The sequence below is a fragment of the Paracoccus halophilus genome, from assembly GCF_000763905.1.
GTDB classification, from domain to species: Bacteria; Pseudomonadota; Alphaproteobacteria; order Rhodobacterales; family Rhodobacteraceae; genus Paracoccus; species Paracoccus halophilus.
Genome location: NZ_JRKN01000014.1, coordinates 1 through 56489 on the forward strand (window position 1 = coordinate 1; position 56489 = coordinate 56489).

The 56489-nt window shown below is 65.9% G+C and carries 53 protein-coding genes (1 of these 53 running past the window's edge); 29 read left to right on the forward strand and 24 right to left on the reverse strand.

What is annotated here, in order from left to right; genetic code table 11:
* Both IT41_RS10990 and IT41_RS10995 read right to left on the reverse strand, forming a co-directional pair.
* On the reverse strand, window positions 1–277 hold a 277-nt coding region (locus tag IT41_RS10990), incomplete at its 3' end, for an IS5 family transposase (protein ID WP_036741137.1).
* A 599-nt stretch (window positions 278–876) separates the two neighbouring features.
* A complete protein-coding gene (locus tag IT41_RS10995; protein WP_036741345.1) occupies window positions 877–2436 on the reverse strand; it encodes a bifunctional ADP-dependent NAD(P)H-hydrate dehydratase/NAD(P)H-hydrate epimerase in 1560 nt (519 codons plus the stop codon).
* A 190-nt stretch (window positions 2437–2626) separates the two neighbouring features.
* Here IT41_RS10995 and IT41_RS11000 point away from each other — a divergent pair, with 190 nt between their 5' ends.
* The 6 genes from IT41_RS11000 (at window position 2627) to gap (ending at window position 8429) form a co-directional block, all read left to right on the forward strand.
* Window positions 2627–2965 carry a P-II family nitrogen regulator gene (locus tag IT41_RS11000; RefSeq protein ID WP_036741140.1) on the forward strand — a complete coding sequence of 113 codons (339 nt, stop codon included), beginning with the start codon at window positions 2627–2629 and terminating at the stop codon, window positions 2963–2965.
* Between the two features lie 75 nt (window positions 2966–3040).
* Window positions 3041–4447, forward strand: a complete 1407-nt coding sequence (gene glnA, locus IT41_RS11005) for a type I glutamate--ammonia ligase (RefSeq protein ID WP_036741141.1) — start codon at window positions 3041–3043, stop codon at window positions 4445–4447.
* Between the two features lie 124 nt (window positions 4448–4571).
* Window positions 4572–5888 carry an adenylosuccinate lyase gene (gene purB, locus IT41_RS11010; RefSeq protein ID WP_036741144.1) on the forward strand — a complete coding sequence of 439 codons (1317 nt, stop codon included), beginning with the start codon at window positions 4572–4574 and terminating at the stop codon, window positions 5886–5888.
* A 60-nt stretch (window positions 5889–5948) separates the two neighbouring features.
* Window positions 5949–7028 carry a flagellar motor switch protein FliG gene (locus tag IT41_RS11015; RefSeq protein ID WP_036741146.1) on the forward strand — a complete coding sequence of 360 codons (1080 nt, stop codon included), beginning with the start codon at window positions 5949–5951 and terminating at the stop codon, window positions 7026–7028.
* A 99-nt stretch (window positions 7029–7127) separates the two neighbouring features.
* On the forward strand, window positions 7128–7271 hold the full coding sequence (locus tag IT41_RS21290; RefSeq protein WP_036741149.1) for a hypothetical protein: 144 nt from the start codon (window positions 7128–7130) through the stop codon (window positions 7269–7271).
* Window positions 7272–7427: 156 nt separating this feature from the next.
* Entirely contained in the window at window positions 7428–8429 is a 1002-nt protein-coding gene (gene gap, locus IT41_RS11025) for a type I glyceraldehyde-3-phosphate dehydrogenase (RefSeq protein ID WP_036741151.1), read from the forward strand.
* A 128-nt stretch (window positions 8430–8557) separates the two neighbouring features.
* Here the strand turns inward: gap and IT41_RS11030 are convergent, their stop codons facing one another.
* Window positions 8558–8875 (reverse strand): hypothetical protein, encoded by a 318-nt coding sequence (locus tag IT41_RS11030; protein ID WP_052081440.1) that lies wholly within the window; start codon window positions 8873–8875, stop codon window positions 8558–8560.
* Between the two features lie 130 nt (window positions 8876–9005).
* Here IT41_RS11030 and pyrC point away from each other — a divergent pair, with 130 nt between their 5' ends.
* The 7 genes from pyrC to IT41_RS11065 all read left to right on the forward strand — a co-directional run bounded on the left by pyrC (window position 9006) and on the right by IT41_RS11065 (window position 17322).
* On the forward strand, window positions 9006–10049 hold the full coding sequence (gene pyrC, locus IT41_RS11035; RefSeq protein ID WP_036741157.1) for a dihydroorotase: 1044 nt from the start codon (window positions 9006–9008) through the stop codon (window positions 10047–10049).
* A complete protein-coding gene (locus IT41_RS11040) occupies window positions 10046–10717 on the forward strand; it encodes an orotate phosphoribosyltransferase (RefSeq protein WP_036741161.1) in 672 nt (223 codons plus the stop codon). The genes pyrC and IT41_RS11040 overlap by 4 nt, the downstream gene beginning before the upstream one ends.
* Before the next feature lie 143 nt (window positions 10718–10860).
* Window positions 10861–12360 (forward strand): replicative DNA helicase, encoded by a 1500-nt coding sequence (locus IT41_RS11045; RefSeq protein WP_036741163.1) that lies wholly within the window; start codon window positions 10861–10863, stop codon window positions 12358–12360.
* 92 nt (window positions 12361–12452) lie between these two features.
* Window positions 12453–13661 (forward strand): multidrug effflux MFS transporter, encoded by a 1209-nt coding sequence (locus IT41_RS11050; RefSeq protein WP_036741166.1) that lies wholly within the window; start codon window positions 12453–12455, stop codon window positions 13659–13661.
* Window positions 13662–13725: 64 nt separating this feature from the next.
* Window positions 13726–15120 (forward strand): helix-turn-helix domain-containing protein, encoded by a 1395-nt coding sequence (locus IT41_RS11055; protein ID WP_036741169.1) that lies wholly within the window; start codon window positions 13726–13728, stop codon window positions 15118–15120.
* Window positions 15121–15485: 365 nt separating this feature from the next.
* The gene (locus IT41_RS11060) at window positions 15486–16787 is read left to right on the forward strand and encodes a M23 family metallopeptidase (RefSeq protein ID WP_052081442.1); all 1302 of its coding nucleotides are present in this window, start codon (window positions 15486–15488) and stop codon (window positions 16785–16787) included.
* On the forward strand, window positions 16777–17322 hold the full coding sequence (locus IT41_RS11065) for a bactofilin family protein (protein ID WP_036741172.1): 546 nt from the start codon (window positions 16777–16779) through the stop codon (window positions 17320–17322). The genes IT41_RS11060 and IT41_RS11065 overlap by 11 nt, the downstream gene beginning before the upstream one ends.
* Before the next feature lie 117 nt (window positions 17323–17439).
* Here IT41_RS11065 and IT41_RS11070 read toward each other — a convergent pair whose 3' ends face one another.
* The 4 genes from IT41_RS11070 to IT41_RS11085 all read right to left on the reverse strand — a co-directional run bounded on the left by IT41_RS11070 (window position 17440) and on the right by IT41_RS11085 (window position 20458).
* Window positions 17440–18294 (reverse strand): DUF2189 domain-containing protein, encoded by an 855-nt coding sequence (locus tag IT41_RS11070; protein ID WP_081967536.1) that lies wholly within the window; start codon window positions 18292–18294, stop codon window positions 17440–17442.
* Between the two features lie 146 nt (window positions 18295–18440).
* Window positions 18441–18935 (reverse strand): pantetheine-phosphate adenylyltransferase, encoded by a 495-nt coding sequence (coaD, locus tag IT41_RS11075; protein WP_036741176.1) that lies wholly within the window; start codon window positions 18933–18935, stop codon window positions 18441–18443.
* A 91-nt stretch (window positions 18936–19026) separates the two neighbouring features.
* Entirely contained in the window at window positions 19027–19464 is a 438-nt protein-coding gene (locus IT41_RS11080; protein WP_036741178.1) for a CBS domain-containing protein, read from the reverse strand.
* Window positions 19465–19564: 100 nt separating this feature from the next.
* A complete protein-coding gene (locus IT41_RS11085; RefSeq protein ID WP_036741182.1) occupies window positions 19565–20458 on the reverse strand; it encodes a LysR family transcriptional regulator in 894 nt (297 codons plus the stop codon).
* Between the two features lie 132 nt (window positions 20459–20590).
* Between IT41_RS11085 and IT41_RS11090 the strand changes: the two genes are divergently transcribed.
* The 4 genes from IT41_RS11090 to IT41_RS11105 all read left to right on the forward strand — a co-directional run bounded on the left by IT41_RS11090 (window position 20591) and on the right by IT41_RS11105 (window position 24500).
* Window positions 20591–22090, forward strand: coding sequence for a CoA-acylating methylmalonate-semialdehyde dehydrogenase (locus IT41_RS11090; protein ID WP_036741185.1), 1500 nt, complete (start codon window positions 20591–20593; stop codon window positions 22088–22090).
* Between the two features lie 120 nt (window positions 22091–22210).
* Window positions 22211–23218: an enoyl-CoA hydratase/isomerase family protein gene (locus tag IT41_RS11095; protein ID WP_036741188.1), complete on the forward strand. Its 1008-nt coding sequence runs from the start codon at window positions 22211–22213 to the stop codon at window positions 23216–23218.
* Entirely contained in the window at window positions 23215–24090 is an 876-nt protein-coding gene (gene mmsB / locus IT41_RS11100) for a 3-hydroxyisobutyrate dehydrogenase (RefSeq protein WP_036741191.1), read from the forward strand. Before IT41_RS11095 ends, mmsB begins: the two co-directional genes overlap by 4 nt.
* An 80-nt stretch (window positions 24091–24170) precedes the next feature.
* On the forward strand, window positions 24171–24500 hold the full coding sequence (locus IT41_RS11105) for a hypothetical protein (RefSeq protein WP_036741194.1): 330 nt from the start codon (window positions 24171–24173) through the stop codon (window positions 24498–24500).
* Between the two features lie 157 nt (window positions 24501–24657).
* Here IT41_RS11105 and recN read toward each other — a convergent pair whose 3' ends face one another.
* From recN to IT41_RS11170, 13 genes are all read right to left on the reverse strand, one after another.
* The gene (gene recN, locus IT41_RS11110; RefSeq protein ID WP_036741197.1) at window positions 24658–26307 is read right to left on the reverse strand and encodes a DNA repair protein RecN; all 1650 of its coding nucleotides are present in this window, start codon (window positions 26305–26307) and stop codon (window positions 24658–24660) included.
* A 6-nt stretch (window positions 26308–26313) separates the two neighbouring features.
* Window positions 26314–27153 carry an outer membrane protein assembly factor BamD gene (locus IT41_RS11115; protein WP_036741200.1) on the reverse strand — a complete coding sequence of 280 codons (840 nt, stop codon included), beginning with the start codon at window positions 27151–27153 and terminating at the stop codon, window positions 26314–26316.
* A gap of 131 nt (window positions 27154–27284) precedes the next feature.
* Window positions 27285–28226 carry a UDP-3-O-acyl-N-acetylglucosamine deacetylase gene (gene lpxC / locus IT41_RS11120; protein WP_036741208.1) on the reverse strand — a complete coding sequence of 314 codons (942 nt, stop codon included), beginning with the start codon at window positions 28224–28226 and terminating at the stop codon, window positions 27285–27287.
* Window positions 28227–28459: 233 nt separating this feature from the next.
* Window positions 28460–30079 carry a cell division protein FtsZ gene (gene ftsZ, locus IT41_RS11125; protein WP_036741210.1) on the reverse strand — a complete coding sequence of 540 codons (1620 nt, stop codon included), beginning with the start codon at window positions 30077–30079 and terminating at the stop codon, window positions 28460–28462.
* A 216-nt stretch (window positions 30080–30295) separates the two neighbouring features.
* Window positions 30296–31630 (reverse strand): cell division protein FtsA, encoded by a 1335-nt coding sequence (gene ftsA, locus IT41_RS11130; RefSeq protein WP_036741212.1) that lies wholly within the window; start codon window positions 31628–31630, stop codon window positions 30296–30298.
* Window positions 31631–31651: 21 nt separating this feature from the next.
* Window positions 31652–32671, reverse strand: a complete 1020-nt coding sequence (locus tag IT41_RS11135; RefSeq protein WP_052081444.1) for a cell division protein FtsQ/DivIB — start codon at window positions 32669–32671, stop codon at window positions 31652–31654.
* Window positions 32659–33537, reverse strand: coding sequence for a D-alanine--D-alanine ligase (locus IT41_RS11140; RefSeq protein ID WP_036741214.1), 879 nt, complete (start codon window positions 33535–33537; stop codon window positions 32659–32661). The genes IT41_RS11135 and IT41_RS11140 overlap by 13 nt, the downstream gene beginning before the upstream one ends.
* Before the next feature lie 175 nt (window positions 33538–33712).
* Window positions 33713–34633, reverse strand: a complete 921-nt coding sequence (murB, locus tag IT41_RS11145; RefSeq protein WP_036741359.1) for a UDP-N-acetylmuramate dehydrogenase — start codon at window positions 34631–34633, stop codon at window positions 33713–33715.
* 55 nt (window positions 34634–34688) lie between these two features.
* Window positions 34689–34979 (reverse strand): hypothetical protein, encoded by a 291-nt coding sequence (locus IT41_RS11150; RefSeq protein ID WP_139221685.1) that lies wholly within the window; start codon window positions 34977–34979, stop codon window positions 34689–34691.
* 138 nt (window positions 34980–35117) lie between these two features.
* Window positions 35118–36095, reverse strand: coding sequence for a GTP cyclohydrolase FolE2 (gene folE2, locus IT41_RS11155; protein WP_036741218.1), 978 nt, complete (start codon window positions 36093–36095; stop codon window positions 35118–35120).
* 103 nt (window positions 36096–36198) lie between these two features.
* Window positions 36199–37386, reverse strand: a complete 1188-nt coding sequence (gene metZ, locus IT41_RS11160; protein WP_036741220.1) for an O-succinylhomoserine sulfhydrylase — start codon at window positions 37384–37386, stop codon at window positions 36199–36201.
* Window positions 37387–37454: 68 nt separating this feature from the next.
* Entirely contained in the window at window positions 37455–38060 is a 606-nt protein-coding gene (locus IT41_RS11165; protein WP_036741223.1) for an inner membrane-spanning protein YciB, read from the reverse strand.
* A gap of 187 nt (window positions 38061–38247) precedes the next feature.
* Window positions 38248–39399 (reverse strand): DUF1223 domain-containing protein, encoded by a 1152-nt coding sequence (locus IT41_RS11170; protein WP_074948103.1) that lies wholly within the window; start codon window positions 39397–39399, stop codon window positions 38248–38250.
* Window positions 39400–39656: 257 nt separating this feature from the next.
* Between IT41_RS11170 and acnA the strand changes: the two genes are divergently transcribed.
* Window positions 39657–42428 (forward strand): aconitate hydratase AcnA, encoded by a 2772-nt coding sequence (gene acnA / locus IT41_RS11175; protein WP_036741226.1) that lies wholly within the window; start codon window positions 39657–39659, stop codon window positions 42426–42428.
* A gap of 224 nt (window positions 42429–42652) precedes the next feature.
* On the opposite strand, the gene rpsD is transcribed toward acnA, so the two are convergent.
* The gene (gene rpsD, locus IT41_RS11180) at window positions 42653–43273 is read right to left on the reverse strand and encodes a 30S ribosomal protein S4 (protein ID WP_036741228.1); all 621 of its coding nucleotides are present in this window, start codon (window positions 43271–43273) and stop codon (window positions 42653–42655) included.
* 189 nt (window positions 43274–43462) lie between these two features.
* Here rpsD and IT41_RS11185 point away from each other — a divergent pair, with 189 nt between their 5' ends.
* The 5 genes from IT41_RS11185 to IT41_RS11205 all read left to right on the forward strand — a co-directional run bounded on the left by IT41_RS11185 (window position 43463) and on the right by IT41_RS11205 (window position 47319).
* Window positions 43463–43834, forward strand: a complete 372-nt coding sequence (locus tag IT41_RS11185) for a HesB/IscA family protein (protein WP_036741231.1) — start codon at window positions 43463–43465, stop codon at window positions 43832–43834.
* Between the two features lie 89 nt (window positions 43835–43923).
* Window positions 43924–44667, forward strand: coding sequence for a triose-phosphate isomerase (tpiA, locus tag IT41_RS11190; protein WP_036741234.1), 744 nt, complete (start codon window positions 43924–43926; stop codon window positions 44665–44667).
* Window positions 44668–44808: 141 nt separating this feature from the next.
* On the forward strand, window positions 44809–45858 hold the full coding sequence (locus IT41_RS11195; RefSeq protein ID WP_036741237.1) for a methionine ABC transporter ATP-binding protein: 1050 nt from the start codon (window positions 44809–44811) through the stop codon (window positions 45856–45858).
* Window positions 45848–46522 carry a methionine ABC transporter permease gene (locus IT41_RS11200; protein WP_036741240.1) on the forward strand — a complete coding sequence of 225 codons (675 nt, stop codon included), beginning with the start codon at window positions 45848–45850 and terminating at the stop codon, window positions 46520–46522. Before IT41_RS11195 ends, IT41_RS11200 begins: the two co-directional genes overlap by 11 nt.
* Before the next feature lie 14 nt (window positions 46523–46536).
* Entirely contained in the window at window positions 46537–47319 is a 783-nt protein-coding gene (locus IT41_RS11205; RefSeq protein WP_036741242.1) for a MetQ/NlpA family ABC transporter substrate-binding protein, read from the forward strand.
* 114 nt (window positions 47320–47433) lie between these two features.
* Here the strand turns inward: IT41_RS11205 and IT41_RS11210 are convergent, their stop codons facing one another.
* Complete coding sequence (locus tag IT41_RS11210; RefSeq protein ID WP_036741244.1) at window positions 47434–49242, reverse strand: ABC-F family ATP-binding cassette domain-containing protein; 1809 nt, start codon at window positions 49240–49242, stop codon at window positions 47434–47436.
* Window positions 49243–49529: 287 nt separating this feature from the next.
* On the opposite strand from IT41_RS11210, the gene IT41_RS11215 reads away from it, so the two are divergent.
* From IT41_RS11215 to thyX, 5 genes are all read left to right on the forward strand, one after another.
* Complete coding sequence (locus tag IT41_RS11215; protein ID WP_036741253.1) at window positions 49530–49826, forward strand: DUF2218 domain-containing protein; 297 nt, start codon at window positions 49530–49532, stop codon at window positions 49824–49826.
* A gap of 59 nt (window positions 49827–49885) precedes the next feature.
* Complete coding sequence (locus IT41_RS11220) at window positions 49886–51661, forward strand: DNA polymerase III subunit gamma/tau (RefSeq protein ID WP_036741254.1); 1776 nt, start codon at window positions 49886–49888, stop codon at window positions 51659–51661.
* A gap of 3 nt (window positions 51662–51664) precedes the next feature.
* Window positions 51665–52009 carry a YbaB/EbfC family nucleoid-associated protein gene (locus IT41_RS11225; RefSeq protein WP_036741255.1) on the forward strand — a complete coding sequence of 115 codons (345 nt, stop codon included), beginning with the start codon at window positions 51665–51667 and terminating at the stop codon, window positions 52007–52009.
* Window positions 52010–52621 (forward strand): recombination mediator RecR, encoded by a 612-nt coding sequence (gene recR / locus IT41_RS11230; RefSeq protein ID WP_036741256.1) that lies wholly within the window; start codon window positions 52010–52012, stop codon window positions 52619–52621.
* A gap of 123 nt (window positions 52622–52744) precedes the next feature.
* A complete protein-coding gene (gene thyX / locus IT41_RS11235; protein WP_036741257.1) occupies window positions 52745–53653 on the forward strand; it encodes an FAD-dependent thymidylate synthase in 909 nt (302 codons plus the stop codon).
* 155 nt (window positions 53654–53808) lie between these two features.
* Here the strand turns inward: thyX and clpX are convergent, their stop codons facing one another.
* A complete protein-coding gene (clpX, locus tag IT41_RS11240) occupies window positions 53809–55074 on the reverse strand; it encodes an ATP-dependent Clp protease ATP-binding subunit ClpX (RefSeq protein WP_036741258.1) in 1266 nt (421 codons plus the stop codon).
* Window positions 55075–55235: 161 nt separating this feature from the next.
* Window positions 55236–55865 (reverse strand): ATP-dependent Clp protease proteolytic subunit, encoded by a 630-nt coding sequence (locus tag IT41_RS11245; RefSeq protein WP_036741259.1) that lies wholly within the window; start codon window positions 55863–55865, stop codon window positions 55236–55238.
* Window positions 55866–56060: 195 nt separating this feature from the next.
* Here IT41_RS11245 and pth point away from each other — a divergent pair, with 195 nt between their 5' ends.
* Window positions 56061–56489: the 5' portion of an aminoacyl-tRNA hydrolase gene (pth, locus tag IT41_RS11250; protein ID WP_036741260.1), read on the forward strand. Its footprint extends 288 nt past the window's final position; 429 of the gene's 717 nt are visible here — the first part of the coding sequence; it begins with the start codon at window positions 56061–56063; its stop codon lies off the right edge, out of view.

Below are 56489 nucleotides of genomic sequence, written 5' to 3' on the forward strand. Positions count from 1 at the left end.
CTATCATGATGGTGTCTCCGTCTCGCCCTGGTTGCGCCAAGTCCTTGAAGATGCGTGCGAACACACCCATACGAGACCATCTGACGAACCGGTTGTAGAGCGTCTTGTGCGGGCCATACACCGATGGCGCGTCGCGCCACTGCAAACCGTTCCGTTTGACGTAGATGATCCCACTCAGCACCCGCCGATCATCGACCCTTGGTACGCCACGTGATTTCGGAAAGTGCGGTCGAAGACGCTCCATCTGCGCCTCCGTCAACCAGTAGTAGTCGCTCATGTTGCCCCCGTAGTTTGCGGGCGTGAATCACGACTATCCAAAGGGTTCAAGCGGCCTTATGGGTCCTGACCCTAATGAGAGAAGAAACCCGAATCCCCCCTGAAGCAGCAATTGAAGTACTTGTCGCAGAGATTGGTAGGGCTGTTTGCACGCTGCTTGAAAGCACCCAGAACGGAGCCGACGAGGCAACCGCAAAGCAGTTGCAAAATCACCTTGACAATATCCGACACTTCGCCAGTCAAGCGCCCGCTGAGTTGAAGTGGCGTCTCGAAAGAAGGTCAACCTAAAGGCAGCACTACTTGTCCTGCCCTGTCGCAGACAAGGCAGGACATGACCCAGCGTCACCAATCTACTTCTGCGGGCGTCACAGCACTGCAAAATATAGTATAATGCATTGATAATAATTAATAAATATAAGACCTGGAGGACTCGAGTCCCTCCACCCGCACCATCTGAAAACACGACACAAGGGCTGGCCGCGGTCGCTCGCTCGCACCTCCCGGCTATGGCGCAGGATTCACACGATGAATCCGCGTCACTCGATTCGCGTGACAAAACCTTCCACCACCCCGGCAACCCCGCGCCCTCATGTCAAAGCGTTAGCCCGCGCGCAGGGAGGCTTCGGCGTCAAGGCGGCGAAACACCTGCGGCAGGATCTCGGGCAGATCCTCGGCGATCAGGCCGGGACCGAAGCGGCGCGCCGCCTCGGCATGCAGCCATGCGCCGGTCGCGGCGGCATCCAAGGGCGCGAAGCTCCGCGCCAGCAGCCCGGTCACGATTCCGGCCAGCACATCGCCCGAGCCCGCGGTCGCAAGCCAGGGCGCCGCATCCTCGCCCACGGCAGCGGCGATCCGGGCCTGCCCCCTGGGCGTCGCGATCACCGTATCGGGGCCTTTCAGCAGCACCGTGCAGCCGGCCCGCGCCGCCGCCATCCGCGCCGCATCCAGACGCGAAAATGCCGGGCCGCGTTCGGCCGGCGCGGCAAGCCGCTGCGCCAGATCGGGAAACAGCCGCGCGAATTCGCCCTCATGCGGGGTCAGAACGGCCCGCTCGTGCAGATGCGAGAACAAGGCATCGGGCAGGCCGGCAAAGGCGCTCAGCGCATCGGCATCCAGAAGCGTCGCGCGCCCGGCCGCCAGCGCGACCGGCACCAGTTCGCGGGCGCGCTCCAGCCCAAGAGCCGGGCCCAGGCAGATCGCGTTCAGCCGGCTGTCGCGCAGCGCCTGTTCCAGCGCCTGCGCATCGGCCAGCGGGGCCAGCATCACCGCATCCAGCCTTGCCGCATTTTCCGGCAGCGCCTCGGGCGGGACGCCCAGCGTGACCAGCCCGGCACCGCTGCGCAGCGCGGCGCGGGCGGCAAGGCGCGCGGCACCGCCACGGCCGGCGCCTCCGCCAAGGATCAGCGCATGGCCGTGATCGTATTTATGGCCCCCGCGCTTTTGCAGCCGCGCATCCGGCCCGGCCGGCAGCACACTGTCATCCGCCAGCCGCTGCCACGGCTCCAGGCCGATATCCACGACATGCAGCCTGCCGCTCAGCTCGGGCCCGTCGGCAAGCAGATGTCCGATCTTGCGGCGGTGAAAGGTGACCGTCAGATCGTAGATCAGGCCCTGCTCATCCGCGCCGCACAGGCGCCGCCCGCTATCGGCATCCAGCCCGCTGGGCACGTCGATGGCGACCAGCCGGTCGATGCCCGGGGAATTCGGCCCGGAAAAGCCCTCCTGCAAGGCTGCGTGAATATCCTCGAAAACCGGGGCGAGTTCATCCACGGGGCGCGTCAGGCCAGTGCCGAACAGCGCATCGACCAGCACATCCGCCTGCAGCAGACGTGGCCCCAGCAAGCGGCCGACGGGACCGATCTTCCGCCATCGGTCATGGTTTGCGCGCGCATCCGGCGGCAGCCTTGCCGGGTCGCCATAGGCCAGCACCGTGACCTCCCAGTTCACCTGAGACAGCAGCCGCGCCACGACATAGCCGTCGCCACCGTTATTGCCCGGGCCGCACAGGATCGTCGCGCGCCAGCGCCCCGAGCGCCGCGTACCGCGATATTCAGGCCAGTTGGACAGGATCGCCTTGACGACGCCGGCGCCGGCGCGCTCCATCAGCTCCAGCCCGGTGACCTGGCGGCTTTCCATGGCGGCCGTCTCGACCGCCCGCATCTGCGCGGCCGTCAGAAGTTCTCGCGGCAATGCTCTTTTCCCGCCCAAATCAGGGGCACTCCGCCCAAAAAACAGGCAGCAATCGCGGTTTCCCTGTCTTCATGCCAGTTCCTTTACCATGCCGCATGGACCTGCCTCATCAAACCCGCCAATCAGGTCGCAGGCAAGTCGCGACAGGAAGGATCAGGCGATGAAGAAGATCGAGGCCATCATCAAACCCTTCAAGCTGGACGATGTGAAAGAGGCGCTGCAAGAGGTCGGCGTTCAGGGCCTCTCGGTGACCGAGGTCAAGGGCTTCGGACGGCAGAAGGGGCATACCGAACTGTATCGCGGCGCGGAATATGTGGTCGATTTCCTGCCCAAGGTCAAAATCGAGATGGTGCTGCCCGACGATCTGGTCGATGCCGCCGTCGATGCCATCATCTCGGCGGCGCGGACCGAAAAGATCGGCGACGGCAAGATCTTCATCCTGCCGGTCGAGCAGGCGATCCGCATCCGCACCGGAGAGACCGGCGACGACGCGGTCTGACCCGCCCCACCGCCGCAACGATTATCCCATGCCCGGCCAGGATGCCGGGCAGACTGATGGAGGAAGGACCCCCCGATGAAAGTCAAGGACGTACTGGATCTGATCAAAAGCGAGGATGTCGAATATGTCGACGTCCGCTTTACCGATCCCAAGGGCAAGCTGCAGCACGTCACCCTGGTGGTCGATCTGGTCGACGAGGACTTCTTTGAGGAAGGCTTCATGTTCGACGGCAGTTCGATCGCCGGCTGGAAGTCGATCGACCAGTCCGACATGAAGCTGATCCTCGACCCCGCCTCGGTCTATATCGACCCGTTCTATGCCGAAAAGACGCTTTGCGTGCATTGCAACGTGGTCGAGCCCGATACCGGCGAGCCCTATTCCCGCGACCCGCGCGGCACGGCCGTCAAGGCCGAGGCCTATCTGAAGGCCAGCGGTATCGGCGACACCTCGTATTGGGGACCCGAGGCCGAATTCTTCCTGTTCGACGACGTGCGCTATTCGGTGACGCCGCACAAGGTCGGCTATGCGATCGACTCGGTCGATGCGGCATGGAACACCGACACGGAATACGAGGACGGCAACCTTGCCCATCGCGCCGGCCACAAGGGCGGCTATTTCCCGGTGAACCCGATCGACGCGGCCCAGGACATCCGCGGCGAGATGCTGTCGACGATGAAACGCATGGGCATCAAGGTGGACAAGCACCACCACGAGGTCGCCTCGGCCCAGCACGAGCTTGGCATGATCTTCGGCGGGCTGATCGAGCAGGCCGACAATCTGCAGAAATACAAATACGTGATCCACAATGTCGCCGCCGCCTATGGCAAGTCGGCGACCTTCATGCCCAAGCCGATGAAGGGCGACAACGGTTCCGGCATGCATGTCAACATGTCGATCTGGAAGGACGGCAAGCCGCTGTTTGCGGGCGACAAATATGCCGACCTGTCGCAGGAGGCGCTGTGGTTCATCGGCGGCATCCTGAAACACGCCAAGGCGCTGAACGCGCTGACCAACCCGTCCACGAACAGCTACAAGCGGCTGATCCCCGGCTTCGAGGCGCCGGTGCTGCGGGCCTATTCGGCGCGCAACCGCTCTGGCTGCGTGCGCATTCCGTGGACCGAAAGCCCCAAGGCCAAGCGCGTCGAGGCCCGTTTCCCCGACCCCGCCGCCAACCCCTATCTGGCCTTTGCCGCCCTGCTGATGGCCGGGATCGACGGGATCAAGAACAGGATCGACCCGGGTCCCGCCTCGGACAAGGATCTCTATGACCTGCCGCCCGAGGAACTGGCCGAGATCCCGACCGTCTGCGGTTCGCTGCGCGAGGCGCTGGAGGAGCTGGAAAAGGACATGGACTTCCTGCTGGCGGGCGATGTCTTCACCCGCGATCAGCTGGAGGCTTACATGACCCTGAAATGGGAAGAGGTCTATGCCTATGAGCATACCCCCCACCCGGTCGAATACGCGATGTATTACAGCTGCTGACCGACCGGACAGCCCGAGAGCAGGAAAGCCGCCCCTTGAGGCGGCTTTTCGATTTGCCGGGGCACGCCACCGTTGCGGACAGGGGGGCATGCGACTACAAGCCCCGCAAATACAGGAGAGACCGATGATCCCGCGCTATGCCCGCCCCGAAATGACCGCCATCTGGTCGCCCGAGACCAAGTTCCGCATCTGGTACGAGATCGAGGCCCATGCCTGCGACGCCCAGGCCGATCTGGGCGTGATCCCGCGCGAAAACGCCCAAGCGGTCTGGCAGGCGAAGGATGTCGAATTCGATGTCGCCCGCATCGACGAGATCGAGGCGGTGACCAAGCATGACGTCATTGCCTTCCTGACCCATCTGGCGGAACATATCGGCGCCGATCAGGCGCGTTTCGTGCATCAGGGCATGACCTCATCCGACGTGCTGGACACGACGCTGAACGTCCAGCTTGTCCGCGCCGCCGACATCCTGCTGGCCGATATGGACAAGGTGCTGTCGGCGCTGAAGAAACGCGCCCATGAGCACAAGGACACGCTGCGGATCGGGCGCAGCCACGGCATCCATGCCGAGCCGACGACCATGGGCCTGACCTTCGCCCGCTTCTATGCCGAAATGGCGCGCGGCAAGGCCCGGCTGCAGGCCGCGCGGCACGAGGTCGCGACCGGCGCGATTTCCGGCGCGGTCGGCACCTTCGCCAATATCGACCCGGCGGTCGAGGAACATGTCTGCGCGAAGATGGGCCTGCGCCCCGAGCCGATCAGCACGCAGGTCATCCCGCGCGACCGCCACGCGATGTTCTTTGCCACGCTGGGCGTCATCGCCTCGTCGATCGAGAATATCGCCATCGAGATCCGCCACATGCAGCGCACCGAGGTGCTGGAGGCCGAGGAATTCTTCAGCCCCGGTCAAAAGGGCAGCTCGGCCATGCCGCACAAGCGCAACCCGGTCCTGACCGAGAACCTGACCGGCCTTGCCCGGCTGGTGCGCATGACGGTGATCCCGGCGATGGAGAACGTGGCGCTCTGGCATGAACGCGACATCTCGCACAGCTCGGTCGAGCGCGGCATCGCCCCCGACGCCACCATCACCCTGGATTTCGCCCTGAACCGGCTCGCCGGCGTCATCGAAAAGCTGGTTGTCTACCCCGAGAACATGCTGAAAAACATGAACAGGTTCAAGGGTCTGGTCATGTCGCAGCGGGTTCTTCTGGCGCTGACCCAGGCCGGGGTCTCGCGCGAGGACGCCTATCGCCTGGTGCAGCGCAACGCCATGAAGGTCTGGGAACAGGGCGCCGATTTCAAGACCGAGTTGCTGGCCGATGCGGATGTGACCGCCGCCCTGACCCCCGCCGAGATCGAGGAAAAATTCGACCTTGGCTATCACACCCGGCATGTGGACACGATTTTTGCGCGGGTTTTTAGCGAACCGGCCGGGCATTAACCCGCTATTCGCTCTTTGATGCCAGATTGCCCCCGAAACGGAATGAATCGGGAGCAATCCATGGGCGTCGCAGCCATCGAAAAGCCCACGCTCAACGCCAGGCAGAAAGCTGCCATCATCGTGCGTCTGGTGCTGGCCGAGGGCGAGGATATCGACCTCGCCCGGCTGCCGCCCGGGTTGCAGACCGATCTGGCCCAGGAAATGGCGCTGATGGGGTTTGTCGACCGCAAGACCCGCAATGCGGTCGTCGCCGAGTTCTGCGAGATCCTGGAATCGGTCGGGCTGTCCTTTCCCGGCGATATCGACAGCACGCTGGACCTGCTGGACGGTCATCTGTCGCCGGACACGACCGACAGGCTGCGCCGCATGGCGGCGCTGAACGGCGCGGGCGACCCATGGGACCGTATCGCCAATATCTCGCCCGCGCTTCTGGCCGAACTGGCCCGGACCGAAGCCGTCGAGATCGCGGCCGTCATGTTCTCGAAACTCCCGGTATCCCGCGCGGCCGAGGTGTTCGGGCTCCTCGATACCGACCTTGCCCGCCGGATCGCCCATACCATGAACCTGACCCGGAATATCGGCGCCGAGGCCCTGCTGCGGATCGGCAAGGCGCTGATCCAGGCTGCCGATGCCGTGCCGCAGCCGCCGATTACCGGCGCGCCCGGCGAAAAGGTCGGGGCGATCCTGAACTCCTCATCCTCCTCGACCCGGGACAGCATCCTCGAAGGGCTGGATCACGACGATGCGGATTTCGCCGAGGAGGTGCGCAAGACGATCTTCACCTGGGCGCATATCCCGACGCGGATAGATCCGCGCGACATCGCCCGCATCACGCGCGAGGTTGAAAACCCGGTGCTGATCAAGGCCATGGCCGGGGCCAGCGGCAAGAACCGGCCGACGGTCGATTTCCTGCTGGGCGGCCTGTCCTCGCGCCTGGCGGACTCCATGCGCGAAGAGATGGAGACGCTGGGCAAGGTCTCGCCCAAAAGCGCCGAAGAGGCGATGGATCAGGTCGTCGCGGTGATCCGGCGGATGGAGGCATCGGGCGATCTGTTCCTGATCGCGCAAGATCCCGGCGATGACGATACCGCGATAGCCGAGGATGAGCCGGATCAGGCCACCGAGCCGGCGGCCTCCTGACGCCATGTCTTGCCTGCGCCGCGGCTCTGGCCTAGCTAGCCGGGATATGGAGAGATCGGCAGAACACCGCGTTGCGGAACCCGCCCGGAAAGGCCTGGCATGACCAACCAGATCGCTGTGATCCTTGGCCTGATGATTCTGGCGCTGTTCCTGGCGGATGCGCTGTTTCTGGGATGGGGGCTGCCGGTCCTTGCCGGCAAGGCGCTTGTCTCCTCGATCGAATATCTGAGCTTCTGGCGCTGATCGGCGCACGGCGCTCCCGATCGGGGCGCGGCCCAGACAGGCGCCGCCCGGGCTGTTTCAACGCATCCCATCGCCATCGCGCCATTGGGGCATTTGCATCCCGCCCGAATGCAAGCTATTTCGACATGCGAACTTCATCAGCGGCGGAGGAACCCCATGGCTGTCAAGGTGGCGATCAACGGCTTTGGCCGTATCGGTCGGAACGTGCTGCGCGCGATTATCGAATCGGGGCGCAATGATATCGAGATCGTGGCCATCAACGACCTCGGCCCGGTTGAAACCAACGCGCATCTGCTGCGTTACGATTCGGTCCATGGCCGCTTCCCGGCCGAGGTCAGGGTGACCGGCGATTCGATCGATGTGGGCCGCGGCCCGATCAAGGTCACCGCGATCCGCAACCCCGCCGAACTGCCCTGGGGCGATATCGATGTCATCATGGAATGCACCGGGATCTTCACCTCCAAGGAAAAGGTGCAGCCGCATCTGTCGACCGGCGCCAAGCGCGTGCTGATCTCGGCGCCCGGCGAGAATTCCGACAAGACCATCGTCTTTGGCGTGAACGACGACACGCTGACCGGGGACGATCTGGTCGTGTCCAATGCCAGCTGCACCACCAACTGCCTGTCGCCGGTCGCCAAGGTGCTGAACGATACCGTCGGCATCACCCGCGGTTTCATGACCACCATCCACAGCTATACCGGCGACCAGCCGACGCTGGACACGATGCACAAGGACATGTACCGCGCCCGCGCCGCGGCGCTGTCGATGATCCCGACCTCGACCGGCGCGGCCAAGGCCGTGGGGCTGGTCCTGCCGGAACTCAAGGGCAAGCTGGACGGTGTCGCCATCCGTGTGCCGACCCCGAACGTATCGGTGGTGGACCTGACCTTCGAGGCCGCCCGCGATACCTCGGTCGAGGAAATCAACGCCGCCATCAAGGCGGCCGCCGATGGCCCCCTGAAAGGCATCCTTGGCTATACCGAGGAAAAGCTGGTCTCGACGGATTTCAACCACGATCCCCATTCCTCGATCTTCCACATGGATCAGACCAAGGTGATGGAAGGCAAGCTTTGCCGCATCCTGACCTGGTACGACAATGAATGGGGCTTTTCGAACCGCATGTCGGATACGGCGGTCGCCATGGGCAAGCTGCTCTGAGCCTGCGGCGATCCGGCCGGCACGACGATAAAGGGAAGCTGCGCCCCGCAAGGCGGCGCACTTCTCCCGTTCAGATCGGCCCGGCAGCGCCAGCTGTCACGCCGGCATCCGCAGGCCCCAGGGGCTGGTCAGGGTTTCTTCCTGGACAGGCGGCGCACATTCGCCTTGGTGCGACGACGATAGGGGCGCAGCGCGGCCGCCATCACGCGGTCGGCGCGCTCGCCCCGGCCAGCTGCGCGAATCGCCGCATGCATGGCCTCGGTCGCGGCATTGGCCTTTTCCGCCACCATGCGGTGGGGTTCGGAATGATCCTGTCGCAGCAGGCCAAGCATCCCCGCGGTCCGCAACGCGATGACCAGCTGTGCCTCCCATGACATGCGGGCCATCTGCTGCCATAGCAGAAACGGCACCCGCAGCTGTGCGGCATTCATAACAATATTACCCATACCTAAGATCCTTCACGCTAAACCGGACGGTTTCGCAATCTGCACGGCCGCGAGCATGGTGCCAAGTCATCCTTTCGTGCATGTCGGGTCGGCTATGGTCTTGCGGTGACACCCGGTATAGAGAAAACACATGAGCAAATCGTTAACGCTTCGACGCCCCGATGACTGGCATCTGCACCTGCGCGACGGTGAAATGTTGCGGGCAGTGGTTTCATTTTCCGGCAAATTCGGCCGCGCCATCATCATGCCGAATCTGGTGCCGCCGGTCGTGACCGGAGCCCAGGCCAAGGCCTATCGCGACCGGATCAACGTTGCGTCAGAAGAAAAAATGACGTTGCGTCCCCTGATGACCTTGTACCTTACGGAAACTACCGATCCGGCCGATGTGCTGGCCTCGCATGCCAGTGGAATCATCTCTGCCGTCAAGCTCTATCCGGCGGGCGCGACGACGAATTCCGCCTCGGGCGTGCGCGATTTCGACAAGGTCCGCCCGGTTTTCGAGGTCATGGCCGAGGCCGGGATTCCGCTTTGCTGCCACGGCGAGGTAACGGACCCCGCCGTCGACATCTTTGACCGCGAGGCGGTCTTTATCGACCGCGTTCTGGACCCGATCCGCCGCGCCGTGCCGGGGCTGAAGGTGGTGATGGAACATATCACCACGCAGGACGGGGTCGATTACGTCAGCGGCAACGACAATATCGGCGCGACGATCACCACCCATCACCTGGTCATCAACCGAAACCATATCCTGGTCGGCGGCATCCGGCCGCATTATTACTGCCTGCCGGTCGCCAAGCGGGAAACCCACCGCCTCGCGCTGCGCCGCGCGGCCTGTTCGGGGGATGCGCGCTTTTTCCTGGGCACGGATTCGGCGCCGCATCCCGACAGTGCCAAGGAATCGGCCTGCGGCTGCGCGGGCTGCTTTACCGCGCCCAATACCATGTCGATCCTCGCCCATGTCTTTGAAGAGGACGGGGCGCTGGACCGGCTCGAGGCCTTTACCTCGCTCAACGGCGCGGCATTCTACGACCTGCCCGCGAACGAGGACCGGGTCCGGCTTGTCAAGCGCGACGAACCGGTGACATACCCCACCCATATCGCGGCCGGATCCGAGACGGTGACCGTCTTCGACCCCGGATTTCCGCTCTATTGGCAGCTCGAGGACCCCGCATGACCCTGCCCTTTCCCCCACGCGAGGAAATCGCCCGCCTGACCGCCCGCATGCTGCTGGAAATCGGGGCCGTGCATTTCAACGCGACCGAGCCATATACCTATGCCTCGGGCCTCAAGGGGCCGACCTATATCGACTGCCGCAAGCTGATCAGCTACCCGCGCATCCGCTCGACGCTGATGGATTTCCTGGCCGCGACCGTGCTGCGCGATGCCGGGTTCGATGCCTTCGACAATGTCGCGGGCGGCGAGACCGCCGGCATTCCCTTCGCCGCCCTGATCGCCGAGCGGCTGGGCCTGCCGATGACCTATGTCCGCAAGAAGCCCAAGGGCTACGGCCGCAATGCCCGCATCGAGGGCACGATGACCGAGGGGCAGCGCGTGCTGCTGGTCGAGGACCTGACCACCGATGGCGGCTCCAAGCTCAGCTTCGTGGACGCGATTCGCGAAACCGGCGCGGATTGCGCGCATACGGCGGTGATCTTTTATTACGGCATCTTCCCCAAAACGACGCAGCGCCTGGCCGATCACGGCGTCGCGCTGCATTACCTCTGCACCTGGTGGGACGTGCTGGCCGAAGCCAAGGCGCAGGGCTTCTACGATCAGACGACCCTGTACGAGGTCGAAACCTTTCTGACCGATCCCCGCGCCTGGCAGGCGGCTAATCCGTGAACGCCATCGCCGGGTGCCCGGGCGATCGCGCGACCGTAGGCTGCGGCATCGCGTCCTAGGCAGCTTCGCCCATGGACCCGGATCGGGCATCCGTGAAATAACGTGGGGCTTGCACGACTCGGAACCAGGCCGGAGAATCATGGATGAGCGAATTGCGTCCCGTTGAAAACAGAAACCCCGGCGAGATCGCGACCGCCGCCGCCGAACAGGCGGTGCCCTTTTCGATCGAGGCGGAACAGCAGCTACTGGGTGCGCTGCTGACCAATAACGAGGTCTATGACCACGTTTCGCGGGCGATCAAGGCCGAGCATTTCTACGATCCGGTGCATCGTCGCATCTACGAGATCTGCGCCGAACGCATCGCCCGGAACACGCTGGCCAGCCCGGTGACCATCAAGGCCTTCATGGAAGAGGATGCCGGCCTGCAGGAACTGGGCGGCCCGGCCTATCTGGCCCGTCTGGCGGGGGCTGCGATCTCGTCCCATGCGGCGCGCGATTACGCGCAGATGATCCGTGAATTCGCGCTGCGGCGCGAACTGATCTCGCTGGGGCAGGACATTTCCTCGCGCGCCCGGACCGTGCTGGTCAGCGATTCCGCCGAGGAACAGATCAAGGAGGCGGAGCAGACCCTTTACAAGCTGGGCGAACAGGGCGTGGCCGAGCGCGGCTTTCAAAGCTTCCTGCTTGCCGTGACCGGGGCGCTCAATGCGGCCAATGCGGCCTATGGCCGGGGCGGCGGGCTGTCGGGCGTCTCGTCCGGGCTCAAGGATCTGGACAGCAAGATGGGCGGGCTGAACCGCTCGGACCTGATCATCCTCGCGGGGCGCCCCTCGATGGGCAAGACCTCGCTGGCCACCAATATCGCCTTCAACGTGGCCAAGGCCCACAAGACCGGCGAACTGCCCGATGGCAGCACCGGCACGCTGGCGGGCGGGGTCGTCGGTTTCTTCAGCCTGGAAATGTCGGCCGAGCAGCTTGCGGCGCGGATCCTTTCCGAAGCGGCCGAGGTGCCCAGCGAGGCGATCCGCCGCGGCGACATGACCGAGGACGAGTTCCGCCGCTTTATCGAGGCCGCGCACGACCTGCAGAACTGCCCGCTGTTCATCGACGACACCCCGGCCCTGCCGATCAACCAGCTGGCCGCGCGCGCCCGCAAGCTGAAACGCACCATGGGCCTTGACCTGCTGATCGTGGACTATCTGCAACTGCTGCGCGCCGCGACCGCCAAGGACAGCCGCGTGAACGAGGTCAGCGAGATCACCCAGGGGCTCAAGGCAATCGCCAAGGAGCTGGACATCCCGGTGATCGCGCTGTCGCAGCTGTCGCGCCAGGTCGAGTCCCGCGAGGACAAGCGCCCGCAGCTTTCCGACCTGCGCGAATCCGGCTCGATCGAGCAGGATGCCGATATCGTGATGTTCGTCTTTCGTGAAGAATATTACCGCGAGCGCGAAAAGCCCGCCGACCACGATCTGGACAAGATGGCGAACTGGCAGCAGATCATGGAAGCCTGCCATGGCAAGGCCGAGGTCATCATCGGCAAGCAGCGCCACGGCCCGATCGGCACGGTCGAGCTTGCCTTCGAGAGCCGCTTCACCCGCTTCGGCGACCTGGAAAAGCACCGATCCTGGGACCGCGCTGACTAGGCCCTGAGCCGGTTCGGCCTCTGCCGGTCCGCGCGACGCTGATATGGGCACCGGGTGGTTGCCTTTGGCAAGGGCGCGGGCAATGTAGCGCCATGAAGACTCAGCATCTGGCACCCGTGCGCAGGCCGCGACTGCTCACCCTCGTCTCGATCTCGGCCATCGGCGCGCTGTCGATGAACATCTTCCTGCCCTCGCTGCCCGGCATGGCGCGCGATTACGGGGTGGATTACGCGCTGATGCAGCTTGCCGTTTCCGGTTTTCTGGGGGTCAGCGCGGTGCTGCAACTGCTCTGCGGCCCGGTCAGCGACCGTTTCGGCCGCCGGCCGGTTGTGCTGGGCTCGCTGGCAATCTTCGTTCTGGCCACCCTGGGAACCTTGCTCGCGCCAAGCGCGGGCTGGTTTCTGGTGTTTCGCATGATCCAGGCCATCGTCACGACCGGCTTCGTGATCAGCCGCGCCGTGGTCCGCGACATGGTGCCCGGCGAATCCGCCGCCAGCATGATCGGCTATGTCACCATGGGCATGGCGCTGATTCCGATGATCGCGCCCACCCTGGGCGGCGTGCTGGACGAGGCTTTCGGCTGGCGCGCCAGTTTCGCCGTCTCCGGGCTGGCGGGACTGGCGGTGCTTGGCCTGTGCTGGTTCGACCTGAGCGAAACCGCGCGCGGCGGCGGCGTGCCGATGCGGCAGCAGATCGCGACCTATCCGGTGCTGGCCCGCTCGCAGCGGTTCTGGGGCTATGCGCTGGCCGCGGCGCTCAGCGCGGGCTCGTTCTACGCCTATCTCGGGGGCGCGCCCTTTGTCGGCGAAAGCGTCCTGAAACTGAGCACGGCCGAGATCGGCTATTGGTTCGCGGCGCCGGCGCTTGGCTATGCCTCGGGCAACTTCCTCTCGGCCCGCTATTCGATCCGCATCGGGATGAATTACATGATCCTGGGCGGCGCGCTGATCTGTTCGGGCGCATTGGGGTTCGCGCTGATCGCCGATCTGCTGGGCAGCCGCTCGCCGCTCGTCTTTTTCGGCTCGGTGGCCTGCATGGGCATCGGCAACGGCCTGGTGCTGCCCAATGCCAATGCCGGCATGATGGGCGTGCGCCCCGAACTGGCCGGCACCGCCAGCGGGCTGGGCGGCGCCATGGCGGTGGCGGGCGGCGCCGGCCTGGCGGCACTGACCGGAGTCTTTCTGCGCGAAGGGGCCAGCGCCGCGCCGCTGCTGATCATCATGACGGTCTCGGCGGTGGCCTCGGCTTTGGCGATCCTGTGGGTCATGGCGCGCGAACGCAGCCTGCTGCGGCGCGGCTGATGGGCTCTTGCCTCCCGGCCTTTGCAAAGCGTATCCCTGATATTTGCAAAACCAGGGAGCAGCCATGGCCACCCAGAAGATCTATGCCGGCGTTGCGCTGCGCGAGACCCGATCGCGCGCCGGGCTGACGCAGCGCGCCTTTGCCGACCGGCTGGGCGTGTCGCTGCCCTATCTGTCGCAGATGGAGAACAACCATCGCCCGGTCTCGGCCGGCGTGCTGCTGCGGCTGGCCTCGGAATTCTCGGTCGATCTGGGGGCGATGGCGGTGGGCGATGCCGAGCGCATGGTGCTGGACATGGCCGAGGCGCTTGCCGATCCCCTGTTCGACAGCCCCCCCTCGCCCGCCGATCTCCGGCTGGCGGCGACCAATGCGCCGGCGCTGGCGCGCGCCTTTCTCGACCTTTATCGCGCCCATCGCGACGGGCAGGAACGGCTGGCCGCGATGGATGAAGCGCTTGGCGCCGGCGCGCAGAACGCCACCCCCTCGCCATGGGAAGAGGTGCGCGATTTCTTTCATTATTGCGACAATTACATCGATGCCGTGGACAAGTCGGCCGAGCAATTCGCCCGCATCCGTCCCGAAACGCCGCCCCTGCCCCGCGTCATCGCCGCGCTGGCGGATCGCGATATCCGGGTCGAGCTGGCCGAACTGGGCAGCGGGCCGGTCTATCTGCGTGACGGCAGGCGCATCACGCTGAACGCCGCGGCCGAACCCGCGACGCAGGCCTTTCAGCTTCTGCATCTGCTGGCGCTGGAGGCACGGGGCGATTTGCTCGAGGCAACGCTGGAACTGGCGCGGTTCCGCAGCGCCTCGGCCCGCAATATCGCGCGGCTGGGTCTGGCCAATTACTTCGCCGGCGCCGCGATGATGCCTTACGCGCGCTTTCTGGATGCGGCCCGCGCCGAAAGGCACGATCTGGAGCGGCTTGCCCATCTGTTTCACGCCTCGCTGGAACAGGTCGCGCACCGGCTTTCCACCATGCAGCGCGGCGGCGCCCGTGGCGTGCCATTCTTTTTCGTTCGCGTCGATCAGGCCGGCACGATCACCAAGCGCCATTCCGCCACGCGGATGCAATTCGCGCGCTTTGGCGGCGCCTGCCCGCTCTGGAACGTGCATCAGGCATTCGAGACGCCGGGCCGTTTCCTGCGCCAGCTGGCCGAAACCCCGGACGGCAAGCGCTATCTGCTTCTGGCGCGCGATGTCTCCAAGCCCGGCGGCGCCTTCGGCGCGCCCGTGCGGCGTTTCGCCATCGGTCTGGGCTGCGAGATCAGCCATGCCCGCGAGATGATCTATGCCGATGGGCTGGATATCGGGAACCCGCATCTGTTCGAGCCGATCGGCGTCTCATGCCGCATCTGTCCGCGACCGAACTGTCATCAGCGATCGGTTCCGCCGATCGACCGGCATATCCGCATCCCGCAGGACCGCCCCGGCCCGCTGCCCTACGAGGTTGCCTGAGCGGAAAAGTGATTCTGCACCGCAGAGAAAGTAAAGTTTCAACCGGGAAATTTCCCGCCCGGGGTGGCAACCAGAAAACAATCTTAAGTTGCGATGAACCGGATCGTTCAACAGCGACCGCAGGCGAGTGTCTGACAATATCGCCAGATTTATCATTGAATTGCACATGCATCCTGGAATGCATCTGCGAATATCCCGCTCTCCCCAAGGATGATTCCCGGCGGAAATCCACTTGCTTCCGGCAGTCGATCGGCATCATTCCGCCCATCCGACATGTAACTGTCCCAGAAATGTTGCGCTCCGGGCACAGGTCGGTTTTACCCATGCGCAGCTAAGGCCGTGCCCGTCAAGCTTGGCCAACCAGAATGGAACCCGGGACATTGCGCATTACTCAAAGTCTGAATTCGGTGCTTGAGCGCTGGCTGCCGGAACAGCGTCTCTTCCTGAAGTCGGAACGGTCCACCCGCTTTCTGCGGCTGCGCCCGGTCACGCAACTGGTCATCGTCAGCGGCGGCGCGGCGGTCTTTGGCTGGTCGATCATCGCCACCTCGATCCTTGCGATTGACGCGATCAGCGCCGGATCGGTCAGAGGGGAAATGCGCCGTTCGCAGGGCGCGCTGGAATCGCGGCTGACCGATCTTTCCGCCGAGCGCGACAGCCGCGCGGCCGAGGCGGTCGCAGCACAGAACCGCTTTTCCGTGGCGCTGGATCAGGTTTCGCGCATGCAGTCCCAGCTTCTGGAATCCGAAGCACGGCGGCGCGAACTGGAAACCGGGATCGGCGCCGTCCAGGCCAGCCTGCAAGAGGCCGTCGAGTCCCATCACGATACGGAAAGCCTGACCGCCGATGCCGGTGATCAGGCCGCGCGCACCGCCGAGTTGCAGGCCGCGCTGGATATCCTGTCGCGCGAGTTGAAAACCGCCTCGGCCGAGCGCGCCTCGGCCGAGCAGCAGGCCGAGGACGCCACCCGCATCGCCGAGGCCACGCGGCTGGAACGCGACCTGATCGTCGCGCGCAACGACGAAATCCTGACCCAGCTCGAAGATGCCGTGTCGGTTTCGGTCGAGCCGCTGGACGAGATGTTCCGCAGCGTCGGCATGAATCCCGACGAGATCCTGCGCACCGTGCGCCGCGGTTATTCCGGTCAGGGCGGCCCGCTGAACCCGGTCGGCTATTCCTCGAGCGGCAATGCCGCGATCACCCAGGGCGAGGCCAAGGCCCGCGAGATCATGATCACGCTGGATCAGGTCAACACCTATCGCATCGCCATCGAGAAGATGCCGCTGGCGATGCCGGTCCAGTCCGCCTATCGGCTGACTTCACCCTATGGCCGCCGCTGGGGCCGGATGCATTCCGGCATCGACATGGCCGGCCCCGCCGGCACGCCGGTTTACGCCACCGGCGACGGCACGGTGATCTGGGCCGGCTGGCAAAGCGGCTATGGCAATCTGATCAAGATCCAGCACGAGCTGGGCACGGAAACCCGTTTCGCCCATCTGTCTAAGATTCGCGTGAAGAAGGGCCAAAAGGTATCGCGCGGCACCCAGATCGGTGATATGGGCAATACCGGCAGGTCGACCGGACCGCACCTTCACTATGAGGTCCGTGTGGACGGCCGCGCCGTGAACCCCATGAGCTTCATCAAGGCAGCCCAAAATGTTTTCTAAAACCCGCGTTACCGAACCCGGCCCCCGCAATCAGCCGACCTCCGACCAGACCGAGCCTCCGCGCAGCCTTGACGCCGATTACGACCTGCCCGCCGCTGCGCCATCCTCGCCGCGCGCCCGGCTGGCGCCGTCGGTCCTGTCCTCGGACCTGACCGTCACCGGCAATATCAGGACCGAGGGCGATATCCAGGTCGAAGGGAATGTCGAAGGCGATATCCGCGCCCATCAGCTGGTCGTCGGCGACAGCGCCACCATCCGCGGCGAGATCGTGGCCGAGGAAATCGTCGTCAATGGCCGCGTCATCGGCCGTGTGCGTGGCCTGAAGGTCCGCCTGTCTGCCACCGCCCGCGTCGAGGGCGACATCATCCACAAGACCATCGCCATCGAATCGGGCGCCCATTTCGAGGGTTCGGTTCAGCGGCAGGAAGACCCGCTCGCCAATGGCGTGACGCCCAAGCTGGCGCCGCCAAGCGCGCGGCCTGCCGGCAATGCCAATGCGCAGAACGGCGGCAAGCCGGCCGGCGCCGGCGAATAATCGCCCCGGCACCATATCCGTTCCCGGCAGCCGGGGGCGGAAAGGATCGCAGACATCAGGACCAGGGGCGGCCCCGCGCCGCCCCTTTATCCGTTTCCCCGGCTGCGGAACGCCGCCCTATTCCGGGTCCGGCATCAGGCGGCGATACATGTGCCAGCTGGCATGACCAAGCACCGGCAAGGCGACGAACAGTCCCAGAAACAGCGGCAACATGCCGATGAACAGCAGCCCCGCGATGATCAGCGCCCAGACCAGCAGCACCGGCAGATTCCGCCCCACCGCCTGAAAGCTGGCAATCATCGCCGAAACCAGATCCACTTCGCGATCCATGATCAGCGGCAGCCCGACCACGGTGATCGAGAACAGCATCATGGCAAAGCCCGCCCCCACGATGCTGCCCACCAGCAGCATGGTCAGCCCGCGCCCCTGAAACAGAAGCTCGAAGGACGAGGTGACATTGGTCAGCGACGACACGCCCATGAACAGGGCGAAGATCGTATGGGCCACAAAGACCCAGAACATGAACATCAGCAGGATGAGCATGGCCATCGACGGCACCTGGCGGTCCTTTTGCGCCATGACGATGCCCAGGATCTCGCGCCAGATCAGCGGCCGATCCGTCTCGATGCGGCGGCTGACCTCATAGAGGCCGGTGGCGGCAAAGGGCGCGATCAGCGGAAAGCCGACGACAAAGGGCATCAGCCACCATTCCTGCCCCGAGGCAAGGGCGACGGCGGCCAGCACCAGACCGCCGGCGACATAGAAGGCGGCAAAAAGCAGCCCAAAGGCCGGGGCGCGGCGGAAATCGCGCCAGCCGGCGGCCAGCACCTGCGGGATGGTGTCGAAACCGATGGTTTCGGGCAGCGGAATTTCGTCGGGGCCGGGATCGGGATTCGGGTCGGGCAAGGGCTCACGCTCGGGATCGGGGATCGGCGTGGGAATGGGCTTGGGATCCGAATCGGTCATGGACATCGTCTTCCTCCGTCACCGGGAAGCTTAGCAGGACAACGGTAAAGGAAAAGTATCCTGACGGCCGCATCCCGGACGGAGCCGACCCGGCTTGCTCACAGGGCGGGCGTCGGCGCCGCGATCCCTGCCCGGCGCCACGCGAAATCCGCTCAGCCGGCCAGGCGCAGGCGCAGCGCCTCGTTCACCACCGGGGTGACGAATTTCGACACATCGCCGCCGAGCCGCGCGATTTCCTTGACCAGCTTCGAGGCGATCGCCTGACGCCGTGCATCCGCCATCAGAAAGACGGTCTCGATACTGGCATCCAGGGCCCGGTTCATCCCGACCATCTGGAATTCATATTCGAAATCGGCGACCGCGCGCAGGCCGCGCACGATCACCGTCGCGCCGACATCGCGCGCGCAGTCGATCAGCAGGTTCTCGAAGGGGTGAACATGGATCTCGCCGCCGGTGCGCGCGGTGATCGCATCGCATTCCTGCCGCACCATCGAGACGCGCTGTTCCAGATCGAAAAGCGGCCCCTTGTCGCGATTGATCGCCACGCCGATCACCAGCCGGTCCACCAGCGCCATGGCGCGCTCGATGATATCGACATGGCCCAGCGTGATCGGGTCGAAAGTGCCGGGATATAGTCCGATCCGCATGGCGCCTCCTTCAGGTTCGCGGGGGTGCAGCGAACAGGTTTTTCGCCGGGATTGCAAGAGCGGGCGCCGCAATCGCCGCCGCGCCGCGCGTTCAGTTGCCCATGATCATGCCGGTCAGGGCCTCTTTTTCGGCGCTCAGCTCCTTGAGCCGGGCCGAGACGACATCGCCGATCGAAATGATGCCGACCATCTCGCCGGCATTGTTCACCACCGGCATGTGGCGAAAGCGGCCATTGGTCATCTGTTCCAGGATCACCATCGCGTCCTCGCCGGTGCTGCAGGTGACCAGCTTGCTGGTCATCAGATCGCTGACCTGCCGCTCCAGCACGCCGGCGCCATCCTTGCTCATCTCGCGCACGATATCGCGCTCGGACAGGATGCCCATGGGGGTTTTTCCGTCCCGCGAGACCACGACCGCACCGATCCGCTTGTCCGACAGCAGCCGGACCGCATCGGCGACGCTGGCCTCGGGGCCGATCGTGATGATGTCGCCGCTGGGCTTCATCGAGATTATCTGGTTGACGAGCATTGTTATTCCTCCTGCGGTCGGGCTGTCGATAGCTGCCTGTGACTGTCAAGGTCACCGCAACCCGTGTTTGCGTCAAGTGGGACATTGCCGCGGCCGGCCATCACGGCGAAACCTGCGCCTGAAGCCGCGCGACTTCGGCCCGGATGCCCTGCGCCAGCGCTTCGGCCAGCCGGTTCATCCGCTGCGACCGGCGGTCATCGGCATGGCGGATCAGCCAGAAGCTGCGTGCGAGCGAGATCTGATCCGTCAGCACGCGCCGCACGCCGGGGCAAAAGGGAATCGCGAAATCATGCACGATGCCCAGCCCCGCCCCGGCGCGGATCGCCTGCATCTGGACCGAGACCGAATTCGAGGTCATCTGCGCCCATTCCATGCCGGTTTCGGTCAGGTAGTCCAGTTCACGGTCAAAGATCATGTCCGAGATATAGCCGATCATCCGGTGACCGCGCAGATCGTCGCGGTCGCGGATCGGCGGATGGGCGCGCAGATAATCCTCATGCGCGGCAAGATGCAGGTGATATTCGGTCAGGCGCTGCACGACCAGCCGCCCCGCCTGCGGCTGCGAGACGGCGACCGCCATATCCGCCTCGCGGCGCGACAGGCTGAAGACCCGCGGCAGCGCGACGATCTGGATTTCCAGCCCCGGATGGGCCTCGCAGATGCGGGCGCAGATCTGCGGCAGCAGGTAATTCGCGCAGCCATCAGGCGCGCCGATGCGCAGCTGCCCGGCCAGATCGCCCGGGCCGGACAGCGCCTCTTCGGCGCCCGACAGCGCCGCCTCGGCGGCCTCGGCATGGGGCAGCAGGCGCTCGCCCTCGGGGGCCAGCGCGTAGCCCTGCGGCATCTTGACGAAAAGCTTGGCGCCCAGGGCCGTTTCCAGCCGCGCCACCCGGCGCCCGACGGTCGAGGCGTCGATCCCCAGACGCCGCCCCGCCCCGGACAGGCTGTCGGCCCGGGCCACGGCCAGAAAGATGCGTATGTCGTCCCAATCCATCGCCGTCCCCCGGCATCGCCCCGAGCTTTGCAGAAACGCAAGGCTGTTTTGCCATGTTTCCTCTTTGCCCGGCAATGCTGCACGATTAGATTGCCTCATGACAAGGACATTTCCACTTCATGGGAGGATCGGATGCAAGAACTCTGCCACTGGATCGACGGCAAGGAAGCCAAAGGCACCACGGGCCGTTTCAGCGATGTCTTCAACCCGGCGACGGGCGAGGTGATCGCCAGGGTGCCGCTGGCCAGCGCCACGGAACTGGCCGCCGCCATCGACAGCGCCGAAAAGGCCCAGATCGGCTGGGCGGCCACCAACCCGCAGCGCCGCGCGCGGGTGATGATGCGGTTCGGCCAGCTCATTCACGACAATATGGACATGCTGGCCGAGCTGGTCAGCCGGGAGCACGGCAAGACCCTGCCCGACGCGCGTGGCGACGTGCAGCGCGGCCTTGAGGTGATCGAGGTCTGCATGGGCGCGCCGGCGCTGCTCAAGGGCGAATATACCGACAATGCCGGCCCGGGGATCGACCTTTATTCCATGCGCCAGCCGCTGGGCGTGGTGGCGGGGATCACGCCGTTCAACTTTCCGGCCATGATCCCCTTGTGGAAGATGGGCCCGGCGCTGGCGGCGGGCAATGCGATGATCCTGAAGCCGTCCGAACGCGTGCCCTCGACCTCGATCGCGCTGGCGAAACTGGCGCAAGAGGCCGGCCTGCCCGATGGCGTGCTGCAGGTGGTCAATGGCGACAAGGAAATCGTCGACGCGATCCTGGACCATCCGACCATTCAGGCGGTGGGCTTTGTCGGCTCGACCCCGATCGCGCAATATATCTATGGCCGCGCGGCCTCGAACGGCAAGCGTGCGCAATGTTTCGGCGGTGCCAAGAACCACATGCTGATCATGCCCGATGCCGATCTGGACAAGGCGACCGATGCGCTGCTGGGCGCCGGTTTCGGCGCGGCGGGCGAGCGCTGCATGGCGATCTCGGTCGCGGTGCCGGTGGGTGACGAGACCGCCGACGCGCTGATCGAGCGGCTGGTGCCCAAGATCGAAAAGCTGAAAGTCGGCCCCTATACCGCCGGCGACGATGTCGATTTCGGTCCGGTGATCACCAAGGCCGCGCAGGAGCGGATCAACCGGCTGATCGCCTCGGGCGTGGATGAGGGCGCGAAACTGGTCGTCGATGGCCGCGACCTGAAGATCCAGGGCTATGAGAACGGCTTTTTCTGCGGCCCGTCGCTGTTCGACCATGTCACCCCCGACATGGAAATCTACCGCGAAGAGATCTTTGGCCCGGTCCTGTCCAGCGTGCGCGCGAAAACCTATGAGGACGCGCTGAAGCTGGTCATGGATAACGACTATGGCAACGGCACCGCGATCTATACCGCCGATGGCGACACGGCGCGCGATTTCGCCAGCCGGGTCAATGTCGGCATGGTCGGCGTCAACTTCCCGATCCCGGTGCCGCTGAGCTACTATACCTTTGGCGGCTGGAAGAAATCGGCATTCGGCGACCTGAACCAGTACGGGCCCGATGCCTTCCGCTTCTATACCAAGACCAAGACGGTGACGGCCCGCTGGTTCTCGGGGATCAAGGACGGCGCGGCGCTGAACTTCAAGGCGCTGGACTGATCCTGCGGGCGGGGGCGCGAAACCCCCGCCCTTTTCATATCCTGCAAGCGGCGTCAGAATTCGCACGAAACCGACCAAGGGGGGAAGCATGGAACGCAAAGCCAAGCCAAGGGGCATCGGATGGCCGATCTGACCACCCGCAAGGACCGCCGCGCCGGGCGCATCACCTTTACCCGGCCCAAGGCGCTGAACGCGCTGAGCCATGAGATGGCCCTGCAGATCGACGCGGCGCTGCGCGCATGGCAGAACGACCCCGAGGTCGCCCTGATCATCGTCGATGCCGAGGGCGAGCGCGCCTTTTGCGCCGGCGGCGATATCGCCGCGCTTTATCACGCCGCGCGCCAGGGCGACCATCAGCCCGGCCGGGACTTCTTTCGCGACGAATACCGGATGAACGCGCGGATCGAGGAATATCCGAAACCGATCGTCGCCTTCATGCAGGGTTTCGTCATGGGCGGCGGGGTCGGCGTCGGCGGCCATGCCAGCCACCGCATCGTCGGCGAGACGACGCAGGTCGCCATGCCCGAGACGGGCATCGGCATGATCCCGGATGTCGGCGGCAGTTGGCTGCTGGCCCGTGCGCCGGATCATGCCGGCGAATATCTGGGCCTGACCGGCGCACGCATGGGCGCGGGCGATGCGATCTGGGCCGGTTTCGCCGATCACTTCATCCCCGAATCGGAATGGCCCGGCCTGATCGACCGGCTGGCCGAGACCGGCGATCCAGGCGTGATCGCGCCCCATCCCCGCCCCGAGGCGCCGCTGGCCGGCGCCGATCTGTCGGCCTTTGCCGGGGCGACGGTCGCCGAGATCATCGCCGCGCTCGAGGCATCCGGCGACGAGGCGGCGCTGAAGCCGCTGCGCCGCGCCTCGCCCCTGTCGATGGCGGCGACGCTGGAACTGGTGCGGGCCGCGCGCGGGGATGCCAGCATACGCGACAGTCTTGCGCGCGAGATGCGCTTTACCGCGCGCACCACCGAAATGGGCGATTTCCTCGAAGGGGTGCGCGCCCAGATCATCGACAAGGACCGCAACCCGCAATGGGCGGCCGATGCCAGCCCGGCGCATGTCGCGGCCATGCTGGCATCGCTGGGGCCGGAGGAAATCACATGGGAGGACGCATCATGAAGATCGGGTTCATCGGGCTGGGCAATATGGGCGGGCCGATGGCCGCCAATCTGGTCAAGGCCGGGCACCGGGTCGCGGGATTCGACCTGGCCGCGCCGATGCCCGAGGGCGTCACCGCCAGCGCCAGCGCCGCCGAGGCCGCGCACGAGGCCGAGATCGTCATCACCATGCTGCCAAATGGCGCGATCCTGCGCGCCGTCGCGGATCAGGTGATCCCCGCCATGGCCCGGGGCGCGGTGCTCTGCGACTGCTCGACCGTGGATGTCGACAGCGCCCGCGCCGTCGCGGAACAGGCCGCCGGGGCCGGGCTTGGCGCGCTGGACGCGCCGGTCTCGGGCGGGATCAGCGGCGCGGCGGCGGGTACGCTGACCTTCATGGTGGGCGGTGCGCCCGAGGCATTCGACAGGGTGCGGCCGCTCTTCGACATCATGGGGCAGAAAGCCGTGCATTGCGGCGCATCAGGCACCGGACAGGCGGCCAAGATCTGCAACAACATGATCCTGGGCGTGACCATGATCGCCACCTGCGAGGCATTCGCGCTGGCCGACAAGCTGGGCCTGGACCGGCAAAAGATGTTCGACGTGGTCTCGACCTCGTCGGGCTATAGCTGGAGCATGAACGCCTATTGCCCGGCGCCGGGTGTGGGCCCCGCATCGCCCGCCGATGACGGCTACCGGCCGGGATTTGCCTCGGAACTGATGCTCAAGGACCTTCGGCTGAGCCAGCAGGCCGCCGAAAGCGCCGATGCGGATACGCCGATGGGCGAGCTTGCCGCCGCGCTTTATGCCCGCTTCGTCGAGCAGGAGGATGGCAAAGGGCGCGATTTCTCGGCCGTGCTGCCATGGATCGCGGAGCGCCGGCGCCCGGGTTGAATTTTCAGCGACTCCGTGGGAGCCAAAACGGGCGCTGAGGCGTTTACCCCGATGAACGCCGCAATGTCAGGCTGAATACCATGTTCCGCCATCGCCTTGAGATGCTTGTCATGCTGGGCACGGCCGCCGCGCTTGGCTCGGCCGCCATGGCCGAACAGGCGGGCCTGATGCCGCAGCCGGCGGACGACGCCGCCGCGCAGGCGATCGCGCCCGCGCGGGGCGGCTTGCAGGTCGGTCAGATCATCGACGGCGGCGGTCTGCACCGCGTTTCCCGGCCCGGCCTTTACGGCATGAGCCAGCCCCCCGCCGGCAGCGCCTATGGCATCATGGATGACCGGCTGATCCGTTTCGATCCGGAAAGCGGCCGCGTCCTGTCGATCATCCGGCAGGTCGAGCAGATCCTGGATTAACGCGTTTCGGATCAAGGTTGAGGCATTTCCGCTCTGCCCGCCTGTCGCGCCAGCGGCAGGCACGCGTCCGCCCGCCCCATGGCGGGCGCGTTCCGCGCCCACCCGGGCAGACGCTCACCGCTTAAGCGTCAATGGCTCAAACTCGCCCCGAAACGCTTCAGCCACGGCCCTGCAATAGCGCGCGGGCGGCCTGCTTGGCGGCCTGGGTGATTTCCTCGCCGGAAAGCATGCGGGCGATTTCCTCGATCCGCTCACCGTCATCCAGCGCCGTCACGCTGGAGGTGGTCATTCCCGCCGCAACCGATTTCGCGACCCGGAAGTGATTGGCGCCAAGCGCCGCGACCTGCGGGCTGTGCGTCACCACCAGCACCTGCGCGCCGCTGGCCAGTTGCGCCAGCCGGCGGCCGACCGCATCCGCCGTGGCGCCGCCGACGCCCCGGTCGATTTCGTCGAAGATCAGCACCAAGGCATCGTTGCCGCGCGCCAGGCAGACCTTGAGCGCCAGCAGAAAACGCGACAGTTCCCCGCCCGAAGCGATACGGTCCAGCGGCCCGGCCGGCGCTCCCGGATTGGTCGCGACGGCAAAGACCACCGCGTCGCGCCCCTCGGGGCCCGGCTCGGCCTCGGAAAGCCGGGTCTCGAACACCGCCCGCTCCATCTTCAGCGGCGCGAGCTCGGCCGCCATCGCGGCATCCAGCCGCCCGGCCGCCTCGGACCGCTGGGCGGTCAGCGCCGCGGCGGCGCTGTCATAGGCCGCGTCGGCCGCCGCCACCTGATCCGCGAGCCGCGCCATCTCGCCCGCGCCGGCGTCGATCCTGCCAAGGCGGTCGCGCAACTGATCGGCCAGCCCGGCCAGATCGTCGGCCAGAACGTCATGCTTGCGCGCCAGCGCGCGCAGGGCGAACAGGCGCTCTTCGGTCGCCTCGAGCTCGCCGGGGTCGAAATCCATCGCCGCCAGCGCCGTCTCGACGCCCGACACCGCTTCGCCCAGTTCGATCAGCGCCCTTTGCAGCGCGGCCGCCGGCGCCTCCAGCCGCCCCTCGGCCCGGTCGGCGGCGCCGTCAAGCCAGCGCACGGCATCCAGCATCGCGCCCTCGGCCCCTTCGGCGCCCAGGGCCTGCAACGCGCGCGAGACATCCTCACGAATCCGCTCGGCGCCCTGCATGGCACGGCGATGGCTGTCCAGTTCCGCCTCTTCGCCCGGCTTCGGGTCCAGCTTGTCCAGTTCGGTCACGGCGTGACGCAGGAAATCCTCTTCGCTTTTCGCGGCGGCAAGCGCGGCCTCGGCCCCGGCAAGGGCGGCGCGTGCCTCGCGCCGGGCGGCCCAAGCGGCCCGCGCCGGGCCGGTATCGAGCAGCGCAAAGGCATCCAGAAGCTGGCGATGGCCGCGCGGGTTCAGCAGCCCGCGATCGTCATGCTGACCATGCAGTTCGACCAGCGTTTCCGACAGCGCCCGCAGCACCTCGCCCGAGGCGCGGCGGTCGTTGATCCAGCCGGTCTTGCGCCCGTCGCCGCCATTCACCCGGCGCAGGATCAGCTCGTCCCCGACGGCAAAGCCGGCCTCGTCCAGCACGGCGCGACCGGGATGATCGGGCGGCAGGTCGAACACCGCCGTGACCTCGCCCTGACTGGCGCCGGCGCGCACCAGATCGGCGCGGCCCCGCCAGCCCAGAACAAAGCCCAGACAATCCAGCAGGATGGACTTTCCGGCGCCGGTCTCGCCGGTCAGCACGTTCAGGCCCGGCCGGAACTCAAGCTCAAGCCGGTCGATCAGCAGCATGTCGCGGATGTCGAGATGCCGAAGCATCGCCGTTTACAGCCACTTGCCCTGGATGACCTGACGATAGACCCGGGTCAGCCAGCTGTCGCCACGCGCCTGCGGCTCCAGCCCGCGGCCGCGAAGCTGCGCATAGGCATCCTGATAGAAGGGCGAGGACTGGAAGTTATGGCCCAGAATCGCCCCCGCCGTCTGCGCCTCATCGTTCAGGCCAAGCGCCAGATAGGCCTCGACCAGACGCATCAGCGCCTCGGGGGTATGGGTGGTAGTCTGGAATTCCTCGACCACGACGCGGAAACGGTTGATGGCGGCCGAATAATGGCCCCGCTTGAGATAATAGCGCCCGATCTCCATCTCCTTGGCGGCGAGATGGTCGAAAGCCAGGTCGAATTTCAGGATCGACGAGCGCGCATATTCGGTATTGGGATATTCCTCGATCACCTCGCGCAGCGCCTGCAGCGCCTGGAAGGTCAGGCCCTGGTCGCGGCCCACCTCGTCGATCTGGTCGTAATAGCTGAGCGCCAGCAGATATTTCGCATAGGCCGCGTCCTGATCGCCCGGATAGGTGTCGATAAAGCGCTGCGCGGCGCCGCGCGCCTCTTCGTAGTCGCGCGCGCGGTGATAGGAATAGGCCTGCATGATCAGCGCGCGCTTGGCCCATTCGGAATAGGGGTAAAGCCGCTCGACCTCGGTGAAGTAGCGCACCGCGTCCTCGGGCCTGCGCGAATTCTCCAGCTCGTATTCGCCGCGCTTGTAGATTTCCTCGGCAGTGAAATTCTCGAATGATTGGGGCGTATTGTTGCCGCCCCCGCATCCCGCCAACAGGCCGACCGACAGCACAGCCGCGACCAAGAAACCCGATCTGTTGCCCGTCATATTATCCTGCCTGTCAGAATCTTACGTCGCCTCGCGCGGTTTTTCCCGCGCAAGCCCCGACCTCCTAGCACAGAAAATCTGGCTGCGCAAAATGCCAAAACCGGAAATATTTCGGGGCCCTGCCGTCGCGATCAGGCGACGGCCAGTTCGGGCATCCGCGAAACGATGTGCGGGGTCGCGGCGATCAGGCCGGCGCCCGGCAGGCGGCTTTCCATCGCCGGGGTCAGCGTGATCCATTCCCAGGCATCGGGCCGGGCGAAAAGCGCGCGCAGCAGCCTGTTGGTCATCGCGTGGCCGGCACGGTGGCCGGTATAGCGCGCCAGCAGCGGCGCGCCCGCCAGGCCCAGATCGCCCACGGCGTCCAGCATCTTGTGGCGCACCGCCTCGTCGCGGTGACGCAAGCCGCCGGGCGACAGAACCTTGTCGCCATCGATCACAACCGCGTTCAGGTAGGTACCGCCAAGCGCCAGCCCGTTCTGCTGCATCCTGACCACATCCGCCTGACGGCAGAAGGTGCGGCTGTCCATCAGTTCGTGCACGAAGGTGCCATTGGCCATGTCGAGCCGCTTTTCCTGATGTCCGATCGCGGCATCGACGAAATCGATATCGAAATGGATCTCCAGATGGTCGGCGGGCGACAGCCGGGCAAAAGCCTCGCCCTGCTGCACCTCGACCGGGCGCAGCACGCGAATCGCGCGCAGGGGCGCGTCAGGCTGCCTGCGCAGCCCGGCATCAAGGATACCCTGCACGAAGGGCGCCGAGGAACCGTCGAGAATCGGGACCTCGGGGCCGTTCACCTCGACCAGCGCATTGTTGATGCCGGTACCGACCAGCGCCGCCATCACATGCTCGACCGTCGAGACGGTGACGCCATCGCCATTGTCGAGCAGCGTGCAAAGCTGCGAGGGCGAGACCCTGTCCCAACGCGCGGGGATACGCACGCCGCCCAGATCGGTGCGCAGGAAAACGATGCCGTGATCCGCGGGGGCTGGCAGAATCGCCAGCCGGACGGCCGCACCCGAGTGCAAGCCAACCCCGCGAAACCGGGCCTTCCGAGCTATTGTCGTCTGCATGAGACTGCCTGCCGCTTCTGTATTCACTGTTATGCGCGAAGCCCTTGCTCCGCGTTCAACATCAGTTAGGCACAGGCTCGCGGACACTCAACTAACGAATTGTGACCGCGTGTAACATTCGGCAGCCATATTTCGCCAGTTTTCGCCGCAGCACAGCAACGGCTTGAAACAAAATGAAAAAAGGGCCGATTACACGGCCCCTTTTATGGTTTTGCGAAATATTTGTGAACGGTTCAGTTCGCCTGACGACGCAGGAAAGCCGGAATTTCGACATTGTCACCGGCGCGATCCGGGCTTGCCAGATCGTCGAAACCGGCATCGAATCCGCTGCTCTTGCGCGCCGCGACACGTTCGTTCACCCGCTCGGCGATGGTCGCCGCCGGAGGCTTTTCGGCCTGCTCGCCATGGCCCGAGATCCGCTCGAGCATCCGCGACAGCCCGCCCATGCGGCCGGGATTGTTGCGCGGATCATCGGCGGGGTGCTGCGCCTGCGGATGGTTGCGCTGCTGCGCCGCGGCCTGGCGTTCCGGCGCCCGCTGCACCGCCGCCGCAAGCCGCTCCATCACCGCGTCCGAGGGCTGTCCGGCGGCGCGGCGCGGCGCCACGAAACTGCCGGAATCCGCGTTCAGCGCATCCGCCTGCGACGGGGCGGGCTTGCGCGCCTCGGGCTGATAGGCCGGGCGCGGCATGTCCTCGTCCTCGTAGCGCGCGGCGGCGGCCGCGGGCTTGGGCGCGGGGTCCTGGCGCTCGGCGGTTTCCGCGACCGGGGCGGTGCGGCGCGGCGGCACGGCCAGTTCCTCTTCGACCGTTTTCTGCGCGACCTGCGGGTTCTGGGTCAGCGGCTCTTTCATGCCACGGCGCGGGGCCGGAAGCTCGGCCGCCGAAGCGTCGATGCCGGTGGCCACGACCGAGACGCGGATCGCGCCTTCCATATCCGGATCCAGGGTCGAGCCGACGATGATATTGGCATCGGCATCGACCTTTTCGCGGATCTTCTCGGCCGCCTCGTCCATTTCGAACAGGGTCAGGTCGTAGCCGCCGGTGATGTTGATCAACACGCCCTTGGCGCCGTTCAGGCTGATCTCGTCCAGCAGCGGGTTGGCGATCGCCTTTTCGGCCGCCTGCACGGCGCGGTTCTCGCCCGAGGCCTCGCCAGTGCCCATCATCGCCTTGCCCATCTCGTCCATCACCGCGCGCACGTCGGCGAAGTCGAGGTTGATCAGACCCGGGCGCACCATCAGGTCGGTCACGCCCTTGACGCCCTGATACAGCACGTCATCGGCCATGGCGAAGGCTTCGGTGAAGGTGGTCTTTTCGTTGGCCAGCCGGAACAGGTTCTGGTTGGGGATGATGATCAGCGTATCGACGACCTTCTGCAGGGCCTCGACGCCCTCTTCGGCCTGCCGCATCCGCTTGCTGCCCTCGAATTGGAAGGGCTTGGTCACCACGCCGACGGTCAGGATGCCCATTTCGCGCGCCGCCTGGGCGATGATCGGGGCGGCGCCGGTGCCGGTGCCGCCGCCCATGCCGGCGGTGATGAAGCACATATGCGCGCCCATCAGGTGATCGACGATATCCTCGATGGTTTCCTCGGCCGCCTTGGCGCCGATCGAGGGCTTGGCGCCGGCACCCAGACCTTCGGTCACCTTGGGACCGATCTGGATGCGGCTGTCCGCCTTGGAGGATTGCAGCGCCTGGGCGTCGGTATTCGCGACGACGAATTCGACCCCCTCAAGCTGCTTGTCGATCATGTTGTTGACCGCGTTGCCGCCAGCACCACCGACGCCGAAAACGGTGATGCGCGGCTTAAGCTCCTGTTCATCGTTCAGCATCAGGTGGATCTGCCGTTCCATGTCTCGCCTGCCCTCGTTTGTTATGCCGGACATGCCGCCCGGTCGAATCCCCTTATACCCGCCAGACTAGCCAGATTCGCATCCAGCGTCACCCGAAAAAGACCGGGACACCACAAAATATGGCGGTTCCGGCGCCCTCGATTGGCGGTATATCGCCCATTCTCCAGCATGTGGTGGGGCGAAGCCGCCTCACCACCGGATCAAGGCTCCGATCAACTACCAGTTGTTTCGGAACCAGCGATAGGCCCGCAGCAGACTGCCCCGGGCATATTGGTCGGCGGGCATCTCGAAATCCCACCATTCGTCCTGCGGATGCGCGGTCAGCAGCGCCAGCCCGATGGCCGAGGAAAATCCGGGCGCCGTGGCATTATGCGGCAGGCCCTGAATGCGCAACGGCCGGCCGATGCGCACATTCTGGCCCAGCATGCGCGCCGCCAGCGCGTCCAGCCCCGGGATCTGGCTGCCGCCGCCGGTCAGCACGATCTGGCGCGAGGGCATGTAATCGAACCCCGCCGCATTCAGGATCTCGCCGACCTGTTCCAGGATTTCCTCGACCCGCGGCCGCATGATGCCGATCAGATCGGCGCGGCTGACGCGGCGGCGGTCGGTTTCCCAATCGCCCGTCTCGCCGCCCAGTTCGATCATTTCGCGGTCGTCGCGCCCGGTCGCCTCAAGCCCGCCATGCAAGGTCTTGAGCCGCTCGGCCACGCTGTAGCTGACGCGCAGTCCCTTGGCGATATCCTGCGTGATCAGATCTCCGCCAATTCTGGCAGCATCCGCGAAGATCATGTGTTTCTTGATGAAAACCGATACGCCGGTGGTGCCGCTGCCCAGGTCGATACAGGCCGCGCCCAGTTCCTGTTCATCCTCGACCAGCGCCGCCAGCCCCGACACATAGGAGGCCGAGGCCACGCCCGCCAGTTCCATGTCGCAGCGCCGGATGCAATGGACCAGATTGCCGGCCGCATCGCCGTCGATGGTCAGCACATGCATGTCGCAGGCCAGCTTGCCGCCGGCATGCTCGCGCGGGTCCGACAGTCCCGAGCGGCCGTCGACCGCGAAATTCACCGGCTGGGCATGCAGCACCTCGCGCCCGCGCCCGAAATCGGGCACCTCGCACGAGGCCAGAACCCGCGCCACGTCCTGCTCGGCGACCTTGCCGGAACTCAGCGCGATCTCGCCCGCCAGCCCGTATGAGGCAGGCCGCGCGCCCGAGATGCAGGCGATGACGTGATCGACGCGCACGCCGGCCACTTTCTGCGCCGACTGGATGACGGTGCGGATCGCGCGCTCGGTTTCGGCCATGACGTGGATCTCGCCAAAGCGCATCCCGCGCGAGCGGGTATGCGCGGTGCCGATCACGCGGAAATTCGACTGGCCGGCCATCGGGCCGACGCCGTCGGTCTCGCGGAACTGGCTGGGCCCGTCGAATTGCAGCACGAGGCAGGCGATCTTCGAGGTTCCGATGTCGAGAACCGCAATGACGCCGCGCTGCATGGCCTGCCGGCGCATGTTCCGCATTGCCCTTTGGCCCTGATACAGATCCTTCATTTCCCCCACCCCTTCAATTGACTAGCCGTGATTTCCCGAATTTCCATGAGGTTTCTTCGCCTTGGCCGGATCGATCGGCAGACCGTCCGGACCCAGTTCCGGCTGTCCCCGCGCCCGGCGGATGGCGTTCTGCGCGTCCAGCCCAAGGCGCGCCACGGGGCGCGCGCTCAGCCGCAGATCGACGACCGGGATATCGCGGTCCAGCATGCTCTGGGCGCGGTCCATCGCGATGGCGCGTTCCAGCGCCTGAAGCGCGCCCTCGGCGGGCAGCTTGATGCGCTGGTCGCGATCCAGCACCAGATCCCACCGCCGTTCGCCCATCCGTTCCAGCCCGCGAATGCGCGGCAGGATCGGCCCGGCGGCATCGATCAGCGCCAGCGCCTCGGGCACGGCGAGATCCGCCCCCATCCCGGCAATGATCGGCAGATCCTCGCGCACGTCGCGCGACGTGGCCGAGGCGACCCGGTGGCCGGTCTTGTCCAGCAACTCGATGCCGCGCGCATGGCGCCACAGCACCGCAGGCACCCGTTCGGTCACCACCGCCGAGAGAACGCCGTCCGGCTTGATGCGCAGCTCGACCGTCTCGACGGCGTCAAGCATCAGCACCCGCTCGCGCAGCTTGCCCAGGTCGATATCGAAGCTGGAGGCCGGCAGATCGACCGGCAGCATGGCGCGCAGCCCCTTGTCCACCGCCGGCGACGCGCCCTCGATGGTCATCATCCTGACCATGAACCCCTCGCGGTTCTGGATACGGTCGATGATGCCGTCGATCCCGCCGGTCAGGTTGGCGCGGCGGGTATCGTCGGACAGCCAGATGCCGGCGACCAGCGCCGCCAGAAAGGCAGGCAGGCCGACATGGATCAGCCGCCGCATCAGCGGCCGCAGCATCATCCGGTTCAGGCGATAGGCCAGCCGCGAGGGCGCCGGGTCGCGCCGTGGCGCGGCCTGAGGCAGCGGCGCCGGGCGCGCGGGCGCGTGGCGCACCGGCGCCGGACGGGCACCCGAGGCCTGCCCGCGACCAAAGAGGTTCAGCCCCTGCATAGCGCCTCCTCGACGATCCAGCGGCACAGGGCGGGGAAATCCATTCCCGCATGCGCCGCCTGTTCGGGCGCCAGCGAGGTCGGCGTCATGCCCGGCTGGGTATTGATCTCAAGCAGGATCAGCCCGTCCAGCCCGCGGCTGTCGTCCCAGCGGAAATCCGTGCGCGTGAGGCCGCGGCAGCCCAGTGCCTGATGGGCGCGGATGGCATAGTCGCGGCAGGCGGCGGCGATGTCATCCGGGACCGCCGCCGGGATCACATGTTTCGAGCCGCCGGGCTTGTATTTCGCATCATAATCATACCAGCCCTCGGTCACGATCTCGGTCACGCCAAGGGCGCGCTCGCCCAGCACGGCGACGGTCAGTTCACGGCCCGGAGCATAGGCCTCGACCATGACGCGCGCGGGCATCTGATCGGAAAGCTGCGGCGGGGAATTGGCGGCCTCATGCACGATATAGACCCCGACCGAGGAGCCTTCGTCATTGGGCTTGACGACATAGGGCGGCGGCAGGACGTGGCGCGCGCGCACCTCGTCGGCATCGGCGATCAGGCTGTCGACCACTGGCAGCCCGGCCGCGCGAAAGGCAGCCTTGGCCCGGGTCTTGTCCATCGCCAGCGCCGAGGCCAGCACGCCGGAATGCGTATAGGGAACGCCCAGCCATTCCAGAAGCCCCTGCACACAGCCATCCTCGCCCCAGCGGCCGTGCAGCGCGTTGAAGACCATGCCCGGCTGCAATTCCGCCAGGCGCGCGGGCAGATCCCTGCCCGCATCCAGTTCCGTGACTTCATAGCCCGCCTGCCGCAGCGCCTGCGCGCATTCACGCCCCGACGACAGCGACACCTCGCGCTCGGCCGAGGGGCCGCCCATCAGGACGACGACGTTCGGGGCTGTCCTGCTCGACCTGCCCGCCAATTTTCTGCCTCATCCGTCCGGTTGATCCGGACGTTTCTATGCCGACAGGATAGCCGCTGAAGGGGCTGCGCAAAAGTCCCTTTTCACGCATGGCGAAATATTTTCGCGCGGCTGGGCGGGTTTGCGCGGATCAGGCCTCGCCGACCCGGATCACCTCCCATTGCAGATCGTGGCCGCTGGTCTCGCGCACCCGCCGGCGGACCAGTTCGCCCAGGGATTCAAGCTCGGCGGCGGTCGCGTGATCGGCGTTCAGCAGGAAATTCGGATGTTTTTCAGACATCTGCGCGCCGCCCAGACGGTGGCCACGCAGCCCCGCCGCGTCGATCAGCGACCAGGCCTTCAACTCATGGGAATCGTCGGCGCGGCCGGTCGAGGAAAACCCCGCCGGGTTGCGGAAGGTCGAGCCGGCGCTGCGGTCGCGGGTCGGCTGGCTGGCATCGCGGCGGTCAAGCTGGTCCTGCATTTTCGCGGCAAGCGCGCCCGGCTCGCCGCGATCCGCGCGCAGGCGTGCCTGGGTGATGATCCAGCCCTCGGGGATCTCGGAATGGCGATAGGCCAGACGCAGATCGGCCGCCGGGATTTCGTGGACGGCGCCGTCCCGCGCCACCGCCCGGACCGAGATCAGGTGATCGGCGACATAAGAGCCATAGCAGCCCGCGTTCATCCGCACCGCGCCGCCGATACTGCCGGGAATGGTGCGCAGGAATGTCAGATCCAACCCCGCCTCGGCCGCCTTGCGCGCGACATGGGCGTCCAGCGCGGCGGCGCCGGCAGTCACGGTATCCTCTTGAATTTCAATGGCATTGAAGCCGCGCCCCAGACGGACGACCAGGCCGCGGATGCCGCCGTCGCGGACGATCAGGTTCGAGCCGACGCCGATCGCGAAGACCGGAATTCCGGGGTCGAGATCGCGCAGGAAATCGGCCAGATCGGCCTGATCGGCCGGCTGGAACAGCCAGTCGGCAGGGCCTCCGACCCGCAGCCAGGTCAGGCTGTCAAGCGGCCGGTCCGGCGTCAGCGCGCCGCGAGGGGTGGGAAGTTCACGCGTCATGGCGATGCTGGTAGCCAGCCTTGCGCCGGGCGTCAACACGGCAGGACGCGGGCCGTCAGGGCGCGCCATGGGCGCGATGTTGCCAGGCGCCGACAATCGCGCCGAAGACCATCGACATGAAGGCCGGCAGCAGCACGAAATAGATCACCAGCGTATGCCGGCTGGCGACATCGGGGGCAAGCGTCGGGCGGGCGGTGAACCAGCCGTAAAGCATGATCAGCGCCCCGGCGATCAGACTGGCCCAGAACACCGCCAGCCCGTGCCGGCGGGCGAGATACCAGGCCGCGATCCCCGGCAGGGTAAAGGCGGCCAGTGTCGGCAGGATCAGGTCCAGCGGCGAGTCCATCTGCATCCCCTTTGCGTCAAGCCGCGCCAGCCTAGCGCGGACAGGGTTCCGGAGCAATCGCGCCACGGCGCCCTGCGACAAGATGGAGCAGGGGCCGAATGGGGCGGCACCCGTGAACAGGCGCTTCCGGCGGTTCTTTCAGGCGCGCAGGCCGGCAAAGATCGCCGGGTTCAGGCTGGCCTGGGCGAATGTTTCGCCGCGTGTCAGCACGCTGACCGCATCATGGGAATGCAGCGATTCCTGATGGCTGGCGATGATCCGGAAATCGCCCAGCCGCGGCTCGGCCATCAGCTGCGCGGCAAAGGCCCGCACCGCGTCCTCGACAAAGATCGGGTTCGCGGCATTAAGCTCGGCAAAGGCCTGCTCGTCCTCGCGCTTGACCATCACCTGGGTTTCGGTGGGAACCGCGCGCCGGCACAGCTCGACCATATCCTCGAACCACAGCGTATCGCCCTGCGTCACCGCCGAGATCCGCGCGATGGAGCGCTGCGAATGCGGCGTCGCCATCTGGCCGCGCATCTGGCGCGCATGTTCGGACAGTTCCAGCGAACAGGGGCAGGTCGAGGAATAGACATAGTCGAAATGCATGATCTGCAGGCGCTGCCCGGCGCGTTCGGCCAGTTCCAGCGCGATATCGTAATATTGCCAGCCCGACAGGCTCGAGCGCAGCGATTCCACCCGCATCGGATAGCTCAGCCGCATCTGGATGCGCGCGTCCAGACTGTCCAGATCGGATTTGTAATCGTCCAGCGCCGCCTCGAGCACGCCCATCGAGAACCGCTTTTCGGCATGGGCGTAAAAGCTGCGCATGATGCGCGACATGTTGATGCCCTTGCGATCCGCCTCAAGGCTGACGGTGCCGGTGACGCTGGTCTCCAGCGTGATCTCGCCGCCGCCATCGGGGCCGGGGCGGGTCTGATAGCGGATGGGCAGCCGGAAATTCGAGATGCCGACATGCTGGATCGGGGCATGGGCGCCGACGATCAGGCTGGCGGGGCCGTTCTGCAGATCCGGCAGGCTGGCGCGGTAGCCGGCATCGACGCGGAAATCCTCGGGGTATTCGCGCGACAGCGCCGGATAGGCGCGCTCGGTCGCGACGGGACGGGAATCGGTCATCTGGCTCCTTCCTGGCTGGCCCGACCCCCTATCTGGGAACCGCGGGCGGAAAGCGAAAGGGGCGCGGCGATCTTTCGTACATGCGCGCGCGCCCCTTCCCGTGTCAGGCCATGGCCTGACGGAAATCGGCGATCAGATCGTCGGCGTCCTCGATCCCGACCGACAGGCGCACGAGACCCGGGGTGATGCCCAGCCCCTGGCGCGCCTCTTCGGACAGGCGCTGATGGGTGGTGGTCGCGGGATGGGTGACGATGGATTTCGCATCGCCCAGATTGTTCGAGATCTGAAAGATCCGCATGCGGTTCATCGCCGCGAAGGCCGCCTGCTTGCTGCCCATATCGACGGCGATCATGGTGCCGCCGGCGCCGCCCATCTGGCGCATGGCCAGATCGTGCTGGGCATGGCTGGCAAGACCGGGATAGATCACCCGCGTCAGCCTGGCATCGCCCGCAAGCGCCGTGGCAAGCCGGGTCGCGTTCTCGGTCTGGGCGCGCACGCGCAGATCCATCGTCCCCAGCCCGTTCAGCATCAGCCAGGCGTTGAACGGGCTGATCGCGCCGCCGGTATGTTTCAGATAGGGCTCGGCTGCGCCGCGCACGAAGTCGCGCGTGCCGCAGATCACCCCGCCCAGACAGCGCCCCGAGCCGTCGATATGCTTGGTCGCGGAATAGACCACGACATCGGCGCCCTGCGCGACGGCGCGGGAATAGACCGGCGTGGTAAAGACATTGTCCACCACCACCGTCGCGCCGACCGCATGGGCAAGCCCGGCCACGGACTCGATATCGACGATCTCAAGCGTCGGGTTGGACATGGATTCGAAAAAGACCGCGCGGGTATCGGGTCGGATCGCATCGCGCCACTGGTCCGGTTCGGTGCCGTCCACATAAGACACCTCGACCCCGAAACGGGCCAGCAGATCCAGCACGTAAAGGCAGGAGCCGAACAGCGCCCGCGACGACACGACATGATCGCCGGGTTTCAGGAAACACATCAGCGCGCCATTGACCGCCGCCATGCCCGAGGCGGTGGCGAATGCGTCCTCGGTTCCTTCCAGATCGGCGATGCGGTCCTCGAACATGCGCGAGGTCGGGTTGCCGTAGCGGGCATAGATGAACTCGTCGGGGCCCGAGCTGATAAAGCGCGCCTCGGCCTGTTCGGCGCTGTCATAGGCAAAGCCCTGCGTCATGAACAGCGCCTCGGACATCTCGCCATACTGGCTGCGGCGGATGCCGTGATGGACGGCGCGGGTGCGCGGATGCAGCGGCGGCGAGGGCGGCTTGTCGGACATGGGCGGACTCCTTCGGGTCAGGAATATCGGGTTACTCCTGCCCGCCGGGTGACGCAAGGGCCGCGGGGTCAGTCCCCGTCGCGGGGCAGCGCGTAGCGCTCGAACAGGCGCGCATTGGCGACGAAAAAGCCGATCATGATCGCCGGCAGGCCGAAGGTCTTGAAATTGACCCATGCCGTTTCGGACATGCTGCGCCAGACAATCTCATTGGCGATGGCCAGGCCCAGAAACAGCAGTGCCATGCGCAGGGTCAGGATACGCCAGCCCTCGGGGCGCATGGGCAGGGCCTCGGCCATGACCAGCTCCAGCCAGTTGCGGCCGCGGATCAGGCTGAACCCCAGCAGCCCGGCAAAGATCAGATAGATGATCGTCGGCTTGACCTTGAAGAATCTGGGATCGTTCAGCCAGACCGACAGCCCGCCAAAGATCACCACCAGCACCAGCGTCGCGATCTGCATCGGCGCCAGCCTGCCGGTCAGCCGCCACAGCGCCAGCGTCGAGAGCACCAGCACCGGGACAAAGACCAGGGTCGCCACGATAAAGCCGGAATATTCCGTGCCGGCCAGCGTCACGGTCCGGTCGCGCAGCCGCATGAACACGACAAAGAACAGGATCAGCGGGCCGAATTCCAGCCCGGCCTTGAGCCAGGGGTTTATCTTGCGGGGTGCGGACATTCGGGCCTCCGGCGGCAATGTTTCAGGCGGCGTGGCGGCCCCGGGCCGAGGCCGCCATGCCGCTTTTAGGCCCAGCTTCGCCCGCCGGGCAAGCGCACAGCGCAGCGAAGGCCGTGCGCGGCGGCCAAATTCTTTGTGAAAGGGCGGCTTGTGAAAGGGCGGGGCCGGGCCGCATCCGCCCGGCCGCTCAGTCCAGCCGGATCGCGGTCAGGATGGCGCCGCTGGCGCGCTTGCTGCGGCTGTCGATCTCTTGCGCGAGGATGGCGTGACGCGTATCGGCGGGAAAGGCGTCGCCATCGGCCCTGCTGGCGCCGGGACGCACCGTCATGCGCAGCGGCACGCGGCCGTCCCATTCGGCGATCCGCTCGGCCGACAGGACGACATTGCGATATTCCATCGCCGCGCCGCGATTTTCGCCCGCCTGGATGGTGATCTTGCGGCGCGGCGCATAGCGAACCAGGACGATCGCGACCCGTCCCGGAATGGCGGCGCGCGGGGTCAGTTCGATCCGGTAGCCGTCATCCTGCGGAGTCGCGGTGACCATGACCTGGGCCGGGCGGGCCATCTGCGCCTGCAGCATCGCCATCAGTTCGGCCGGGCGCAGCGTGATCAGCGTCTCGGTTCCGCCCAGGATCATCTGCGGCGTATAGATCGCACGCTCGCCCGAGGCGCGCGCATAGGCCTGTTGCCGCCGGGTGAATTCGGGCCGCGCGAACCGGTCGGCCCAGCCCAGGTAATCCCAGTAATCGACATGCCATGACAGCGCCAGCACGTCCTTGCGCTCGGCCAGATCGGCCAGCATCCGATCCGCCGGCGGGCAGGACGAACACCCCTGCGAGGTGAAAAGCTCGACCACCACCGGCGGATGGCCGATCGGGCCAAGCATGCGCGCCCGCGCCGCCGATTGCGAGCTTACCTCGGCGAAGGAGGCGATGCCGGGGCCGGTCAGATCGTCGGGCAGCGCTTCGGGGTCCAGATGATCGGCCGCGAAACCTGCGACGCCCTCGGGCGCCTCGATCAGGCCGACAATGCCGTCATCCTCGGGCTCGTCGGACGCCGGCGCGGCGGCCGGTTCCGCCATGTCAACCGGGGCGGGCAGCGCGTCCGGCACATCCTCGATGGCATCGGGCAGTCCGGCATCGCGCCCGTCGGCCGTGGCGGGCGGCAGGATCTGCGTCCGGACATCCTGATCCGCGACCTCGCCCGGCGCTGCCTCCTGCGCCATGGCCATGCCGTTCGCAGCGGCAATCCCGATCCATGCCACCGCCGCAAGACGCCACAGGCCGGCCGGCAGGCGCACCGCCCCGGCCCGCCCCAAACTGATCCGCGTCACCGCCATTTTTCCGTCATTCCCGGCCCTTCCGAATGGCTATCAGGTAAACCGCCTCATATGGTCGCGACAAATCAATGCTTTGTTAGCGCGCCGTTCGCGCAGCGTGATCGTGACGTGATAGGCACATCGCGCATCTGCGGGAAAATACTGCATACCATCGCATACAAATTCCGTCTCCCCCCTTGATCCGATACCCGAAAAGGGGCACATGAGCCGGGAAACATTGCCAATCAGCCACCTTTGTCAAGGATAGGGAGCCGAGCATGCCCATCGAAACCGGAACCGATACCGCCAAGACCCGCCGCGAGCTGAAGGCTGGCGGACAGGATTATGCCTATTATTCGATCGAGGCGGCGACCGAGGCCGGCCTTGGCGATTTCTCGAAGCTTCCGGCCTCGCTGCGGGTGGTGCTGGAAAACCTGCTGCGTTACGAGGATGGCGGCCGCACGGTCAGCGTGGACGACATCAAGGCCTTTGCCGAATGGGCCGAAAAGGGCGGCAAGAACCCGCGCGAGATCGCCTATCGCCCGGCCCGGGTGCTGATGCAGGACTTCACCGGCGTTCCGGCGGTGGTCGATCTGGCGGCGATGCGCGACGGCATCAAGGCCCTGGGCGGCGACGCGCAGAAGATCAACCCGCTGAACCCGGTCGATCTGGTCATCGACCACTCGGTCATGATCGACGAATTCGGCACGCCCCGCGCCTTTCAGTTCAACGTCGAGCGTGAATACGAGCGCAATATCGAGCGTTACCAGTTCCTGAAATGGGGCCAGAAGGCGTTCAAGAACTTCCGGGTGGTGCCGCCGGGCACCGGCATCTGCCATCAGGTGAACCTGGAATACCTGGCCCAGACCGTCTGGACCGACACCGATCAGAACGGCCGTCAGGTCGCCTATCCCGACACGCTGGTCGGCACCGACAGCCACACCACCATGGTCAACGGCCTGGCCGTGCTGGGCTGGGGCGTGGGCGGCATCGAGGCCGAGGCCGCGATGCTGGGCCAGCCGATCTCGATGCTGATCCCCGAGGTCGTCGGCTTCAAGATCACCGGCGCCCTGCGCGAGGGCGTGACCGCCACCGACCTCGTGCTGAAGGTCGTGGCCATGCTGCGCGCCCATGGCGTGGTCGGCAAGTTCGTCGAATTCTACGGCGAGGGGCTGGACCACATGCCGCTGGCAGATCGCGCCACCATCGCCAACATGGCGCCCGAATACGGCGCCACCTGCGGCTTTTTCCCGGTCGATGACGAAACCCTGCGCTACCTGCGCCAGACCGGCCGCGAGGAAGACCGCATCGCGCTGGTCGAGGCCTATGCCAAGCAGAACGGCTTCTGGCGCGGCAAGGATTACGCGCCCGTCTATTCCTCGACGCTGGAACTGGACCAGGGCGATGTCGTGCCCGCCATCTCGGGTCCGAAACGCCCGCAGGACCACGTTCCGCTGACCGATTCGGCCTATGAGTTCCGCAAATATATCTGCGGCACCCGCAAGCTGGCCGAACCGCAGCGCGACGGCACCCGCGCCTGGAGCGCCGAGGGCGGCGCCCCCGCCCCCAACGACCTGCCCGGCCATCACGAAGGCTACAAGGCCGGCGCTGTCGAGGGCGAGGATTACCAGCTGCATGACGGCTCGGTCGTGATCGCCTCGATCACCTCCTGCACCAATACCTCGAACCCCTATGTGCTGATGGCCGCCGGGCTGGTCGCCCGCAAGGCGCGCGCGCTTGGCCTCAATCGCAAGCCCTGGGTCAAGACCTCGCTGGCGCCCGGCAGCCAAGTGGTCGAGGAATATCTGAAAGCCGCCAACCTGCAGGAGGATCTGGACGCGCTCGGCTTCAACCTCGTCGGTTTCGGCTGCACCACCTGCATCGGCAACTCGGGGCCGCTGCAGGCGGAAATCTCGAAATCGATCAACGAGAACGATCTGGTCGCGGTCTCGGTCCTGTCGGGCAACCGCAACTTCGAGGGCCGGATCTCGCCCGATGTGCGCGCCAACTACCTGGCCTCGCCGCCGCTGGTCGTGGCCTATGCCATCGCCGGCGACATGAATATCGACCTGACGACCGAGCCGCTGGGCTTCGACAGGGAGGGCAAGCCCGTCTATCTCAAGGATATCTGGCCGACCTCGAAGGAAGTCGCGGAACTGGTCGATACCGTCGTCACCCGCGAGATGTTCCAGGAAAAATACGCCGACGTGTTCAAGGGCGACGAGCGCTGGCAGGCGGTCGAGGTCACCGACAGCGAGACCTATGACTGGCCGCCGACCTCGACCTATATCCAGAACCCGCCCTATTTCCAGGGCATGTCCAAGGAAAAGGGCAAGATCAGCAATGTCGAGGGCGCCCGCATCCTGGCGCTTCTGGGCGACATGATCACCACCGACCACATCTCGCCGGCCGGCTCGTTCAAGGAAAGCACCCCGGCCGGCCGCTACCTGACCGAACGTCAGGTGCCGCCGCGCGAATTCAACAGCTACGGCTCGCGGCGCGGCAACCACGAGGTGATGATGCGCGGCACCTTCGCCAATATCCGCATCAGGAACGAGATGCTGGACGGGGTCGAGGGCGGCTATTCCAAAGGGCCCGACGGCAAGCAGGCGGCAATCTACGACGCCGCCATGGCCTATAAGGACGCGGGCGTCCCGCTGGTCGTGGTCGGCGGCATCGAATACGGCGCCGGCTCGTCGCGCGACTGGGCGGCCAAGGGCACCAACCTCCTGGGCGTCAAGGCGGTGATCGCCGAAAGCTTCGAGCGCATCCACCGCTCGAACCTGGTGGGCATGGGCGTCATCCCGTTCGAGTTCACCGGCGGCGACAACCGCAAGACGCTGGGCCTGAAGGGCGATGAGGTCATCTCGATCGGCGGGCTCGAAGGCGATCTGGCGCCGCTCGCGCTGGTGCCCGCGACGATCAGATATGCCGATGGCACGGAAAAGACGATCCAGCTGAAAGCCCGCATCGATACCGAGGTCGAGATCGAATATCTCGAAAACGGCGGCGTGCTGCATTACGTGCTGCGCAATCTGGCGAAAGCCTGATCGGAACAGACGAAAGACAAACGGCCCCGGAGCGATCCGGGGCCTTTTTCATGCGCGCTCACCGCGACCGCCTGCCCCGGCCCCGCCGCCAGAATCAGCCGCCCGCCGGAATGCGCCCACGCCCGGGTTTCTTCTTCACACAAATATCCATGTCGTCCCCGGCACGACGCGAAAAGGCCGCCCCGAACGGGACGGCCTGGCCACTTGCCCTGATCCGGAAGGGATCAGTTCTTGGCGTAATATTCGACGACCAGATTCGGCTCCATCTGCACGGCATAGGGCACATCGCCCAAGGCCGGCATGCGCACGAAGGTCGCGGTCATCTTGTTGTGGTCGACTTCCAGATAGTCCGGCACGTCGCGCTCGGGCAGTTGCACCGCTTCCAGCACGATGGCCAGCTGGCGCGAACGCTCGCGGACCGAGACGACGTCGCCCTCTTTCACCCGATACGAGGCGATGTTGACGCGCTTGCCGTTCACCTCGATATGGCCGTGGTTCACGAACTGGCGCGCGGCAAAGATGGTCGGCACGAACTTGGCGCGGTAGACGACGGCGTCCAGCCGGCGCTCCAGCAGGCCGATCAGGTTCTCGCCGGTATCGCCGCGGACCCGCTCGGCCTCGGCATAGATGCGGCGGAACTGCTTTTCGGTCAGATCGCCGTAATAGCCCTTGAGCTTCTGCTTTGCGCGCAGCTGGGTGCCGAAATCCGACAGCTTGCCCTTGCGGCGCTGGCCGTGCTGGCCGGGGCCGTATTCGCGGCGGTTGACCGGGGATTTGGCGCGGCCCCAGATGTTTTCGCCCATGCGGCGGTCGATCTTGTACTTGGCAGACGTGCGTTTGGTCACGGCTGATCTCCTTCTTTTTGTTTCGAAGGGCGTTGTCCTTTGGCATAATGCCTGACAGGGTTCCCCTTGCGGGGGCCACCAACACCAATGAAGCGGCGCTTATAGCCGCAGCGCAGCGGGTGTCAAGCACCCCTTGAGCCGCGCCCCCCCTGCCCCTATGTGAAAGGCAGCGAACAGGAAAGACCCGCGATGTTTTCGATCCCCGGAAAGTCCCCCGTGAGCATCACCCCGGCGGCCGAGCGCCAGATCGCCCGGCTGATGGCCTCGAAATCCGCAGCCGGGCTGCGCATCGGCCTGAAAAAGGGCGGCTGCGCAGGCATGGAATACACGATGGAGCTGGCCGAGACCGCCCAGCCCGGCGATGAGGTCGTCGAGCAGGGCGAGGCGCGCGTGCTGATCGCGCCCACCGCGCAGATGTTCCTGTTCGGCACGGAAATCGACTATGAAACCGATCTGCTGGAATCCGGCTTCAAGTTCCGCAACCCGAACGTGACCGATGCCTGCGGCTGTGGCGAATCGGTCAGCTTTTCCCCGCTCGAAGGGTCGCGCGCGCAGGCCTAGCGCTTTTCCGCGCCCGTGCCCCTGCTTCACCTTGAACGCCGGCGCGACCCGGCCTAAGCCTTGGCCGAACGCTGACAAGGGAGAGGCAGATGGCCCCGCGCAAACTCGCCGCCGGTAACTGGAAGATGAACGGAACCCTGGCCGCGCTGGATCAGATCGACCAGCTCGTCGCCGATCAGCCCGCGCCCGGCTGCGACATCCTGATCTGCCCGCCCGCAACCCTGATCCAGCCGATGGCGGCGCGCGCGCAGGGGCGCATCGCGATCGGCGGCCAGGACTGCCATGCCAGCGCCTCGGGCGCGCATACCGGCGATATCGCCGCCGCCCAACTGCGGGACGCGGGCGCCAGCCATGTCATCCTGGGCCATTCCGAGCGCCGCACCGATCACGGCGAAACCGATGCCGAAGTGCAGGCCAAGGCCGTGGCCGCCCATGCCGCCGGCCTGATCGCCGTGATCTGCCTCGGCGAGACCGAGGCACAGCGCGATGCCGGCCAGACGCTGGATGTCATTGCCAGCCAGCTTGCCGGTTCGGTCCCGGAAGGGGCCAGCGCCGCCAACACCGTCATCGCCTATGAGCCGGTCTGGGCAATCGGCACCGGCCGCACCCCGACGAATGACCAGATCGCCGAGGTCCACGCGCTGATCCGCGACCGCCTGGCCGCGCGTTTCGCCGATGGCGCGGATATGGCGCTGCTCTATGGCGGCTCGGTCAAGCCGGGCAATGCGGCGGAAATCTTTGCCATTGCGCATGTCAATGGCGCGCTGGTCGGCGGCGCCAGCCTGAAAGCCGCGGATTTCGGCCCCATTGTCGCCGCGCTTTCCGCAGCGTAACCGATCGGAAAAGAACGCCGTTCCAGCCGCGGCCCCGGACAAGGAATACCGTTGCCGCGCCGCGGCGCAGTGCCCCTTGCAAAGCCCCCCTTCGCGGGCATAGGTCACGCCTGACATGCAGACGGGGTTCGATAGGCGGCGATGACCGAGCCGGCAATTTCATTTCAGGGCGTCACGCGCCGCTACCCGCAAAAGGGCGCGGCCGGCGATGTCATGGCGCTGCAGGATATCTGGCTCGACGTGCCGCAAGGCGCGGTGACCGGGATCATCGGCCGTTCCGGCGCCGGCAAGTCCACGCTGCTGCGCATGGTCAACGGGCTCGAGCGCCCCAGCAGCGGCAAGCTCATCGTGAACGGCCGCGATGTCGGTGGGGCCAGCGACGGCGGATTGCGCGCGATCCGGCGCGAGGTCGGGATGATCTTCCAGCATTTCAACCTGCTCGCCTCGCGCACGGTGGCCGGAAACATCGCCCTGCCGCTGGAGATCGCGGGCGAGGATCGGGCAAAGATCGCGCCCCGCACCGCCGAACTGATCGAGCGCGTCGGCCTGACCGCGCAGGCGAACCGCTACCCTGCGGAACTGTCGGGCGGACAGAAACAGCGCGTCGGCATCGCCCGCGCCCTGGCCTCCGGCCCGCGCGTGCTTCTGTCGGACGAGGCGACCTCGGCGCTGGACCCGGACACGACGCGGCAGGTGCTTGACCTCTTGCAAGGCATCAACCGCGAACTTGGCCTGACCATCCTGCTGATCACCCATGAAATGGCCGTGGTGCGCGATATCTGCTCCCATGTCGCGGTGATCGAGGCCGGACGCATCGTCGAGGCGGGCGAGACCTATTCCGTCTTTTCCCGCCCCAGGCACCCGACGACGCGGTCATTCCTGCAAGGCGTGACCGGCGTCACCATGCCGCAATTCATCGCCGGCCAGTTGCGCCCCGCCGCCGGTGACGCCGGGGCGCAGGCGGTCCTTCAGGTCACCTTTACCGGCCGCCATGCCACCGACCCGATGCTGGCCCGGCTGACCGCCGAACGCGGCGTCAGCGTGAACATCCTCGCCGGCGCCATCGAGGAAATCGGGGCGCGTCCCTTTGGCAGCCTGATCGTCGGCCTGCCCGCCGACCGGCTGGCGGAATCGCAGGGTTTCCTTGAACAGCACGGGCTGATGACCGAGGTGCTTGGCTATGTCGGCTAACCTGATCCCGGTCCTGTGGGACTCGACCCTGCAAACGCTCTACATGGTGGCACTGTCGGCGCTTCTGGGCACGCTGATCGGCGCACCGCTGGGCATTTTCCTGGCCACCTCGCGCCGGGGCGAGCTGCTGTCGGCCCCGATCGCCAATACCGTGCTGGGGCTGGTGGTCAACGCCGCGCGCTCGACCCCGTTCATCATCCTGGTGGTCGCGATCATCCCGCTGACGCGGCTGATCGCGGGCACCTCGATCGGCACCACGGCGGCCATCGTGCCGCTGACCATCGCGGCCGCCCCCTTCATCGCCCGGCTGATCGAGACCGCCATCCGCGAGGTCGATGCCGGGCTGATCGAGGCCGCCCGCGCCATGGGCGCCACCCCCGGCCAGATCGTGCGCAAGGTGCTGATCCCCGAGGCCATGCCCGGCATCATCCTGGGCCTGACGCTCGCCGTGGTCAGCCTGATCGGCTATTCGGCCATGGTCGGCGCGGTCGGCGGCGGCGGCCTGGGCGATCTGGGCATCCGCTACGGCTATCAGCGCTTCATGCCCGGCGTGATGCTGGCCGTGGTCGTGATCCTGATCCTGCTGGTGCAACTGGTGCAAAGCTGCGGCGAATGGATCGCCGCCCGTTTCGACAAACGCGCGCCCCGCAACCGGGGCCGATAGGAAAGGAAAACCTCATGCAGAAACTCCGCATTGCCGCGCTGGCCTCCAGCCTCGCCCTGATCGCCGGCATGTCCTCGGCCGAGGATATCAAGGTCGGCGTCTCGGTCGGCGAACATGCCGAGATCATGGAGCAGGTCGCCGCCGTCGCCAAGGACAAGGGCCTGAATATCGAGGTGATCGAATTCACCGATTACGTGGTGCCGAACCAGGCGCTGAACGATGGCGACCTGCAGGCGAACAGCTTCCAGCACCAGCCCTATCTGGACAACCAGATCAAGGATCGCGGTTTTGAACTGGTCACCATCGCCAAGACCATCACCACCCCGATGGGCGTCTATTCCGAGGGCCTGAAATCCCTTGACGACCTGCCCGAAGGCGCCAAGGTCGCGATCCCCAACGATCCCACCAATGGCGGCCGCGCGCTTCTGCTGCTGGCCGACAAGGGCCTGATCGGACTGGCCGAAGGGACCGGCCTGTCGCCCACGCCGCTGGACGTGACCGATAACGCGAAGGGCCTGCAATTCCTCGAACTCGACGCAGCCCAACTGCCCCGTGCGCTGGCCGATGCCGATATCGCGGTGATCAACACCAATTACGCGCTCGCGGCCGGGCTGAACCCGCAGACCGATGCCATCGCCATCGAAAGCGCCGAAAGCCCCTATGCCAATATCATCGTGGTCCGCCAGGGCGACAAGGACGCCGCATGGGCCAAAGAACTGGTCGCAGCCTATCACGACCCGGCGATCAGGAAATTCATCGAAGAGAAATATCAGGGCTCGGTCATCCCCGCCTGGTAAGTTTCTTCTTCACCCAAATATCCATCCGACCTCCCCGAAAGGCGAAGGCCCCGCCATGGCGCGGGGCCTTCGTCCGTCCGATCCCTCGGCAGAACCCGCGCGGATGCACGCCCTTTATTCCCGCCCGGCCAGTTCCAGCCATTCCTCCTCCGCCCCGGCCAGCGCGGCCTGCCGTTCGGTCAGCCCCTCGCTGGCCTTGGCGAATTTTGCGGGCGCGGTCTGGAACAGGTCGGGCTGGGCCAGGAACTCGGTCAGCCTGGCTATCTCGGCCTCAAGGCGCTCGATGATCGCGGGCAAGGCGTCAAGGCGCTTCTTCTCGGTAAAGCTCAGCCCCCCGCGCGGCGCCTGTGGCTTGGGCTCGGCCTTGGGGGCCGGGGTGCTTGCGGCGGGTTTCGGGGGTTCGGCCGCATCCTCCGCAGGGCGTTGGGCGCGGTAATCCGACCAGCCGCCGGGATAGATCACCGCGCGACCGTCGCCCTCCATCGCCACGGTGACGCTCGCCACACGGTCGATGAAATCGCGGTCGTGACTGACCAGAAGAACCGTCCCCTCGTAATCGCCCAGGATATCCTGCAACAGATCCAGCGTCTCGACGTCCAGATCGTTGGTCGGCTCGTCCAGAACCAGCAGGTTCGAGGGTTTCGCCATGATCCGCGCCAGCAGAAGCCGCGCCTTTTCGCCGCCCGAGAGGCTGCCCACCGGCGCGCGGGCCTGCGCCTCGTCGAACAGAAAATCTTTCAGATAACCGATCACATGGCGCGGATTGCCGCGCACCATCACCTGATCCGAGCGCCCCGAGACGCGCATATCGGGATCGCCCGTCATCGCATCCCACAGGCTGACCGTTTCATCGATGGCGCTGCGGGCCTGATCGAAGACCGCGATATCCAGATTGGTGCCGTGCTTGACCTCGCCCGTATCGGGGGCGATCTCGCCGGTCAGGATCTTGATCAGCGTGGTCTTGCCGACGCCGTTCGGCCCGACAAAGGCCACCCGGTCGCCGCGCAGCACGCGCAGATCGAAAGGTTTCAGGATCGTGCGATCCCCGAACATCTTTGAAATGCCGCGCGCGTCGATCACCCGCTTGCCCGATTGCTGCCCGGCATCAAGCTCCATCGCGGCGGTGCCCTGGCGGCGGATCTGGCCGGCGCGCTCGTCGCGCAGCGCGGCCAGCGCACGGACGCGGCCCTGGTTGCGCTTGCGCCGGGCGCTGATCCCCTCGACCGCCCAGCGGGCCTCGGCCTTGATCTTGCGGTCCAGCTTGTGGCGGGCCTCGTCCTCGGCGGCCCAGGTGGTCTCGCGCCATTCCTCGAAATGCTCGAAGCCGCGATCCTGGCGGCGAACCTCGCCGCGATCGATCCACAGCGTGGCGCGGCTCAGCGCGCGCAGGAATGCGCGGTCATGGCTGATCAGGACAAAGCCCGCCCGGGTATCGGCAAGCTGTTCCTCGAGCCAGCCGATGGCCTGAACGTCCAGATGGTTCGTCGGCTCGTCCAGCAGCATCAGATCGGGCGCCTCGGCCAGCAGGCGCGCCAGCGCCGCGCGGCGTCGTTCCCCGCCCGAGGCCGTGGCGACCGGCCGGTCGGGGTCGAATTTCAGCCCCCCGGCCGCCATTTCGACGCGGTAGCCTTCGGCATCGCCAAGGCCGGCGCGGGCGAAATCGCCCAGCGTGGCAAAGGCGCTCAGATCCGGCTCCTGCTCCATATAGCCGACATGGGTGCCCGCCGGGGTGACGACCTGGCCGCTATCGGGCTCGACCAGCCCGGCCATGACCTTCATCAGCGTGGATTTGCCCGAGCCGTTGCGCCCGACCAGCGCCAGCCGGTCGCCCTGCTGGACGGTCAGACCCAGCCGGTCGAATACGGGATTGCCGCCGAAGCTCAGCGAAATATCGGTCAATTGCAAAAGCGGTGCGCGTGCCATGGCCCGCAGATAGGCCGGCCCGCGCGGACGGTCAACGGGACTTCTACGCCGGGCCGGTTATCCGTGCGTCGGTATTGGTGCGCACCGTCACCGCGCTTTACCCGATCAACAGCGGCAAGCCGGCCGTCGATCCGAAAAGCGATGGGCGAACACGACCAGGGCGCGCAAGGACAACCGGGCGATTGAAACCGTCCGGGGATCGGCCCTATATCAGCTATGTGCGGGCCGGTTTCCGACCCGCTTTCTTGCCAGCGCAAGCCAGCCGGCCCGGACAGACAGGAGATAGCATGTCCCAGACACTGGTCACCTCACGCTGCAGGCTCGCCACCGCGCATGGCAGTCGCTATCTGCAACAGCTTTGCAAGCATTGGGCTCACAAGTTCCAGGTCGAATTCGACGCCGAACGCGGCCGTATCGTGCTGCCCGAGGACCGCGAACTGCTGATGCAGGCCGGCCCGGATGCGCTGGAACTGCAGGCCTCGGCCCCTGCGGCCACACTCGAGCCGTTCCTGAAGGTGATCGACAGCCATATCATCCGTTTTGCCTTTCGCGAGGAACTGGTCTTCGATTGGCAACCGGCCTGACAGCGGTTGTCGGCCCGGGCCGGCGCCGCTAATCTGCGCCGGTCAAGGAAGGCCATGAAATGAGCGAAAGCGAAAACACCTACCAGGTTCTGGCGCGGAAATACCGGCCCGAGACATTCGCCGATCTGGTCGGGCAGGACGCGATGGTGCGCACGCTCAAGAACGCATTCGCCGCCGATCGTATCGCGCAGGCCTTCATCATGACCGGCATCCGCGGCACCGGCAAGACGACGACCGCGCGGATCATCGCCAAGGGGCTGAACTGCATCGGCCCCGACGGTCAGGGCGGCCCCACGACCGAACCTTGCGGCACCTGCGAACATTGCGTGGCGATCAGCGAGGGCCGCCATGTCGATGTGATGGAGATGGACGCCGCATCCCGCACCGGCGTGAACGACATCCGCGAGATCATCGAAAGCGTGCATTACCGGGCGGCCTCGGCCCGCTACAAGATCTATATCATCGACGAGGTTCACATGCTGTCCACCAGCGCCTTCAACGCGCTGCTGAAAACGCTTGAGGAACCGCCGCCGCATGTGAAATTCATCTTTGCCACCACGGAAATCCGCAAGGTGCCGGTCACCGTCCTGTCGCGCTGCCAGCGTTTCGACCTGCGCCGGATCGAGCCCGAGGTGATGATCGACCTGCTGCGCCGGATCGCCGGCAGCGAAGGCGCCCAGATCACCGATGACGCGCTGGCGCTGATCACCCGCGCGGCCGAGGGCAGCGCCCGCGACGCGACCAGCCTGCTGGATCAGGCGATCAGCCATGGTGCGGGCGAAACCACCGCGCCGCAGGTGCGCGCCATGCTGGGGCTGGCCGACCGGGGCCGGGTGCTGGACCTGTTCGACATGATCCTGCGCGGCGCCGCGGCCGAGGCGCTGGCCGAATTGCAGGCCCAATATGCCGATGGCGCCGATCCGCTGGCGGTGCTGCGCGACCTGGCCGAGATCACGCATTGGGTTTCCATCGTCAAGATCACGCCCGAGGCGATCGAGGATCCGACCATCGGCCCCGACGAACGCACCCGCGGCCAAGACATCGCCGGGCGCATCCCGATGCGCGTCCTGACCCGGCTGTGGCAGATGCTGCTCAAGGCGCTGGATGAGGTGGGCCAGGCCCCGAACGCAATGATGGCCGCCGAAATGGCGATCATCCGCCTGACCCATGTCGCCGACCTGCCCGACCCCGAGGCGCTGATCCGCAAGGTGCAAAGCTCGGTCGCGGCGGGCGAGTTCGGCCGCGCGAACATCTCCGCGCCGCAGCGTCAGGACGCGCCGCGCGCCGTCGCCCCGCGCGCGCCCGTCGCCGCCCGCCCCGATGGCAGCGCCGCCGCCATCGCCGTGTCGCCCGATGCGCTGGCCGGCTTTCCCGATTTCGAATCGGTGATCGAACTGATCCGCCGCATGCGCGACATGAAACTGCTGCTGGATGTCGAGGATCACCTGCGGCTGGTGCGCTATTCGCCCGGCCGGATCGAGTTCCAGCCCGGTGACAGGGCGCCGCGCGACTTCGCGCAGCGACTGGCCGAGCGGCTGCGCGGCTGGACTGGCGGCCAGCGTTGGGCGGTCTCCGTGGTCTCGGAAGGGGGGCAGCCGACGATCAGCGAACAGCGCAGCGCCCGCGAACAGGCGGCCCGCGCCCGCGCCATGGAAAACCCCGCGGTGCAGGCCATCTTCGCCGCCTTCCCGGATGCGAAAATCACCGCGATCCGGCCGGTTCCCGTCCCGGTCGCTGTTGAAAAGCCGATGGGCGAAGATACATCCCCGCATGAGCTGACCGAAGGCCCCGTCGCCGAGGTCGAGGAATGGGACCCTTTCGAGGACGAGGACTAAGCGATGATCAAGGGACTTGGCGATATCGGCGATCTGTCGAAGATGATGCAGGCCGCCCAGGAAATGCAGAGCAAGATGACCGAGTTGCAGGAGGGGCTTTCCCGCCTGACCGTCACCGGCGAATCCGGCGGCGGGCTGGTCAGGGCCACCGCCACCGCCAAGGGCGAGCTGACGGCTCTGGAAATCGACCCGTCGATCTTCGTGCCCTCGGAAAAAGAAGTGGTCGAGGACCTGATCCTGGCCGCGATCAAGGACGCGCAGCGCCGCGCCAATGACCGGGCGGCCGAGGAAATGGCCCGGCTGACCCGCGAAATGGGTCTGCCCGCCGATATGAAACTGCCCTTCTGAATGGTCCCGGCGGGCGACCATCGGGGCGATGAGATCGAGGCCCTGATCGCGACGATGGCCCGGTTGCCGGGGCTTGGCCCGCGCTCGGCGCGGCGCATCGTGCTGCATCTGATCCGTCGCCGCGCCGGCCAGATGGCGCAGCTGGCCGATCTCATGGCCAATGTCGCGCGGAACGCCCGCGAATGCCTGATCTGCGGCAATATCACCCAATCCGATATCTGCCCGATCTGCGAGGATCCGGCCCGCGCCACCGGCGAGATCTGCGTGGTGACCGAGGTCGCCGATCTCTGGGCGATGGAGCGCGGCCGCGCCTTCCGCGGCCGCTATCACGTGCTTGGCGGCAGCCTTTCGGCGCTGGACGAGATCGGCCCCGAGGATCTGCGCATCCCGCAACTCATCGACCGGATCGCCGATGAGAACGCGACCGAAATCATCCTTGCGCTTTCCGCCACGGTCGAGGGCCAGACCACCGCCCATTACATCGCCGAGGCGCTGGAGCCGACCGGCGTGGCGATTACCGGCCTGGCCCAGGGCGTCCCGATCGGCGGCGAGCTCGACTATCTCGACGACGGCACCATCACCGCCGCCCTGCGCGCCCGGCGCAAGTTCTGAGCGATCCGCGCCGCCGCCGGAGGTCGCGGGCGAAAACTTCCTGGCCGCTCGACGCATACAGCAGGTTGATTGAATCACCGGGTGATGCCACAAGATATGCCCATACAAGCCAAGGAATCCGCCATGCCGCTTACCCCCGAACAACAGGCCGAGATCGACGAGTTGCGCGCCGGCGCGCGCCCCACCCTGCGCGCCGTCTCCGAGGGCATGGAGAAGCATCTTTACCTGCCGCATCAGGTGCTGGATCACGGCTTTGTCCGGGTGATCGATTACATGGGCGACGATGCCGCCATCACCCAGGCCGCGCGGGTCAGCTATGGCCGGGGCACCAAGACCGTGAACACCGACGAGGGCCTGATCCGTTACCTGATGCGGCACTGGCATTCGACCCCCTTCGAGATGTGCGAGGTCAAGTTCCACGTCAAGCTGCCGGTCTTTGTCGCCCGGCAGTGGATCCGCCACCGCACCGCCAATGTGAACGAATATTCGGCCCGCTATTCGATCCTGGACCGGGAGTTCTACATCCCCGCGCCCGAGCATCTTTCCGCGCAATCCGCCACCAACAGGCAGGGCCGCGGCGCACTGCTGGAAGGGGCTGAGGCCGCCCGCGTGCTGGATATCCTGCGCGAGGACGCGATGCGCAGCTATGATCATTACGAATCCATGCTGAGCGATGACGGGCAAAAGGGCCTTGCCCGGGAACTGGCGCGGATGAACCTGCCCGCCAACATCTATACGCAATGGTACTGGAAGGTGGACCTGCACAACCTGTTCCACTTTCTGCGCCTGCGCGCCGACGCCCATGCCCAATACGAGATCCGCGCCTATGCCGAAACCATGTGCCGGATCGTCGCGGACTGGGTGCCTTTCGCCTATTCCGCCTTCGAGGATTACCGCCTTGGCGGCATGCAATTGTCGGCCAAGGGAATCGCGGTCCTGAAACGGCGCCTGGCGGGCGAAACCGTCACCGAGGAAACCAGCGGCATGAGCAAGGGCGAGTGGCGCGAATTCGAATCCGCCTGGGAGGCCTAGGGGCCGCGAACCAGGAGACAGCCGGGCATGACGGTTCAGCCGATCTGGCTAATCTGGGGTGATAGCCCCGCATCATGCCCTGACCGCCGGCTTGAAACGAAAGGGACCGCGCCAATCGCGCGGTCCCTTTGGTCTATATCGTCGCGCGGCACCGCCTAGCCGGCGGCGGCCGGCTCTTTCTTGGCGTCGACGTGGATGATCAGCGGCTTGGCGGTCGGATTGTCGACCGCCTCCTCATTGACCACCACCTCTTGCACGCTGTCCAGGCCCGGCAGATCGAACATGGTATCCAGAAGGATATCCTCCATGATCGAACGCAACCCGCGCGCCCCGGTCTTGCGCTTGATCGCGCGGCGCGCGATCGCCACCAGGGCATCTTCGGTAAAGGTCAGCTTGACGTCTTCCAGATCGAACAGCCGCTGATATTGTTTGACCAGCGCGTTCTTGGGCTGAGTCAGAATGGTGATCAGCGCATCTTCGTCCAGATCGCCAAGCGTCGCGATGACCGGCAGACGGCCGACAAATTCCGGGATCAGGCCGAATTTCAGCAGATCCTCGGGCTCGAGCTGCTTGAACAACTCGCCCACGCCCTTGTCGTCATTATCCTTGACCGAGGCGCCGAAGCCCATCGCCGTGCCCTTGTTGCGCTGCGAAATGATCCGGTCCAGACCGGCGAAGGCGCCACCGCAGATGAACAGGATGTTCGTGGTGTCCACCTGCAGGAATTCCTGCTGCGGATGCTTGCGGCCGCCCTGCGGAGGCACACTGGCGACCGTCCCCTCCATGATCTTCAGCAGCGCCTGCTGCACCCCCTCGCCCGAGACATCGCGGGTGATCGAGGGATTGTCGGACTTGCGGGTGATCTTGTCGACCTCGTCGATATAGACGATGCCGCGCTGCGCGCGTTCGACATTGTATTCGCTGGCCTGCAAGAGCTTCAGGATGATGTTCTCGACATCCTCGCCGACATATCCGGCCTCGGTCAGGGTGGTCGCGTCGGCCATGGTAAAGGGCACGTCAAGAATGCGCGCCAGAGTCTGCGCCAGCAGCGTCTTGCCGCAGCCGGTCGGGCCGATCAGCAGGATATTCGACTTGGCCAGTTCGATATCGGATTTCGAACTGTGGTTCAGCCGCTTGTAATGGTTGTGCACTGCGACCGAGAGCACCCGCTTGGCATGTTCCTGACCGATCACGTAATCGTCCAGCACATTGCAGATCTCGCGCGGGCTGGGCACGCCGTCGCCGGATTTCAGCGCCGAGCTCTTGGTTTCCTCGCGGATGATATCCATGCAAAGCTCGACGCATTCATCGCAGATGAACACGGTCGGCCCGGCGATCAGCTTGCGCACCTCATGCTGGCTCTTGCCGCAAAAGCTGCAATAAAGCGTGTTCTTGCCGTCGCCGCCAGTCGGATTGGCCATTAATTCGATCCTCGCATCGCTGCGGTGGCCCGGCGCTGATACCGGACCGCCCTACTCTTTTCCCTACGGGGCCAGCGGACCCGCGCGCCGGTCCTATGTTACGGGCGCCACCTGTCCGTCACAATCCCCAAAAAGCTGGTCCCGGCATACCGGAACCTGCCTCATTTCTCGGGCTCGACCTTGCCGCGCGGTTCGAGAATCTCGTCGATCAGCCCCCAGTCCCTGGCCTCTTCGGGCGACATGAAACGGTCACGCTCCAGCGCCTCTTCGACCTCGGCCAGCGAACGGCCGGTATGCTGGACGTAGATCTCGTTCAGGCGCAGCTTCAGCTTTTCGGTCTCGCGCGCATGGATCAGGATGTCGGTGGCCTGCCCCTGGAATCCGCCCGAGGGCTGGTGCACCATGACCCGCGAATTCGGCAGCGAATAGCGCATGCCCGGCTGGCCGGCGCAAAGCAGCAGCGAGCCCATGGACGAGGCCTGCCCCACCACCAGCGTCGAGACGCGCGGCTTGATATATTGCATCGTGTCATAGATCGACAGGCCCGCGGTCACCACGCCGCCGGGGCTGTTGATATACATGCTGATATCCTTGGTCGGGTTCTCGGCCTCAAGGAAAAGCAGCTGCGCCGACATCAGCGTCGCCATGCCGTCATGGACCGGCCCCGACAGGAAGATGATGCGTTCCTTGAGCAGGCGCGAAAAGATGTCATAGGCGCGTTCGCCGCGGCTGGTCTGTTCGACGACCATCGGGACGAGCGTGTTCATGTAGAATTCTGCCGGATCGTGCATGTGCTTCCTTGCTTTTGTCCCTGTCTCGCCTGCCCTTGTCGCGATTCGCCCGCCGGGCACGGTCCGTATGGACTGCTGTTAAACGCCAATGGTTGACCGAGTCTTAGTAACGCCGGGCTGCGAGGACAAGAGAGTGATAAAAATTGCCCCTTTCCCGCCGAGCGGATAACCTGCGGCCCAACGACGGAGAAACGCATGATATTGATCGTCGGCCTGGGAAATCCGGGCATGAAATATGCGCAAAACAGGCATAATATCGGCTTCATGGCGGCGGATCGCATCGCCGGCGACCACGGATTCGGCCCCTGGCGCAGCCGCTTTCAGGGCGAATTCGCCGAAGGCAGGCTGGCGGATCGGCGTGTCGCCCTGCTCAAGCCCGCGACCTTCATGAACCTGTCGGGGCAATCCGTGGGCGAGGCGATGCGCTATCTGAAGCTGGAACCCGCCGATGTGATCGTGCTGCATGACGAGCTGGATCTGGCGTCGGGCAAGGTGCGGTTGAAAACCGGTGGCGGCCATGCCGGCCATAACGGGCTGCGCTCGATCCACCAGCATATCGGCGAGGCTTACCGGCGGTTGCGCATCGGCATCGGCCATCCCGGCCACAAGGATCGCGTGGCGGCT

Excerpts from the sequence above, each read along its gene's own strand:
- IT41_RS10995 (WP_036741345.1), bottom strand. The coding sequence starts at position 2,436 with ATGCGGGCGGTCGAGACGGCCGCCATGGAAAGCCGCCAGGTCACCGGG.
- IT41_RS11000 (WP_036741140.1), top strand. The coding sequence starts at position 2,627 with ATGAAGAAGATCGAGGCCATCATCAAACCCTTCAAGCTGGACGATGTG.
- glnA (WP_036741141.1), top strand. The coding sequence starts at position 3,041 with ATGAAAGTCAAGGACGTACTGGATCTGATCAAAAGCGAGGATGTCGAA.
- purB (WP_036741144.1), top strand. The coding sequence starts at position 4,572 with ATGATCCCGCGCTATGCCCGCCCCGAAATGACCGCCATCTGGTCGCCC.
- IT41_RS11015 (WP_036741146.1), top strand. The coding sequence starts at position 5,949 with ATGGGCGTCGCAGCCATCGAAAAGCCCACGCTCAACGCCAGGCAGAAA.
- IT41_RS21290 (WP_036741149.1), top strand. The coding sequence starts at position 7,128 with ATGACCAACCAGATCGCTGTGATCCTTGGCCTGATGATTCTGGCGCTG.
- gap (WP_036741151.1), top strand. The coding sequence starts at position 7,428 with ATGGCTGTCAAGGTGGCGATCAACGGCTTTGGCCGTATCGGTCGGAAC.
- IT41_RS11030 (WP_052081440.1), bottom strand. The coding sequence starts at position 8,875 with ATGGGTAATATTGTTATGAATGCCGCACAGCTGCGGGTGCCGTTTCTG.
- pyrC (WP_036741157.1), top strand. The coding sequence starts at position 9,006 with ATGAGCAAATCGTTAACGCTTCGACGCCCCGATGACTGGCATCTGCAC.
- IT41_RS11040 (WP_036741161.1), top strand. The coding sequence starts at position 10,046 with ATGACCCTGCCCTTTCCCCCACGCGAGGAAATCGCCCGCCTGACCGCC.
- IT41_RS11045 (WP_036741163.1), top strand. The coding sequence starts at position 10,861 with ATGAGCGAATTGCGTCCCGTTGAAAACAGAAACCCCGGCGAGATCGCG.
- IT41_RS11050 (WP_036741166.1), top strand. The coding sequence starts at position 12,453 with ATGAAGACTCAGCATCTGGCACCCGTGCGCAGGCCGCGACTGCTCACC.
- IT41_RS11055 (WP_036741169.1), top strand. The coding sequence starts at position 13,726 with ATGGCCACCCAGAAGATCTATGCCGGCGTTGCGCTGCGCGAGACCCGA.
- IT41_RS11060 (WP_052081442.1), top strand. The coding sequence starts at position 15,486 with ATGGAACCCGGGACATTGCGCATTACTCAAAGTCTGAATTCGGTGCTT.
- IT41_RS11065 (WP_036741172.1), top strand. The coding sequence starts at position 16,777 with ATGTTTTCTAAAACCCGCGTTACCGAACCCGGCCCCCGCAATCAGCCG.
- IT41_RS11070 (WP_081967536.1), bottom strand. The coding sequence starts at position 18,294 with ATGTCCATGACCGATTCGGATCCCAAGCCCATTCCCACGCCGATCCCC.
- coaD (WP_036741176.1), bottom strand. The coding sequence starts at position 18,935 with ATGCGGATCGGACTATATCCCGGCACTTTCGACCCGATCACGCTGGGC.
- IT41_RS11080 (WP_036741178.1), bottom strand. The coding sequence starts at position 19,464 with ATGCTCGTCAACCAGATAATCTCGATGAAGCCCAGCGGCGACATCATC.
- IT41_RS11085 (WP_036741182.1), bottom strand. The coding sequence starts at position 20,458 with ATGGATTGGGACGACATACGCATCTTTCTGGCCGTGGCCCGGGCCGAC.
- IT41_RS11090 (WP_036741185.1), top strand. The coding sequence starts at position 20,591 with ATGCAAGAACTCTGCCACTGGATCGACGGCAAGGAAGCCAAAGGCACC.
- IT41_RS11095 (WP_036741188.1), top strand. The coding sequence starts at position 22,211 with ATGGCCGATCTGACCACCCGCAAGGACCGCCGCGCCGGGCGCATCACC.
- mmsB (WP_036741191.1), top strand. The coding sequence starts at position 23,215 with ATGAAGATCGGGTTCATCGGGCTGGGCAATATGGGCGGGCCGATGGCC.
- IT41_RS11105 (WP_036741194.1), top strand. The coding sequence starts at position 24,171 with ATGTTCCGCCATCGCCTTGAGATGCTTGTCATGCTGGGCACGGCCGCC.
- recN (WP_036741197.1), bottom strand. The coding sequence starts at position 26,307 with ATGCTTCGGCATCTCGACATCCGCGACATGCTGCTGATCGACCGGCTT.
- IT41_RS11115 (WP_036741200.1), bottom strand. The coding sequence starts at position 27,153 with ATGACGGGCAACAGATCGGGTTTCTTGGTCGCGGCTGTGCTGTCGGTC.
- lpxC (WP_036741208.1), bottom strand. The coding sequence starts at position 28,226 with ATGCAGACGACAATAGCTCGGAAGGCCCGGTTTCGCGGGGTTGGCTTG.
- ftsZ (WP_036741210.1), bottom strand. The coding sequence starts at position 30,079 with ATGGAACGGCAGATCCACCTGATGCTGAACGATGAACAGGAGCTTAAG.
- ftsA (WP_036741212.1), bottom strand. The coding sequence starts at position 31,630 with ATGAAGGATCTGTATCAGGGCCAAAGGGCAATGCGGAACATGCGCCGG.
- IT41_RS11135 (WP_052081444.1), bottom strand. The coding sequence starts at position 32,671 with ATGCAGGGGCTGAACCTCTTTGGTCGCGGGCAGGCCTCGGGTGCCCGT.
- IT41_RS11140 (WP_036741214.1), bottom strand. The coding sequence starts at position 33,537 with ATGGGCGGCCCCTCGGCCGAGCGCGAGGTGTCGCTGTCGTCGGGGCGT.
- murB (WP_036741359.1), bottom strand. The coding sequence starts at position 34,633 with ATGACGCGTGAACTTCCCACCCCTCGCGGCGCGCTGACGCCGGACCGG.
- IT41_RS11150 (WP_139221685.1), bottom strand. The coding sequence starts at position 34,979 with ATGGACTCGCCGCTGGACCTGATCCTGCCGACACTGGCCGCCTTTACC.
- folE2 (WP_036741218.1), bottom strand. The coding sequence starts at position 36,095 with ATGACCGATTCCCGTCCCGTCGCGACCGAGCGCGCCTATCCGGCGCTG.
- metZ (WP_036741220.1), bottom strand. The coding sequence starts at position 37,386 with ATGTCCGACAAGCCGCCCTCGCCGCCGCTGCATCCGCGCACCCGCGCC.
- IT41_RS11165 (WP_036741223.1), bottom strand. The coding sequence starts at position 38,060 with ATGTCCGCACCCCGCAAGATAAACCCCTGGCTCAAGGCCGGGCTGGAA.
- IT41_RS11170 (WP_074948103.1), bottom strand. The coding sequence starts at position 39,399 with ATGGCGGTGACGCGGATCAGTTTGGGGCGGGCCGGGGCGGTGCGCCTG.
- acnA (WP_036741226.1), top strand. The coding sequence starts at position 39,657 with ATGCCCATCGAAACCGGAACCGATACCGCCAAGACCCGCCGCGAGCTG.
- IT41_RS11185 (WP_036741231.1), top strand. The coding sequence starts at position 43,463 with ATGTTTTCGATCCCCGGAAAGTCCCCCGTGAGCATCACCCCGGCGGCC.
- tpiA (WP_036741234.1), top strand. The coding sequence starts at position 43,924 with ATGGCCCCGCGCAAACTCGCCGCCGGTAACTGGAAGATGAACGGAACC.
- IT41_RS11195 (WP_036741237.1), top strand. The coding sequence starts at position 44,809 with ATGACCGAGCCGGCAATTTCATTTCAGGGCGTCACGCGCCGCTACCCG.
- IT41_RS11200 (WP_036741240.1), top strand. The coding sequence starts at position 45,848 with ATGTCGGCTAACCTGATCCCGGTCCTGTGGGACTCGACCCTGCAAACG.
- IT41_RS11205 (WP_036741242.1), top strand. The coding sequence starts at position 46,537 with ATGCAGAAACTCCGCATTGCCGCGCTGGCCTCCAGCCTCGCCCTGATC.
- IT41_RS11210 (WP_036741244.1), bottom strand. The coding sequence starts at position 49,242 with ATGGCACGCGCACCGCTTTTGCAATTGACCGATATTTCGCTGAGCTTC.
- IT41_RS11215 (WP_036741253.1), top strand. The coding sequence starts at position 49,530 with ATGTCCCAGACACTGGTCACCTCACGCTGCAGGCTCGCCACCGCGCAT.
- IT41_RS11220 (WP_036741254.1), top strand. The coding sequence starts at position 49,886 with ATGAGCGAAAGCGAAAACACCTACCAGGTTCTGGCGCGGAAATACCGG.
- IT41_RS11225 (WP_036741255.1), top strand. The coding sequence starts at position 51,665 with ATGATCAAGGGACTTGGCGATATCGGCGATCTGTCGAAGATGATGCAG.
- recR (WP_036741256.1), top strand. The coding sequence starts at position 52,010 with ATGGTCCCGGCGGGCGACCATCGGGGCGATGAGATCGAGGCCCTGATC.
- thyX (WP_036741257.1), top strand. The coding sequence starts at position 52,745 with ATGCCGCTTACCCCCGAACAACAGGCCGAGATCGACGAGTTGCGCGCC.
- clpX (WP_036741258.1), bottom strand. The coding sequence starts at position 55,074 with ATGGCCAATCCGACTGGCGGCGACGGCAAGAACACGCTTTATTGCAGC.
- IT41_RS11245 (WP_036741259.1), bottom strand. The coding sequence starts at position 55,865 with ATGCACGATCCGGCAGAATTCTACATGAACACGCTCGTCCCGATGGTC.